This window comes from Burkholderia sp. AU30198, assembly GCF_020419825.1.
Lineage (GTDB): Bacteria > Pseudomonadota > Gammaproteobacteria > Burkholderiales > Burkholderiaceae > Burkholderia.
This window is the reverse complement of record NZ_JAIZSA010000017.1, coordinates 57,672-115,342: the sequence shown is the minus strand read 5'-3', so window position 1 is coordinate 115,342 and position 57,671 is coordinate 57,672. Positions and strand designations below refer to the sequence as shown.

The window sequence follows — 57,671 nt, the reverse complement described above, 5'->3', positions numbered from 1 at the left end:
AGCGCACCGACCGTCATCGGCGACAGGATCGCGCCGAGGCGGCCGATGCCGACCGCGAGGCCGATGCCGGTCGTGCGGATTTCGGCGGGGTACGGCGTCGGCGACAGCGCATACATGCCGGCCACGCACGCATTGATCACCGCGCCGAGGAATACCGCGACGGTCATCCCGATGCCGAGCGAGCCCGTGTTCGCGCCGAACACGACCATCAGCGCGCCGCCGAGCAGCAGGGTCGCGCCCAACAGGTTGCGCAGGCCGAAGCGCGTCGACAGCAGGCTGAAGAGTGACGCGCCGGCAATACCGCCGAGGTTGAGCAGTACCCCGCCGGTGACGCCCTGCGATGCCGACAGCCCGGCCTGGACCAGCAGCTTCGGCGTCCAGCTCACGACGAAGTAGAAGCTGCCCATCACGAGGAAGAACGCGATCCACAGCGCGATCGTGCGGCGCGCGAGCGGTGCGCGCAGCACGGCCGTCCAGCTCGATGCTGGGCTCGCCGCGCCGGTGGACGAGGCCGCGATCGGCAGCGAGTCGATCGGTGCGCGCTTCATTCTCGCGAGGATGCGGTTGATTTTCTGCAGCGCGTTGTCCGGACGCCTCGCCAGCAGGAAATCGAGCGATTCCGGCAGCAGCGCGAGTACCATCGGGATCGCCAGCAAGGTCAGGATGCCGCCGAACGCGAACACGCTGCGCCATCCCCACGTCGACAGCAGGTAGCCGGCGATGACGCCGCCGGCGGTGGCGCCGATCGCGTAGCCGGTCGACTGCATGCCGATCGCGGCGCTGCGCCATTTGTTCGATGCGTACTCGCCGCTGATCACGGTCAGGCTCGCCAGCATGCCGCCGATGCCGAGCCCCGTGTACGCACGCGCGATGGCGAGTTGCAGCGTGCTGTGCGTGGCCGCGCAGGCGAGCATCCCGGTCGAGATCACGGCGAGGCAGAGCAGGATGATGCGGCGGCGGCCGACGCGGTCGGCCAGCGGCGCGATCAGCACCGAGCCGATGCCCATGCCGGCCAGCCCGGCACTCAACAGCAGGCCGATTTCCTTGCCGCTCAGTTTCCATTCGGCCGCCAGGTGCGGCGCGGCAAACGCGACGGCCAGCACATCGAAGCCATCGAGCATGTTCAGCACGACGCAGGCCGTGACCGCCATCGTCTGGAACGCGCTCATCGGGGATGCATCGATCGTATTGCGGATATTTGCGCTCACGTCAAAGATCCTTCATAAAATAGTATGACTAATCAAATGGAATGGCATCGAAGCCGACGGTAGCGAATGGGACGAAAGCGAATGCGCGGGATGACGGGCATCCCCGGGGAACACCCGCCGCGGCCGGCAGGCGCCGCTGGTGCGCCGGCCCGATGCTTACGCGGGTTCGGGTTGCAGCAGCAGTCGTTCGATCACGCGCCGCGCGCGATTGGGGCCCGCGTCGACGTGAATGTCGAGCTGGCGACCGTCCGGAAAACGCAACTGATTCCGGTATTGCGCTTCGATCACGGTCTTGTCCTCGTCGAACGTCGCCGCGGATTGCTCGATGACCGTTTGCGCGACGCGCTCGACGTCGTGTTGCGGATTGGTCGCGACGGTCCAGAAGTAGTGCGTCGTGGTTTCCGTCTCGGGCGTGATGCCGTGGAAGCCGCGCATGTGAAAGCCGCCACGCGCCGGATCGTGCAGGTCGCCGGTGCCGGCGTCCATCGCGCCGGTCCAGATCCGGATGTGCGACACGTGGAACTCGATTTCCTGCCAGCGATCGACGCGGGCGTCGAACGGCCATGCGGCGGTGTAGGTCGGCGGCGGAACGGAATCCGGCATCCGGCGAACCAGTGTCACCGTGTCGCCGTCGCTGCTGACGCGGGTTTCCGCACCCATGTGCAGCGGCGCGTTGCCGCCGATCGTGTTCAGATGGACATAGCCGAGGTGGCTCAGGTCCATCAGGTTGTCGTGAATCAGTTGATACGGTGCGTCGTAGTGGTAGTTGCCGCCGCCGAACCGGTATTGCGGATCCCCGTGGAACGCGTAGCGCGGCGGCGCGCAGGTCGGTCGAGTGTGCGCGTCGGCGCCGATCCAGATCCACACGATCGCGTCCTGCTCCTGCACCGGGTACGACGACACGCACGCCTTGGCCGGAATCCGGTCCTGCCCAGGAATCTCCACGCATGCGCCGCCGCGGTCGAACAGCAGGCCGTGATAGCCGCAGCGCAGGCCGCGCGTTTCGAGCGAGCCGCACGACAGCGGCAGCGACTTGTGGCAGCAGCGATCCTCCAGCGCACCGACTTCCCCGGACGGCAACCGGAACAGGACGATCGGATGGCCGAGCAGCGTGCGGGCGACGGGTTTGTCCGTCAGTTCGGATGACAGCGCGGCGACCCACCATCGGTCGACCGGGAATTTAGCAGTATTGATTGATGGCCGGGCATGTTGCTCCATTGATCGTCTCCAGTATTGTGGTTGGCCGCCTCGAGTCGGGCGGTCCGTCTACAGATCGAGTACCAGCAGGTCGCTGCGCGACCGCGAACAGCACGGCATGAACTGGTCGCCGGCCGCCTGTTCCTGTTCGGTCAGATACGAATCGCGATGATCGGGCTCGCCTTGCAGCACGCGCGTCGCGCAGGTGCCGCACACGCCTTGCTCGCACGACGTCAGCACGTCGACGCCGTTCGCGGCCAGCGCCGCGATGACCGTGCATTCGGCCGGCACGTCGATCACCTTGCCGCTGCTCGCGATCCGGACCTGGAACGCGCGGTCCGAGCCGGACGACGCAATCGCACCGCCGAAGAACTCGTAGTGCAGTCGCGTTTCGGCCCAGCCGCGCTCGCGCGCGGCGTTCAGCACCGCATCCATGAAACCGCGCGGCCCGCATACGTACAGGTGCGTGCCGTCGGACGCCGCGGCGAGCACGGCGGCCAGGTCGAAGCGTTGCGCGGGGTCGCCGTCGTCGACGTGGAAGCGGGCGCGGTCATGGAACCCGGCTGCGTTGATCCGCTCGACGAACGCCATGCGGTCGGTCGAGCGCGCGCAGTAATGCAGGTCGAACGGCATGCCGGACGAGAACAGCCGTTCCGCCATGCTGAGGATCGGCGTGACGCCGATCCCGCCTGCGAGCAGCAGGTGGTGCGGCGCGTCGGTGGCGAGCGGAAACTGATTGCGCGGCACGCCGATCCGCACGGTATCGCCTTGCCGCACTTCGTCGTGAATGGCACGCGACCCGCCGCGACCGTCGGCATCGCGCAGCACCGCGATCTGATAGCGATCGCCGTGCTCCGGGTGGTTGCACAGCGAATACTGGCGCACGAGGCCGCCCGGCAGATGCACGTCGATATGGGCGCCGGCATCGAAGCGCGGCAGCGGCGAACCGTCATCGCTGACGAATTCGAAGCCGCAGATGTCGCGTGCTTCCTGCCACTTACGGGCTACCCGGACCGTCAGCGTCGCGGCGCTCATGACGCCTCCTTGATCTGCGCGACCGGAATCACGGGCCGCGACGGGCTCGACGCGTGCTCGTCGGCGAGCAGCCGCTCGATCACCTTGCGCGACAGCACGCCGCCGGCGTCGATGTTGAGCTTGAGCAGCTTGCGATCGGGCCACTTCTCCAGGTTGAGCTGCTGGCGCTCGAGCATCTCGAGATCCTCGGCGAAGATCTTGCCCTGGCCTTCGCGGATCTCGGCGGTCAGTGCGTGATCGTCGGGCCGGAAGTTGCGCGCCATCCCCCAGAAGTACCAGATCGAGGTATCTGTCTCGGGCGTGATGAAATCGACGACGATCGACGACGCCTTCAGTCCGGCCGGCGCGTCGTAGCCGCCGTGGCCCGCATGCGCGACACCGACTTCGATCATCACGTGGCTCGGCGGCGTGAAGCGGCAGATCTGCCAGCGATCGACTGGCACGTCGTCGGCCAGCCCGTTGCCGCGCAGCCCCATCTGCCAGAACGGCGGCGGCATCACGTTTTCCATGAAGCGGCTCGTGACGACTTCGTCGCCGTGGCTGGTGGTCTTCGGCGGTGCTTCGTCGATTTCCTTCTGGCCGATGCTCGTCGCATGGACATAGGTTTCGTGCGTGAGATCCATCAGGTTGTCGATCATCAGCCGGTAGTCGCAGCGGATGTGATACAGGCCGCCGCCGTGGGCCCAGGCCGGATCCTCGGCCCACGCCAGCGCGGGCAGTTTGGCGGGATCGGCTTCCGACGCATCGCCGGGCCAGACCCAGATGAATCCGTAGCGCTCGACCACCGGGAAGCTGCGAATCGGCGGGAAGCCGCCGACACGCTGGCCCGGCATGCCGGCCGCCTTGCCGTTGCAGCCCATTTCCAGCCCGTGATAGCCGCACACGAGTACGCCGTCGCGCACGAATCCCAGCGACAGCGGTGCACCGCGGTGCGGGCAGAAGTCCTCGAGCGCGGCGACCCGGCCATCCGCCGCGCGGTAAAACACCATCGACTCGTTGCAGATCTTGCGGCCCAGCGGCTTGCCGTCGATTTCATCCGGCGTGCACGCCACGTACCAAGCATTCTTGAGAAACACGTTCGTCGTCTCCGTCAGGTCAATGCCGCCGGTACGCGGCATCTCTTCATTCCGTGTACTGAATGAGATTCAGTGTACTCATTGAGATTGGCTGGAGCAAGGCGGGCGGTATACTGGTTTTCCCGGGAAATGGCGCGAGGCAGCGCCATGCCGTCGGCGCGCGCAACCGGCGCGCGCCGCTTATGTCATCGACTATTCATGGAAAAAACGAATCCCGCCGACCAGCCGGTTTTCCCGCTCGATCTGTACGACGAGCCCGGGCACCTGATCCGGCGCGCACACCAGATCGCGGTTGCGATGTTCTACGAGAAGCTGGGCCGGGACGTGACGCCGGTGCAGTACGCGGTCCTGCGGATGCTGTACGAGTGCCCGGGGCTCGATCAGGTGACGCTCGCGCAGCGGGTCGCGCTCGACACGTCGACGACCGCGGATCTCGCGGTGCGGCTCGAAGCGAAAGGATTGATCGTGCGCGAGGTGCTGCCGCGGCGCCAGCGCCGCTTGCTGCTGACGCCGGCGGGCGTCGAACTGCTCACGCATCTGATTCCGTCGGTGAAGGAGCTGCGTGCCGGCCTGTTCGACGGAATGGGAGAGGACGATTCGCAGGAACTGGTGCGCCTGTTGCGCAAGTTCGTCCATTTGAACAACGAGCAGAGCCGCGCGCCGCTGCGCGTCGGCGACGAGTCGTAGCGCCCCCGCCCCCGCGACGGTGACGAAGCGGCGATGAGGCGGCGGGCGCGCTGCCCGCCGCGCGTCACCCGCGCGTGCTGTCGCCTTCCAGCCGCCGCACGGCTTCCGCCACTTCGTTCCTGAAGCGCACGAGCGCCGCCTGTTCCGGCGCCGGCGGCTGCACGGCCGCCCACAGCATGTCGACGAGCTGGGTGGCCGTCGTTTCCGTATCGAGCTTGCGGTGCCCGAGGATCGCATCCCACAGCACGTGCTCGATCGGCCCGAACACCATCGAGCGCAGCAGGCTCAGCGGCAGGTCGGTGCGCACCTGCCCGGCCGCCTGGCCACGCGCGAGCACGTCCATCAGCGGCGCGGTGTAGCGGCGCTGCAGCGCGGTGAGCTCGTCGCTCAGCGCATGCTGCTTCGCGCGCCCTTCCGACAGCACCAGCGCGCACAGGCCCGTGCCGTTCACCAGCATCAGCCGCAGGTGGGTGCGCACGATGAACGCGAACTGCTGCTGGACCGACGCGTCCTGCGGCATCCCTTCCTCGAATGCGGCGATGTTTTCGTCGTACCAATCCGCGATGACGCGCGCGCACAGCTCGCGCTTGCCGCGGAAGTAGCTGAACACCGTCGCCTCCGAGACGCCCACGCGCTGCGCGATCTCGGCGGCCGTCGCATGCTCGTAACCTTTTTCGGCGAACACTTCCCGGCCGGCGCGCAGAATGTCCTGCACGCGTTGCTGGGATTTGCGCCCGGCGGGCGCGCGCGACGTGTCGGCGCGGTCGGCTTTGGCGGTGGCGGTCATGGTGTCGGCGGTAGCGGCTGTCATCTCGGCATGATATCTGAGTGGCACTCAAAAAACTATTGACGCCGAACCCGACGAGGCGCGAAACTGTGCAAAATTTACGCTGTATTGGTCAATGAATCGGTGCATTCATTCGATTTGAGCGAAACTCAGAAATCGGTGGGTGCCACACACTTTCTGGAGACGGAGGAGACATGATCAACCTGCCCGGTGTGCAATTCATGCTCGGTGAAGACATCGAGATGCTGCGCGACGCCGTCGCGACGTTCGCGGCGAAGGAAATCACGCCGCGCGCGGCTGAGGTCGACCGCACCGACCAGTTTCCGATGGATCTGTGGAAGAAGTTCGGCGATCTCGGCGTGCTCGGCATGACCGTGGCCGAGGAATACGGCGGCTCGAACATGGGCTACACCGCGCACATGGTCGCGATGGAGGAGATCTCGCGTGCATCGGCGTCGATCGGCCTGTCGTACGGCGCGCACTCGAACCTGTGCGTGAACCAGATCCACCGCAACGGCACCGAAGCACAGAAACAGAAATACCTGCCGAAGCTCGTGTCGGGCGAACACATCGGCGCGCTCGCGATGAGCGAGCCGAACGCCGGCTCCGACGTCGTCAGCATGAAGCTGCGCGCCGACAAGCGCGGCGATCGCTACGTGCTGAACGGCACGAAGATGTGGATCACCAACGGCCCCGACTGCGACACGCTCGTCGTCTACGCGAAGACGGACGTCGAAGCCAACTCGCGCGGCATCACCGCGTTCATCGTCGAGAAGGGGATGAAGGGCTTCTCGGTTGCGCAGAAGCTCGACAAGCTCGGCATGCGCGGCTCGCACACGGGCGAGCTGGTGTTCCAGGACGTCGAAGTGCCGGAAGAAAACATCCTCGGCCAGCTCAACGGCGGCGTGAAGGTGCTGATGAGCGGCCTCGACTACGAGCGCGCGGTGCTGTCGGGTGGCCCGACGGGCATCATGGCCGCGTGCCTCGATGCGGTGGTGCCGTATATCCACGACCGCAAGCAGTTCGGCCAGGCGATCGGCGAATTCCAGCTGATCCAGGGCAAGGTCGCCGACATGTACACCACGTTCCAGGCATGCCGCGCATACCTGTATGCGGTCGGCCGCCACCTCGATTCGGCCGGCAGCGACCACATCCGCCAGGTGCGCAAGGACTGCGCGGGCGTGATCCTCTACACGGCCGAGAAGGCGACGTGGATGGCCGGCGAGGCGATCCAGATCCTCGGCGGCAACGGCTACATCAACGAATACCCGGTCGGACGCCTGTGGCGCGATGCGAAGCTGTACGAAATCGGCGCCGGCACGAGCGAGATCCGCCGGATGCTGATCGGCCGCGAGCTGTTCGCGGAAACGATGTAACGCCCCACGTCACGCGAACGGAGCCCCGTCGATGCCGATCATCGAATCGAAACTGAACCCGCGCTCGGAAGATTTCCGAACGAATGCCGCCGCGCTCGAGGCGGTCGTCGCCGACCTGCGCGCGAAGATCGAACAGCTCGCGCAAGGCGGCGGCCAGGCCGCGCGCGACAAGCACCTGTCGCGCGGCAAGCTGCTGCCGCGCGACCGTATCGCGCAACTGCTCGATCCGGGCGCGCCGTTCCTCGAGTTCTCGCAGCTCGCGGCGAACGGCATGTACAACGACGACGCGCCGGGCGCGGGCGTCATCACCGGGATCGGCCGGATCGCCGGCCGCGAGTGCGTGATCGTGTGCAACGACGCGACGGTCAAGGGCGGCACCTACTACCCGGTCACCGTGAAGAAGCACGTGCGCGCGCAGGAGATCGCCGCGGAAAACCGGCTGCCGTGCGTGTACCTCGTCGATTCGGGCGGCGCGAACCTGCCGAACCAGGACGACGTGTTTCCCGATCGCGACCACTTCGGCCGCATCTTCTTCAACCAGGCGACGATGTCGGCCGCGGGGATCGCGCAGATCGCCGTCGTGATGGGCTCGTGCACGGCGGGCGGCGCGTACGTGCCGGCGATGAGCGACGAGTCGATCATCGTGAAGGAACAGGGCACGATTTTCCTGGGCGGGCCGCCGCTCGTGAAGGCCGCGACCGGCGAGGAAGTGAGCGCCGAGGATCTCGGCGGCGGCGACGTGCATACGCGCCTGTCGGGCGTGGCCGACCATCTCGCGCAGAACGATGCGCATGCGCTGTCGATCGCGCGCAACATCGTCGATCATCTCGCACCGAAGATCGCATCGCCGGTGGCGCTGCGCGAGCCGAAGCCGCCGCGCTACGACGCAAAGAGCCTGTACGGCGTGATTCCGGTCGATACGCGCAAGCCGTTCGACGTGCGCGAAGTGATTGCGCGCATCGTCGACGATTCCGAGTTCGACGAATTCAAGGCGCGCTACGGCACGACCCTCGTCACGGGCTTCGCACATATCTGGGGCCATCCGGTCGGGATCGTCGCGAACAACGGCATCCTGTTCTCCGAATCGGCCGTGAAGGGTGCGCATTTCATCGAGCTGTGCTGCCAGCGCAAGATTCCGCTGGTGTTCCTGCAGAACATCACGGGCTTCATGGTCGGCCGCAAGTACGAGAACGAAGGCATCGCGCGGCACGGCGCGAAGATGGTGACGGCCGTGTCGAATGCGAAGGTGCCGAAGTTCACGGTGATCATCGGCGGCTCGTTCGGCGCCGGCAACTACGGGATGTGCGGCCGCGCATTCGGCCCGCGCTTCCTGTGGATGTGGCCGAACGCACGCATTTCCGTGATGGGCGGCGAGCAGGCTGCGTCGGTGCTCGCGACGGTGCGTCGCGACGGCATCGAGGCGAAGGGTGGTTCGTGGTCCGCCGAGGAAGAGGATGCGTTCAAGCAGCCGATCCGCGACCAGTACGAGCGCCAGGGCCATCCGTATTACGCGAGCGCGCGGCTGTGGGACGACGGCGTGATCGACCCCGCGCAGACACGTGACGTGCTGGGTCTCGGCCTCGCCGCGTCGATGAACGCGCCGATCGAAGACACGCGCTTCGGCGTGTTCCGCATGTAACGGCCGGGAGGGCTGAACGATGCGATACGAAACGATCAAGGTAAGTGAAGCCGGCCGCGTGGCGACCGTCACGCTCGCGCGTCCCGACGTGCGCAATGCGTTCAACGAGACGACGATCGCCGAGCTGACCACGGCGTTCGAATGGCTCGACGCGCACGAAGGTGTGCGCGCGATCGTGCTCGCCGCGGAAGGCGCGGCGTTCTGCGCGGGCGCGGACCTGAACTGGATGAAGAAGATGGCCGGTTACTCGGACGACGAGAACCGTGCCGATGCGCGCAAGCTGGCGCGGATGCTCGAGGCGATCCATCGCTGCGGCAAGCCGGTAATCGCGCGCGTGCATGGCGACGCGTATGCGGGCGGCGTCGGCCTGGTAGCGGCGGCCGACATCGCGATCGCCGCCGACGGCGTGAAGTTCTGCCTGTCGGAAGCGCGGCTCGGGCTGATCCCGGCGACGATCGCGCCATACGTGGTGCGTGCGATGGGCGAGCGCGCGGCGCGGCGCTACTTCACGACGGCCGAGGTGTTCGACAGCGCGCGCGCGGCGTCGCTCGGTTTCGTTCACGACGCGGTGCCGGCCGACGCGCTCGACGAAACGGTCGCGAAGCTGGCCGCGACGCTCGTCGCGAACGGTCCCGACGCGGTGAAGGCGTGCAAGCGGCTCGTCGCCGATGTGGCCGGCCGGCCGCTCGACGCGACGCTGATCGAGCAGACCGCCGACTGGATCGCGCGAACCCGCGCCGGCGCGGAAGCGCGCGAAGGGATTGCGTCCTTCCTCGAAAAGCGCACGCCGTCGTGGCGTGAATGATCGCGCAGCGCGCGTGACCCCCTCTTTCCGGACGACACCGAAGCCATGTTCGACAAGATTCTGATCGCCAACCGAGGCGAAATCGCGTGCCGCGTTGCCGCGACGTGCAAACGTCTCGGGATTGCGAGCGTCGCCGTCTATTCCGACGCGGACGCGAACGCGAAACACGTGGCCGCGTGCGACGAGGCCGTGCACATCGGCGGCTCGGCCGCGGCCGACAGCTACCTGCGCATCGAGCGCATCATCGAAGCCGCGCGCGCCACCGGCGCGCAGGCGATCCACCCCGGCTACGGCTTTCTGTCGGAAAACGAAGATTTCGCGCATGCGTGCGAAGCGGCCGGCATCGTCTTCATCGGGCCGCCGGTCGACGCGATCGCGGCGATGGGTTCGAAGGCCGCCGCGAAGGCGCTGATGCATGCGGCCGCCGTGCCGCTCGTGCCCGGTTATCACGGCGACGACCAGGTCGCGGCCAACCTGCATCGCGAAGCCGACGGGATCGGCTATCCGGTGCTGCTGAAGGCCAGCGCGGGCGGCGGCGGCAAGGGGATGCGCGTGGTCGAGCGCTCCGACGATTTCCCGGCCGCGCTTGCATCGTGCCAGCGCGAAGCCGCCAGCAGCTTCGGCAACGATCGCGTGCTGATCGAGAAATACCTGACGCGCCCGCGCCACGTCGAGGTGCAGGTGTTCGGCGACACGCACGGCAATACCGTGTACCTGTTCGACCGCGACTGCTCGGTGCAGCGCCGTCACCAGAAGGTGCTGGAAGAAGCGCCGGCGCCGGGCCTGCCGGACGACGTGCGCCGCGCGATGGGCGAGGCGGCCGTCGCGGCCGCGCGTGCGGTCGGCTATGTCGGCGCGGGCACCGTCGAATTCATCATGACGGGCGACGCGTTCTACTTCATGGAAATGAACACGCGCCTGCAGGTCGAGCATCCGGTCACCGAGATGGTCACGGGGCTCGATCTCGTCGAATGGCAATTGCGCGTCGCATCCGGCGAGCCGCTGCCGCTGAAGCAGGACGAACTGCGCGTGCAGGGCCATGCACTCGAGGCGCGCCTGTATGCGGAGAACCCGGCGCGCGGCTTCCTGCCGTCGACGGGTACGCTGAAGCACCTGCGGCTGCCGGCAGGCGTCGAGTTCGCGATCGGGGCGTCGGTGCGCGTCGACAGCGGCGTGCGCGAAGGCGATTCGATCACGCCGTTCTACGATCCGATGATCGCGAAGCTGATCGTCCACGGTGCGGATCGTGCGGAAGCGCTGAGCCTGATGCTGCGCGCACTGCGTGCGTGCGAGGTGGTCGGCCTGCACACGAACGCCGCGTTCCTGCAGCGGATCGTTGCGTGCGCACCGTTCGCGACGGCCGATCTGGATACCGGCCTGATCGAGCGCAACCACGACGCGCTGTTCGCGCCGCAACAGCCGCCGCGCGCGATGCTGGCGCTTGCGTGCGCGGCGCTGCTCGCACGCGAACGCGGCGCGGCCGCGCAGGGGTCGTCGCCGTGGGGCGCGCTGCCGGACTGGCGACTGAACGGCGGCTATCGCCGCACGCTGGAATGGCATGCGGCCGAGCGCGAAGCGGACGTGACGGTCACGTACGAGGACGACGGCGCGGTTGCGCGCCTCGCGACCGGCGACGCCGCCGCGCAACCGTTCGCGTGGACGCGTGGCGCCACGCCGTTCGATTTCGACGTGACGCTCGGCGGTGTGCGCAGCAGCGGCCGCGTGTATGCGGACGGCGACAACTTCCACGTGTTCACGCAGGGCACGGCCGAGACGTTCGAATGGCGCAACGTGCTTGCGCATGCGGGTGATGCGGAGCAGGGCGGTGGCCGCCTGACTGCGCCGATGCCCGGCAAGGTGATCGCGGTGCTGGTCGAGCCTGGCCAGAAGGTCGAAGCAGGCACGCCGCTGATCGTGATGGAAGCGATGAAGATGGAGCACACGATCGGCGCACCGAGCGCGGGCGTCGTCGCGGAAGTGCTGTACGGCGTCGGCGACCAGGTGTCGGATGGCGCGCAGTTGCTGATGATGGCGGAAGGCTGAGCGTCGCCTGTTTCGCTGTGAGCGGGCCGGCTGCAGCGGCTGCCGGCCCGCTCAAACCGCCTCGCGATGCATCGCAGGCGCGCGGTTGCGACAGCGCCGCATCGCCCCCCACGACAAGCCGCAGCAGTGCGAAGCTTTCGATTGAATTACGCACGCGCTGGCGCTGATGATCCGCAGCGCCACACATTCCATCGCATCACGCGCGTCTGCCGCGTGCATACCGGTCTTCGCCGCCACACGACACCATTGTGTAACACGTGGTAATTAGCATCTCGCCGTTGATATGACCGGTGCGCACCCGCGCCTGTGTCACGTCATCACATCCACGGAGAGACGTTATGCGAAACTCGGCCCTACGGCCTTTCGCGGTCGTTGGTCTGATCGCGCTGACAGCACTCCTCGGTGCCTGTAACGACGACGTGACGGCACCCGCCGCTCCCGTCGCGCAGCAGAAGGCCGCCTGCGGCGGCGGCGTGGTTGCCACCGCGCAGATGCACTGCCCGCCCGGATTCACCGCACCTGCTTCCTCGCCCGCTTCCTGATCCCGGCTGTTTCCACCAGAAATCCAATCAAGAGCAACCAGCATGGCCACCCATTCGCGACGCGACTTTCTGAAGTTCTCCGCCGGCCTCGCCGGCGCGACCGCCGCCACCGCACTGCTGCCCGAATCGATCCGCAAGGCGCTGGCGATCGAGCCGAATTCCGTCACGGGCACGATCCAGGATGTGCAACACATCGTCGTGTTCATGCAGGAGAACCGTTCGTTCGACCACTACCTCGGTCACCTGAGCGGCGTGCGCGGCTACAACGACCGCTTCCCGGTCACGCTGCCGAACGGCAAGCCGGTGTGGTTCCAGCCGCGGCAGGAAGACAAGACGAGCGTGATCGCGCCGTTCCGCTACGACACGACCAACCCGGGCGTCAACGCGCAGTGCATCGGCGGCCTGCCGCATACGTGGGCGACGACGCACGGCGCGATCGACAACGGCCGCGCGGACCAATGGGCGGTGCAGAAGTCGAACATGACGATGGGCTACCACGTCCGCGACGACATCCCGTTCCATTACGCACTCGCGGATGCGTTCACGGTGTGCGACAACTACTTCTGCTCGATCCCGGGCAACACGCACCCGAATCGCATGTACCTGATGACGGGCATGGTCGACCCGCTCGGCACGGGCGGCGGCCCGCTGCTCGACAACACCGACTACATCGACAACCAGTTCGACAAGATCCAGTTGCCGCCCTTCAGCTGGACGACCTACCCGGAGCGCCTCGAGAAAGCGGGCATCTCGTGGCAGATCTACCAGCAGGGCACCGGATTCGACAACTTCACCGGCAACTACGGCACGAACATGCTGGCGTGTTTCAACAACTTCGTGAATGCGCCGGCCGGCTCGTCGCTGCAGACGCGCGGCATGAGCACGCGCCCGATCACGCAACTGAAGGCCGACGTGCAGGCGAACGCGCTGCCGCAGGTATCGTGGCTGCTGCCGCCCGCCGCGTATTCGGAGCATCCGAAGTTCACGCCGCTCTACGGCGCGTACTACCTGTCGACGATTCTCGATGCGCTGACGTCGAATCCGGACATCTGGAGCAAGACCGTCCTGCTCGTCATGTACGACGAGAACGACGGCTTCTTCGATCACGTCGTGCCGCCGTCGGCCCCGACGCTGCCGGGCTCCGGCATGAGCACGGTGGATGTGTCGCTCGAGCGGCACAACGTCGTGACCTCGACGCAGACGGGCACGTACACGGCCGACAACCTGCCGTACGGCCTCGGCCCGCGCGTGCCGATGTTCGTGGTGTCGCCGTGGTCGAAGGGCGGCTTCGTGTGCTCGCAGGTCTTCGATCACACGTCGGTGCTGCAATTCATCGAGAAGCGCTTCGGCGTGATGGAAACGAATATCTCGCCGTGGCGTCGCGCGATCTGCGGCGACCTGACGTCGGCGCTCGACTTCTCGAAATCGGATGCCACGCTGCCGACCCTGCCGAGCACGCAGGCGTATGTCGCGCAGGCGGACCTGCAATGTTCGCGCGCGTCGTCGCAGACCGCGCCGGCCAGCACCGCGCAGCAGGTCGTGACGGCACAGGAGGCCGGCACGCGGCCGGCGCGCGCGCTGCCGTACGAACTGCACGTGACGGGCCAGCTCCAGGCGCAGGGCTACGCGCTGACGTTCGCGAACACCGGCACGCAGGGCGCACACTTCTGGGTCTATACGGGCGACCCGACCGCGATGCCGCGCCGCTATACGGTCGAAGCGGGCAAGCAGCTGACCGATACGTGGGCGCTCGACGCGAACGGCAACTACCTGGTGAGCGTGTGGGGGCCGAACGGCTATTTCCGGCGCTTCGCCGGATCGGCCGCGGCGGATGCCGGCGCGAAGCCTGAAATCACGCCGTGCTACGACACCGCCAACGGCGACGTGTACGTGACGATCGCCAACGCGGGCACCGGCACGCTCACGGTCACGGCGACCGATGTCGCATATGGCGGCGCAGCGCGCACGCTGACGGTTCCTGCCGGGCAGCGCGTCGAAGCGCACTGGGACCTGTCGTGCAGCAGCCACTGGTACGACCTGCAATTCGTCGTGGCAGGGAACGCGGGCTGGACGCGCCGCATCGCGGGGCACGTCGAGACCGGCAAGGCCAGCGTCACCGACCCGGCTGCGGTCGCGCCGACGATCGCGGCGATCTGACGGCACCTTCGCGCGTGCCGGCCGCTTGCCGGCACGTGAGGCGGGCATGACGGCACACTCGCGGCGCATCGAGGATGGGTCGATGGGGTGCTTTCACGGGGGAGCGCGCGGTTTCTGACGCCGCGAGCGTTTCGTCAGTCGTGAAAAAGGCGCCGGGTGGCGCCTTTTTCATTCGTCGCGCAAGCAAGACGCATGGATTCCGGATTGAATCGCGATCGCGCAATCAAATCGGGCGAAATATTGCATATTGGTCGCCGTCGAGTTTTTCCTTGTACCGGTAGTCATGGAGCGTCAGGTTGACGGGCTGGAGGAATTTTTCATTGGCGGCCTCCTGTTCGTTGTTGGCGCGCGTATTGAACAGATTCGACGAATTTGCGGAGTTCACCAGCGAATCGAGACCCTTCGCGTTCCAGTCGAGGTGCCCTCTGAGCACATAGAAGTGCATGATCCCGCATTGCTGATGCGCCCAGAAATCGTGCCACATGAACGAATCGGGCCGCCATACGGAGTTGTGGCTTTCGAAATACGACGCCCCGCTCATCGGCATGCACTCGGGGGTCGAGATGATGATGTATCGCGATCGATAGTTCAGAAACTCCAGCAAATCGCGACCGTGCGAGTGACGCATGTGTTCAATGACATCGCCCAGAATGACCGTATCGTACGAGTCGCCGGATCGTTCATAAAGCGTGTCGCTGACCCCGGAGATGATGTCGTCGTAGCCGTTCTCGATCAGGAAGGGATGCGTCTCCTCATCGCATTCCAGCGCCGTGAAATGACAATCCGGCACGACCTTTTTGAGCAAGCGCCCGTATTTCCCGCCACCGGCTCCGATGTCCAGAATCCTGTTCGGGTTGATTGACTTGACCAGATGCTGAGTGAGCTGATCGAAGGTTGGCCACGAATATCCGATCTGTTCCAAGCTGATCTCCCGTTAAGGCTGGTTTGAGAAATGAATCGCAGTCGTGTAGCGGATCCACGTATTCGACGTCGGTTTGCCGTCGCCGGCAACCAACCGGGCATCGATCGCGCGCCGTCGCCCGATTCCGGACGACGACGCAAACGCCGCGATCAACGGTTCGAGGCCCCACCGCACTGCATTGCGCGCTCTTTTCCCGACATGCCACAAACCGTATGGGACCCACATCCGGTCGGCGTCAGCCGCTCCAGACGAAGGCGCTAGTGCAGCAGCCCGTCGTCGTGCGCCATCATCAGCGCCCGCATCGCAGACCACATGCCGTAGTAATGCACGATATAGCTGTCCGCGCGACGAAACAGCCAGGGCGTGTTGACGCGGACGAGATCGGCCACGCCTTCGCCTGCCAGTTGCCCGTCACGCTCCATCGCGCGAATGAATTGCACCTGGTCGCCGTCGCTCGCATAGACGCTCGACCGGTCGTGCAGCGCGGCGATCGTCGTCATCATGTCGCGCAGCATCGAATCGTTGCGCGCGGTGCGCCGGAACGCCATCACCCCGGAGTTGAACGCCCACTGGCCGATGTCGTGCGCGAGCAGCCAGTCGCGCCCTTCGAGCAGCGGCTCCAGCGCTTGCTGCTGATCCGCGATCAGCACGTCGGCGTCGATCCACACGACCCATTCATGATGCTGCAGGTACGCATGCAGCAGCCACGGCTTGAACCAGTTGCCGGTCGCGTTCAGGCCGATCTCGGCGGGAATGTCGCGATGCACGTAGAGCGTGTAGCCGTGTGCGTCGCAGTAGCGCCGGACATTCCGTTCGGCGATGCGCGCATAGCTGCCGATGTTCGGCGTGTAGAGCATCATCAACGCGATCGGGCGGCCCGGATTGAAGGTGCTGCGCTCGGCGGCTTCGTCGGGCGTGTCGGCGGTGTCGTGATCGAACGAGAACAGTGGCCGGCCGGCGGCGCGGCATCGATTGACGTACGCGACGAGCGTGTCGCGGAAACGGGCCGTCGTGCCTTTGCGTTCGGGATCGTGCGGCGTGTCGTCGATGCTGATCGCGAACGTCGGTTCGCGGCCCCACATCGGATCGAGATCGGGGCTGGTCGGCATGACCGGATACAGCCCGTCGATCGGCGTCATGTAGCGATGCGTGTCGAGTTCCGCGAACAACGCGGCTTCCGAGGTCAGCCGCGGTTCACCGCCGAGCCTGCAGCGCTGCACGAGCCGCATCACGATCGCCCGAACGGCTGCCGTATTGCGCCAGATCTGTACGTCGACCTGCGGCAGCGGGGACGCGAACGCATCGACGAACAGCATGTCGCGGCCGCTCATCAGGCGATCGAGCGCGACGGGCTCGATGATCGCCGCGTCTTCGCTGAGCAGCAGCACGAGTTCGTCGGGCTGCGCGCCGCGCAGCACGTGGAGCAGTGATTCGTAACGATAGAGCGGCCGCAACGGCAGCGCCTGCGGCATCGCGGAGGCATCGACGAACGCGTGACGATAGCCGTGCGCGCGTGCGTACTGCCGGTGATTTTCGAGGCTGGCGGGCGCGTCGTGACAGAAATGGCTGAGGACGATCATCGCGCGCTCCGAAGGCCGCGCAGCGGATGGCGGCGGGCGCCGGGCGTGGCGTGTTTTCGCGCGGCATCGCGGCCCGGCACGCTTTCCTGCGCGTGCCGCCCCTGTTCAAGATGGATTGCCCGGAAGACTTGCGCGACGTCGCGTTCCATTCTGTCAGCCATTGTTTCAGCAGCGTTGCTGCAAGGTCGTTTTCTGCCCGCCCTGGATGCCGATACCGCCCGGCAACCCGGTAGCGCGGCCGGTCGCCGGAGTATCGCACAACCGTCTCGCGGATTCGCAGGCGCCGGCCGCGCGCTGACCATCCCTGACAGTGTGCGGCCGGCGCTCCGCTAGAATGCCGGGTTGCCGCCGGCGTGCGCTGCTTGACGCGGTCGGCGTTTCGCGCGCTACACTGCGTCCATTCCATCCCCATCCATCCTTCCATCCCGCCGACGATGACGTCCCCTGTCCTGAACGGTCTGCGCATCGGTATCACGATCGGACTGCGTGCCCCTGACGAAAGCCTGTGGATCAACGGCATCAAGCAGAACGCGCTGTTTCTCGCGAAGCTGCTGATGGCGTCGTCGCACGGTTACCGCGTGACGCTGGTCAACACCACCGATGTGCCGCTCACCGATGCGCTGCCGTGGGATCGCAGCGTGTACGACACGCGTGCGTTCGCCGACGTGAAGGATGCGCTCGACGTGGTGATCGAGCTCGGCGGGCAGATCGACGGCGAGCAGACGGCTTACCTGAAGGCACGCGGCGCGAAGCTCGTCAGCTACTGCTGCGGCGTCGAGTACATCAACGCGATGGAATCGATGCTGTTCGGCCGCCGGCTGTGGGATTCGCTGTTCATCAACCGCGGCTACGACGAGGTATGGGCGATTCCGCAGATCGCGCCGTCGTCGCTGCCGTTCCTGCAGTCGCTGCGCCGCTGCCCGGGGCGCGTCGTGCCGTTCGTGTGGGATCCGATGTTCCTGAGCGCGCGCGCGCAGTCGCTGCCCGAGCGCGGCGAATACCGGCCGCGCAGCGAGCCCGGCAAGCGGCTGACGGTGATGGAGCCGAACCACAACGTCGTGAAGTTCTGCGTGTATCCGATGCTGATCATCGACGAAGCGTATCGTCGCGATCCCGACGCGATCTGCTTCACGCACGTGACGAACGCCGACCGCCTCGCGCACGACAGCCCCGAGTTCGTGATGCTGATGAACTACCTGGACATCGTGCGCGCGGGCAAGGCGAGCTTCGTCGGGCGCTTCGATACGCCGCTGTTCCTGGCCGACCTGACCGATATCGTCGTGTCGCATCAGTGGTCGAACCCGCTCAACTATTTCTATTTCGACGTGTGCTGGCAGGGCTATCCGCTCGTGCACAACGCGAGCCTCGCGCCCGATCTCGGCTACTACTATCCGGACAACGACGTGCAGCAGGGCGCCGATGCGCTGTTGCGCGCGCTGCACACGCACGATGACGACTGGGAAGCGTACACGCGGCGCCAGCGCGAGATCCTCGGCCGCTATACGTCGGCGAATCCGGCACTCGTCGCCGAATACGACGCGCTGCTCGCGAACCTGGTCGGCGCATCGGCCGCATAAGGCCCGATTTTTCGCGCGGCGCATACCGTTGCGCCGAATCCCGCCATCGGGATTGTCCCGCCCTCATGTCTGACGAAATAATGCCGTTAAAAAAGAAACCGCCGAACCCGATCGGTTCGACGGTTTTTGAAGGCACGAATTTGACGGCTCCGAGGGAAGTCCGTCAGAAATCATTTTAGAGGTTAACAAGTCTTTAAGATTGTTAAAAATGTTTCGATCGATAATCATCATATGATTTAAATTGATATTATTGATTCATGGCTGCTCGATTCTGTTTAGAAATTTAATAATTCGTTTGAAACGAGAAAATTGAATGCTGCGATGATCGAATGACGTGCGGCGGACGATTTTCAGCGCAGGGCAGGCCGGGCGGCTGGCCGTCGCGGTGGGCCTGGCGGCGAGCGAGTGCGGTGCTTCCCGGGCCGGTATTTATCGGATCAATTGAAAATTTCCTGATTTGCGAGGCATGCAAAATGCGGGAGAATCGATTCGGGTAAGGTTGTTTAGATCGAACAAATAAACGACATCGGGATCGGGGTTTGGTAATTCGCATTTGTGTGGTCTGTCGCACAGTCGGGATCGCGCGGGCATGGTGTATTTCCAGTAACTGAATATCGTTGAAAATATCGAATTTGACGGCGCGCCGAAGCGAAAAGTACGCTCCCGGAAAAGATCGACATAACAGGATGGGCCGGGTAGGCGGCGGAGCGCGTCATGATCGGCTTGCTCCGCATGTTTCTTGAGGTCGAGCCGCTCGCGGCGGCTCGCCATTTGCCGGAGCGCCGGATGAATGCGGTCGAAGCTCGCCTGGTGGCGAATCGGGAAGCGAATCGTGACGAAATCGATCTCGTCTTCGGCGCGCCCGACGATCATCCCGACCTTGCGTCGGTACGCAGTTTCGTGGAAAGCAGGCTCGGGTTCGCGCAAGAGCCCGTGTGCCGGGCCGACCTGTCGGGTGGTGTGCTGTATCAGGAATGCCTGGCGCGATTGCGGTGGGGCGAGCGCGAGGCGCTGCCGCCGCTCGCGTTCCTGCCGCGCCTCGAGGCGCTCGGGCTGATGCGGTGGTTCGACCGGCTCGTAGTTGGCCGGACGATCGACGCGCTGCGTGCCGATCCGGCTGCCGTCTACGGTTGCAATGTGGCGGCGGCAAGCGCGGTTGTCGATGACGCGTGGCTGGCCATCTTCAGGCGGCTCGAGCGCGAGCCGTCGGTCGCGGCGCGGCTGGTGGTCGAGATCACGGAGACGGGGCCGCTGAATCCCGTCGCGGGCCGTTCGTTCGTGAACCGCTTCCGGCAGGCCGGGTGCCGTATCGCGATCGACGATTTCGGGGTCGGTTTCAGTGCATTGAACAACCTGGTGGTCGGCAATCCCGACATCGTGAAGCTCGACCGGTCGATCCTGTCGATGATCAAGCGCAACGCGATCGGGCGCTACCAGTTCCGCAGGCTGATCGCGTTCGCGCATGAGGGCGCGCGGCACGTCGTCGTAGAAGGCGTGGAAAGCGAGGTTGACCGGCAGATCATCGTGGATGCCGGCGTCGCGTGGGCGCAGGGCATCCGTTTTTCATGGCGGTCGCCGGCCGCCGCGTGACGGCGCGGGAACAGGCGCGGTGGCGTGCATGATGCGCGCCGGTGTCGGGCATGGCCGGCGTGTCGCCGGAACGAATCGCAAAGGGGCGTGGGCATGGCGGGGACGAAGGCCGGAGGCGGAACGGGCACGCAGGCGGCCGGTGCGCGCGACCTTGTCGCGATCGCCGAGCTGGCCGACATGCTGTGGCAACTGGGCGCCGAATCGACCGACGTGCCGATCGACGTCGCGCCGTATCTCGACGGCCTGAAGGCCATCGCGCGTCGCATTCAGCGAATGAAGCCGCTCGACGCCGGTAGCCGCGAGCTGGCGGCGCGACACTATTACGCGGGCGTCATCGCGGGTGCGTGCGGTGAAGAGTCGGCGATCGCGCGTGGCGTCGCCGACAGCCTCGTCAAGCAATCCGGCGGCGCCAGCCGGCTGGCGGCGCATTGCTTCGCCGTGCTTGCGCGGACGGGGCGGTGGCACGGCCGTGTGTTCGCCGCGCAGAGCGGCGATCGGGTACTGGTCTAGCGCCTGTTCACGCCGGTCACGGGCGCTGGCACGGCGCGATGGGCGCCGCGCGCGTCGTCATCGTCTGCGCAAAGCGACCCGGACTTCAGGCCAATCGATCGATCCCTCCCTCCCGAATCCGCCGAGCACGCACGCTATTGCGTGCTCGACCGCGTGGTCGCGCCGTCAATCACCCGCAGGATCGCGTCGAGTTCGCCCTGGATGGGCGGCCGGCCGGTCTCGATCGGCGCCTCGGCCAGAACTGCACAGTGCCGGTCGATGACGAACGACCGCGGATCGAATCGATTACGACGAAATCGCGGACGGCCAGATTCACGGGCGGTCGCGTGGACGAAGGCGGTCAGCCGAGCGCGCGGCCGGCGAACAGCCGCTGGATCTGCGCGGAATACGCGTGGACGTTGTGCTCGGCGAGCGTGTCGACCTGGTGCAGGCAGCGGCGGGCCGCCGCTGCGTAGTCGTCGAGCCGCGCGTCGTGGGTCTGCGCGGCGGTCGCGATCGCACGTGCCGCATCGAAGATCTCGAAGTCCGGATAGTAGTAGCCGACGTCGCGCAGGAACGGCGAGTTGTGCACGAGCGGGTAGTTGCCGTACAGCGCGTCGTACAGCAGGTAGTTGAGGCCGTTTTCCCAGTGGTGGGACACGACGATGTCGGTGTGATGCGCGGCCCACGCGACGAACGGCGCACGCACGTCGGCGGTCGCCTTGCCGTCGCGCACCATTTCGAGCCCGAGCGCGAGATGCTTGAAGGCGACGTTTTCCTTCTTGTCGAACGTGTTGGTCATGTACACGTGTTCGACGAGTTCGGGGTGCTCGACGTAGCACGCGTTCGCGGCGAGCATCGGCACGATCGAACTCTTCACGACGTTCAGGTTCGGCTCGAAGAACGCGATGCGCTTCGCGGGGCCATGGTTGCGATAGCCGAAGCGCGCTTTCAGTTCAGGATCGGCGTCGAGGCTGCGCTCGATGAAATACGGCGACCAGATGTGCGGCAGCTCGATCACCGGCGCGCGATAGACGGCCTGGAAGTAGGCCGCGCACGTGTGCATGTGCTGCGGGTTGGTCCAGATCTCGTCGAACTGCACGCGGTGCGGGTTCGGGCGCCAGTCGTTCTTCTCGAAGTTGATCGTCTCGACCGCGATCACGTAGTCGTTGCCGAAGCGGTACGACACGCACTTGCCGCCGCGCTGGCGCACGACCTCCGTGTGGGTCGGATCGATGAACGCATTCATCTCGATCAGCAGGTCGGTCTGGTGGATGACGGCCGACAACGGCCGCAGCGCGTCGCCGAACGCGTCCATCATCAGCGCCTGCGGATACTCGGTGATGCCGTTGTCGTGCGTGAGCCAGACCTCGCCGATCAGCGGCGACTGCTTCAGCAGCATGTACAGGTACACGCAGTGCTGGTTCGCGCCGTTGTACCAGATCGACTGCGTCGCATCGCGCTGCACGTTCATCGTTATCGCGACATTGAGTTTCATCAGTTGCTCCGTGGTGCGGACGATGCGCGGATTACGGCGTGCCGCTCGGCGATGTGGACGGCGCGTAGCCGGTCAGGCGCCACTGGCCGGCGTCGAGCGGCTCGAGCCCCATTGCAGCGTCGCTGAGCAGCGTGTCGGCCGACGTGCCGATGGATTGCGCGTGCGCACCGATCGCGATCGGCGCGACGTCGCCGCCGATCGGCCATGTCGCGCGGGCGACGGGCAGGCGTGCGGTTATGTCGGCGTCCGCAAAGGGCGGCCGCGTCATGCGTCGCGATAGAGGGTGGTGATCGCGTCCGTATAAGCGGCGACGTTCTCGGGGTTGTAAATGCTGACCGAGCTGAGCACGTGCTTCGATTGCTCGCGGTACGCTTCGAGGTTCGCGTCGTGTTCGGCGAACGCCTGCAGCAGCGCGCGGCCGCCGGCCTGGCAGTCGAAGTCCGGATAGAAATACCCGGCCTTGCCGAGGAACGGCGAGTTGTGGATCAGCGGGTAGTCGCCGTACAGCAGCTCGTAGTACACGTAGTTCTGCGCGTTTTCCCACGTGTGCGACACCACCGCATCGCCGTAGGCCGCCATGAATTCGTACACCGCGTAGCGGCTTTCGAACGTCGTGATCCCGTGGTTCACGATGTCGAGGCTCTTCGCGAAGTGGACGAACGTCGCATGTTCCTTCAGGTGCAGCGTGTTGCACACACGCACGAACTCGAGGAAATCAGGCTTCGCGCGATACGCTTCCTCCGTCACCAGCATCGGGATGACGCTCGTCTTCACCATGCAGATGTTCGGCTCGAACATCGCCACGCGCCAGCGCGGCTTGCCCGGCTGATAGCCGAACGACCAGCCTGCGCCGAGCGTCGCGCGGGCCTTGTCGAACAGCATCGGGTGCCAGATGTGCGGGACGATCGTGACGGGCGCGCGCAGGCCCGTCTGGTAATAGTGCAGGCACGAGCGCTCGAATTCGGGAATCGTCCACACCGCATCGTATGGCGCGCCCGAGAACAGGAAGCCCGACGGCTTGTCGAACATCGCGCGTTCGATGTCGATCACGTAGTCGTTGCCGACTCGCATCGTGACGACCTTGCCGCCGCGCTCGCGGAACGCGCGCAGGTAGTCCGCGCCGAACTGCGCACTCATTTCGATCAGCACGTCGCAGCGCTGCATCGCTTCGTCCATCGACAGCAGCGGCACGTCCCATTCGCCGAGCATCATCTGTGGATCGGCGATCTGCTCGCCGCCGTTCACCATCACCGCTTCCGCGACGAGCGGCGACTGGCGCAGCAGCAGGATCAGCAGCAGGCAGTTCTGGAAGATGCCGTTTTCCCACAGCGACTGGCCGGCGCCGCGCACGAACAGCGACACGCCGACGACGAGACGCTTGCCCTCGCCGGGCGCTTGACGGGCATTGGAGTCCGACATGCGTATTCTCCGGTTCAGGCGACCAGACGCGAGACGAACGCGTCGAGGTTCGCGGGGTTGTCGATCGAGACCGACTGCAGCAGCCGGCCGGCCTTCGAGCGGTAGTCGTCGAGGCGTTCGTCGTGATGCAGCCACGCTTCGAGCAGCGCACGGCCGCCCGCGGCGGAATCGAAGTCCGGGTAGTAATAGCCGGCGTCGCCGATCAGCGTCGAGTTGTGGATCAGCGGATAGCCGCCGTACAGCACGTCGTAATACAGATAGTTCTGCCCGTTTTCCCAGTGGTGCGACACGACCGCATCCGCGTGGCGCGCCATGAAGCCCGGCAGGTCGAGGCGCGGCTCGAAGGTCGCCTTGTGCTGGCGCACGAGATCGAGGCTGTTCGCGAAGTGCACGAAGGTCGGATGCTCCTTCATGTGCAGCGAGTTCACGACGAACATGTGCTGGACCGCGTCAGGACGCGCGCGATAGAACTCGTCGCACGCGAGCATCGGGTAGTGGCAGGACTTGGCGACCGAGATGTTCGGCTCGAGCATGGCCAGTTGCCACGGGCGGCGGCCGGGCCGATAGCCGAACGTCGCGCCTTCCGCGGCGAGCGCGGCGATGCGGCGCTCGAGGAAGTACGGCGACCAGATGTGCGGCATCAGGTGGACCGGCGCACGCAGGATGGTCTGCAGCATCGGCGCGGCCGTCTTGTCGTATTGCGGCAGCAACCACACTTCGTCGAACGGCGCACCGTTGAAGACGTGTCCCGACGGTTTGCCGAAGATCGGGGTTTCGCACAGGCCGGCGTACACGTGCCCGCAGAAGAACGCGGCGATTTTCTTGCCGAGCGCCTTCATGTGCCTGAGCCATTCGACCGGCAGCTGTGCGCCCATTTCGATCACGACGTCGAGTTCGTGCGTGACGTCGGCGGGCTTGACGAGCGGGATGTCGAGGCCGTCGAGTTCGAGGCCGGCCGGCAGTGCGTTGGCGTCGCCGCCGTTCAGGAAGTAGACGGGGCCGACGCGATCCGAGCGCTTGAGCATCATCGCGAGGAACGCGATGTTCTGGTGTATGCCGTTTTCCCAGATCGCCTGGCCGTCGCGCGCAAACAGCGAGATGCCGACGGCCGGCCGTTGCTTGCGAGTGCCGCCCGAGGCGGCTTCATTGATGTCCGTCACCGGTTGGTTTCCTCTGCGGCGTCGTGCGTCCGGGCGTGGCGTCGAGCGCCTGGCCTGGAAGCGGCGCGCCGTGGATTGTCATGAGTGGATTCGCGCCGGTGCGCCGCGGCAGGCGAATCGTGTGACGTGGATCGCGGGGGCGGCAGCCGGATTCCGGCGTGTCGTCGGGCACGCCTGGCACGGCGCGCGATTCGGGCAGGCAGCCCCGGCGACTGTCTGCGGCGATTGTGGCATGGAAACCGCCGGTTTGTGGAGGGACCTGACGAACTTTGACATAGCCGCCGGCCAACGGGAGCGGGGCGCCGGCGAAGCGGCGCCCGGGTGGTCCGGCGGCGGTCAGGTGCCGGTCCGGCGCGGCGCAGGCGGCCTGCCGAAGCGGGGCGCCGCGTGCGGCGGCGGTGCGCTCAGTGCTGCAGGCGGATTTCGACGCGGCGGTTGCTGGCGCGGCCTTCCGGCGTTTCGTTGGACGCGACCGGATCGGCCTTGCCGCGGCCCGAGACCGTCAGCGAGTCGGTCTTCAGGCCGTGCGCTTTCAGGTATGCCGCGACGGATTCGGCGCGGCGCTTCGACAGCGCGAGGTTGTAGTCGTCGCTGCCCACCGAATCGGTGAAGCCGGTGACGCTCACCTGCGAGTACGTGTGGTCCGCGCGCTCGCTCAGCAAACGGTCGAGCGATTCGCGCGCGGTCGGGGCGAGCGTCGCGTGGTCGGTCGCGAACAGCGCGTCGCCCGACAGATTGACCTGTTCGACGACGGCAGCCGCCGGCGTGGCGGCCGACGCTGCTTCGGCCGGCGCGGCGCCGCACTGGAACACGAGCGTCGCGGGATCGGATTTGTCGCGCAGCGCGCGGGCCGAGTCGAGTGCGCGCACGGGCTCTTCGCCGCAAATCTTGCGGGCGGCCTTCATGCAGGTCTGCGGGCCCGACAGCAGGCCGTGGCAGTCCACCTGGAAGGTGCGCACGCCGTCGCGCGGCTGCAGTTCGGAGGCGCTGAAGGTCGGGCCGGATGCGGTCGAGCACGCGGCGAGGGCCGTTGCGGAAAGCGCGAGCGCAAGAGCGAGTTTGTTCACGGTTACATCCTCAATGCTTGGGTTGACTGAAGCCCGCCACGGTTTGCGCGGCGGGCTCGTCTGGCCGTCGGGGCCGCCGCGGGCCGTCCGGCTGGCGAGCCGGGCGGCCTGGCGGCGCGACGCGTTACTTCCACTGGTACAGCATGCCGGCGCCGATCACCTTCTGACCGCCGCTGAAGCCGCCGTTGATCGACGCCTTCAGGTTCTCCGTGATGCGGGCCTGCATGTTGACCGCCATCGCCTTCTGGCCGAGGAAGGTCGACGTACCCACGCCCATCCCGAAGTTGGCGTCGCGATCGAGCTGCGGGATCGACGCCATCGCGCCGACGGCCGCAATACCCTGCTTCGCCATCTGGTCGGTCTGCTGCAGTTGCGAACCCAGCGAGTTGATCTGCGCCTGCTGGCCCGACAGTGCCGTCGACAGCGTCGTCTGCACCTGCGTCAACTGGTTCACGTTCACCGCGTCGGTGCCTTGCGTACCCGGCGCGACGTTCGTGATCTGGCGCTGCTGCTGGTCGTTGCCGACCGACACCACGTTCGAGCGGCCGCCGTCGTTGGAGCCCGCGCCGATCGCCACCGAGTTCGAACCCGCGGTGACGGTCGGGACGTCGGTGCCCTTGCCGTTCATGTCGGCCGCGATGCCGTTGTTGTTGGCGGTGCGCGTGTTGTTGTTGTTGATCGTCGTCGACAGCGAGTTCAACGTGTTGTTGATGTTGGTCACGCCGGTCGACAGCGACGCCACGTTGCTGTTCGTCGTGCTCAGGCCGGTGGACAGCGAACCGATGCCGGTCGAAGTCGACGTCGACAGCGAGTTGACGTTGCTGTTCGTCGCGCTCAGGCCCGTCGACAGCGAGTTGATCGCGGTCGAGGTCGACGTGGACAGCGACGCCACGTTGCTGTTCGTCGCGCTCAGGCCGGTGGACAGCGAGTTGATGCCGGTCGACAGCGACGCGACGTTCGACGCGGTTGACGTCGACAGCGCATTCACCGCGTTGTTCGTCGCGTTGAGCTGGCTGCCGTTGATCGCGTCCGTGCTGCTGGCCGAGATCTGGCCGGCGGCGACGTTCGTGATCTGGCGTTCCTGGCCCGGTGCGCCGACGCTGAGCGGACCCACTGGCGAGCTGCCCGCGAAGAAGTACTGGACGCCGCCGATCGTGGCACTCGACACGGCGACCGCAGGACTCGTGACCGAGTTCATGCCGATTGCGACGGAGTTCGCGATGTTGGCCGTTGCGCCTGAACCGAAGGCCAGCGCACCTGCGCCGCTTGCCGTTGCGCCCGCACCGAAGGCCTGTGCGTTGGCCGCGTTGGCCACCGAGCCGTTGCCCAGCGCGATCGTGTTGTCCGCGGTGGCCTGGTTCGAGCTGCCGAGGGCGAGCGCGCTGGCACCGTTGGCCGTGTTCGCGTTGCCGAGCGCCACTGCGCCGTTGCCGGTCGCCGTGTCGTTCGCGCCCATCGCCACCGCGCCGGTACCCGTTGCGATGCTCGGGTCGCCGATTGCCACCGCGCCGTCGCCGCTTGCCGTGTTGCCGGAGCCGATCGACACGGCCTTGCCGCCCGTTGCCGATGCGTTCTGGCCGATCGCGACCGCGCCTGCCGACTGCGCGTTCGAACCGTCGCCGACCGCGACGCTGCTGGTGCCTGCTGCGCTGGCGTTCACGCCGGCTGCGATCGCGTTGGTGCCCGTCGCGCCCTTGTTGTCGTAGTTGCCTTGCTGCACGCCGTTGTCGTTGACGCTGTAGTAGTGCGTCTTCGCGTCATTGATCGCGGTCGAGGTCGAGGTCGACAGCGACGACACCGAGCTGTTCGTGCTGCTCAGGCCGGTGGACAGCGAGCCGATGCCGGTCGACGTCGACGTGGACAGCGACAGGATCGTGCTGTTCGTGCTGCTCAGGCCGGTGGACAACGAGTTGATGCCGGTCGAGGTCGACGTGGACAGCGAACCGATCGAGCTGTTCGCCGACGACAGGCCGGTCGAGGTCGAGGTCGACAGCGAGCTGATCGAGCTGTTGGTCGAGGACAGGCCCGTCGAGGTCGAGGTCGACAGCGACGACACCGAGCTGTTCGTGCTGCTCAGGCCGGTGGACAGCGAGTTGATGCCGGTCGAGGTCGAGGTCGACAGCGAACCGATCGAGCTGTTGGCCGACGACAGGCCCGTCGAGGTCGAGGTCGACAGCGACGACACCGAGCTGTTCGTGCTGCTCAGGCCAGTGGACAACGAGTTGATGCCGGTCGAGGTCGAGGTCGACAGCGAGCCGATCGAGCTGTTGGCGGACGAGAGGCCGGTCGAGGTCGAGGTCGAGAGCGAGCCAATCGAGCTGTTCGCCGACGACAGACCCGTCGAGGTCGAGGTCGAGAGCGAGCCAATCGAGCTGTTAGCCGACGACAGACCCGTCGACGTCGAAGTCGACAGCGAGTCGATCGAGCTGTTGGCCGACGACAGGCCGGTCGACGTAGAAGTCGACAGCGAGCCGATCGAGCTATTGGCCGACGAGAGCCCTGTCGAGGTCGAAGTCGAGAGCGAACCGATCGAGCTGTTAGCCGACGACAGGCCCGTCGAGGTCGAAGTCGAGAGCGAACCAATCGAGCTGTTAGCCGACGACAGACCCGTCGAGGTCGAGGTCGAGAGCGAGCCAATCGAGCTGTTGGCCGACGAGAGACCGGTCGACGTCGAGGTCGACAGCGAACCAATCGAGCTGTTAGCGGACGACAGACCCGTCGACGTGGAAGTCGAAAGCGAATCGATCGAGCTATTCGCCGACGAGAGACCCGTCGACGTGGAGGTCGACAGCGAACCAATCGAGCTGTTGGCGGACGACAGACCCGTCGAGGTCGAAGTCGAGAGCGAACCGATCGAGCTATTGGCCGACGACAGGCCCGTCGACGTGGAAGTCGACAGCGAACCAATCGAGCTGTTAGCCGACGACAGGCCGGTCGACGTGGAGGTCGAGAGCGAACCAATCGAGCTGTTAGCCGACGAGAGGCCCGTCGAGGTCGAGGTCGAGAGCGAACCAATCGAGCTGTTGGCCGACGACAGACCCGTCGAGGTCGAGGTTGAGAGCGAGTCAATCGAGCTGTTAGCCGACGACAGACCCGTCGACGTCGAGGTCGACAGCGAACCGATCGAGCTATTGGCGGACGAGAGGCCGGTCGACGTGGAAGTCGACAGCGAGCCGATCGAGCTGTTAGCCGACGACAGGCCCGTCGACGTCGAGGTCGACAGCGAACCAATCGAGCTGTTAGCCGACGAGAGGCCGGTCGACGTCGAGGTCGACAGCGAACCAATCGAGCTGTTAGCCGACGACAGACCCGTCGACGTGGAAGTCGACAGCGAATCGATCGAGCTATTCGCCGACGAGAGGCCCGTCGACGTGGAGGTCGACAGCGAGCCGATTGAGCTGTTGGCGGACGACAGACCCGTCGAGGTCGAAGTCGAGAGCGAACCGATTGAGCTGTTGGCCGACGACAGACCGGTCGAGGTCGAAGTCGACAGCGAACCAATCGAGCTGTTAGCCGACGACAGACCGGTCGACGTCGAAGTCGACAGCGAGCCGATCGAGCTATTGGCCGACGAGAGACCGGTCGAGGTCGAGGTCGACAGCGAACCAATCGAGCTGTTAGCCGACGACAGGCCGGTCGACGTGGAGGTCGAGAGCGAATCGATCGAGCTATTCGCCGACGAGAGGCCCGTTGACGTCGAAGTCGACAGCGAGCCGATCGAGCTGTTAGCGGACGACAGACCCGTCGACGTGGAAGTCGACAGCGAGCCGATCGAGCTATTGGCCGACGAGAGACCGGTCGACGTGGAGGTCGACAGCGAATCGATCGAGCTGTTGGCCGACGACAGACCCGTCGAGGTCGAGGTCGAGAGCGAGCCGATCGAGCTGTTGGCCGACGACAGACCCGTCGAGGTCGAAGTCGAGAGCGAACCGATCGAGCTATTCGCCGACGAGAGGCCCGTCGACGTTGAGGTCGAGAGCGAATCGATCGAGCTATTGGCCGACGACAGACCGGTCGACGTCGAGGTCGAGAGCGAACCAATCGAGCTGTTAGCCGACGACAGACCGGTCGACGTGGAGGTCGAGAGCGAACCAATCGAGCTGTTGGCCGACGACAGACCCGTCGACGTGGAGGTCGAGAGCGAGCCGATCGAGCTGTTGGCCGACGACAGACCGGTCGAGGTCGAAGTCGAGAGTGAACCAATCGAGCTGTTAGCGGACGACAGGCCGGTCGACGTCGAAGTCGACAGCGAACCGATCGAGCTGTTAGCCGACGACAGACCCGTCGAGGTCGAAGTCGAGAGCGAATCGATCGAGCTGTTAGCCGACGACAGACCGGTCGACGTGGAGGTCGACAGCGAACCAATCGAGCTGTTGGCCGACGACAGACCGGTCGACGTCGAAGTCGACAGCGAGCCGATCGAGCTATTGGCGGACGAGAGGCCGGTCGACGTGGAGGTCGAGAGCGAACCGATCGAGCTGTTGGCCGACGACAGACCGGTCGAGGTCGAAGTCGACAGCGAACCGATCGAGCTGTTGGCCGACGAGAGACCGGTCGACGTGGAAGTCGACAGCGAATCGATCGAGCTGTTAGCCGACGACAGACCCGTCGAGGTTGAGGTCGACAGCGAACCAATCGAGCTGTTAGCCGACGAGAGGCCGGTCGACGTGGAGGTCGAGAGCGAACCAATCGAGCTGTTGGCCGACGACAGACCGGTCGACGTCGAGGTCGACAGCGAGCCAATCGAGCTGTTAGCGGACGACAGGCCGGTCGACGTCGAAGTCGAGAGCGAGCCGATCGAGCTGTTAGCCGACGACAGGCCAGTCGAGGTCGAAGTCGACAGCGAATCGATCGAGCTGTTAGCCGACGACAGACCCGTCGAGGTGGAGGTCGACAGCGAACCAATCGAGCTGTTAGCCGACGAGAGGCCGGTCGACGTGGAGGTCGACAGCGAACCAATCGAGCTGTTGGCCGACGACAGACCGGTCGAGGTCGAAGTCGACAGCGAACCGATCGAGCTATTGGCCGACGACAGGCCCGTCGAGGTCGAAGTCGACAGCGAATCGATCGAGCTGTTGGCGGACGACAGGCCGGTCGACGTGGAAGTCGAGAGCGAGCCGATCGAGCTGTTGGCCGACGAGAGACCGGTCGACGTCGAGGTCGAGAGCGAGCCGATCGAGCTGTTGGCCGACGAGAGACCCGTCGATGTCGAAGTCGACAGCGAGCCAATCGAGCTGTTAGCGGACGACAGACCGGTCGACGTGGAAGTCGACAGCGAACCAATCGAGCTGTTCGCCGACGACAGGCCCGTCGACGTGGAAGTCGAGAGCGAATCAACCGAGCTGTTAGCCGACGACAGACCGGTCGACGTCGAAGTCGACAACGAACCGATCGAGCTATTGGCCGACGAGAGACCCGTCGAGGTCGAAGTCGACAGCGACGAAATGGCGCTGGTCGCGCTACCAACCTGGGCGGCGACCGAATAGAGCTGGCTGCCGTTGACCGCGTCGGTGCTGCTCGACGTTACCTGGCCGGCGGCGACGTTGGTGAGTTGTCGCTCGTTCTTGTCGCTGCCGAGGCTCACTGTGCCGACCGGCGAAGTGCCTGCGAAGCCGCCGAACGTGACGCCGCCAACGGTCGCGCTGCTCGTGGCAGTCGCCGTGTTGGTCTGCGAGTTGGCGCCGAGCGCAACGGAATTGTTGGTGCCGGCGACGGCGCCGGTGCCGATGGCGACGGCGTCGGTGCCGGTCGCGGTGCTGTCGGCGCCGGTCGAGTTCGCGTGGAAGTACTTGATGCCCTGGCTGTTGATGTTGTTGATCGCCGAGCCGACGCTGTTGGCGGTCGTCGTCGTGCCGTTCGCGTTGTAGGTCGTGTACGCCGGTGCGGAGACCGTCCCGGTCGTCGGATCGTACTTGGACCCGCCGCCGAGTGCAGACGCCGTGCTGTTGCCGAGGTTGTCCGTCTTGACCGTGACCGAGCTCAGGCCGGTCGACAGCGAACCGATCGAGCTGGTGGCCGACGAGAGGCCGGTCGACGTCGACGTGGACAGCGACAGGACCGTGCTGTTGGTCGAGCTCAGGCCGGTCGACAGCGAACCGATCGAACTATTGGCCGACGAAATGCCGGTCGACGCGGAGGTCGACAGCGACGTGACGCCGGTGGACAACGACGAGATCGAGCTGTTAGCCGACGAGAGACCCGTCGACGTGGAGGTCGAGAGCGAACCGATCGAGCTGTTAGCCGACGACAGGCCGGTCGACGCGGACGTCGACAGCGAAGTAACACCGGTGGACAGCGACGAGATCGAGCTGTTGGCCGACGAGAGCCCCGTCGACGTGGAGGTCGAGAGCGAGCCGATCGAGCTGTTCGCCGAAGAGAGGCCAGTCGACGCGGAAGTCGACAGTGACGTGACGCCGGTGGACAACGACGAGATCGAGCTGTTGGCCGACGAGAGACCCGTCGACGTGGAGGTCGAGAGCGAACCGATCGAGCTGTTAGCCGACGACAGGCCGGTCGACGCGGAAGTCGACAGCGACGTGACGCCAGTGGACAGCGACGAGATCGAGCTGTTAGCCGACGAGAGCCCCGTCGACGTGGAGGTCGAGAGCGAACCAATCGAGCTATTGGCCGACGACAGGCCCGTCGAAGCGGAAGTCGAGAGCGACGTAACACCGGTGGACAACGACGAGATCGAGCTGTTCGCTGACGACAGACCGGTCGACGTCGAGGTCGAGAGCGAGCCGATCGAGCTATTCGCCGACGAGAGGCCCGTCGACGCGGAAGTCGACAGCGACGTAACACCGGTGGACAGCGAACCGATCGAGCTGTTAGCCGACGAGAGACCCGTCGACGTCGAGGTCGAGAGCGAACCGATCGAGCTATTCGCCGACGACAGGCCGGTCGACGCGGAAGTCGACAGCGACGTGACGCCAGTGGACAGCGAACCGATCGAGCTATTGGCCGACGAGAGCCCCGTCGACGTCGAGGTCGAGAGCGAGCCGATCGAGCTATTCGCCGACGAGAGGCCCGTCGACGCGGAAGTCGACAGCGAAGTAACGCCAGTGGACAGCGAACCGATCGAGCTGTTAGCCGACGAGAGCCCCGTCGACGTGGAGGTCGAGAGCGAACCGATCGAGCTATTCGCCGAAGAGAGGCCCGTCGACGCGGAAGTCGACAGCGAAGTAACACCAGTGGACAGCGACGAGATCGAGCTGTTGGCCGACGAGAGCCCCGTCGACGTGGAGGTCGAGAGCGAGCCGATCGAGCTATTGGCCGACGAAATGCCGGTCGACGCGGAGGTCGACAGCGACGTAACACCGGTGGACAGCGAAGAGATCGAGCTGTTGGCCGACGAGAGCCCCGTCGACGTAGAGGTCGAGAGCGAGCCGATCGAGCTATTGGCCGAAGACAGGCCGGTCGACGCGGAAGTCGACAGCGACGTGACGCCGGTGGACAGCGAACCGATCGAGCTATTCGCCGAAGAGAGGCCCGTCGAAGCGGACGTCGACAGCGAAGTAACGCCAGTGGACAGCGACGAGATCGAGCTGTTAGCCGACGAGAGCCCCGTCGACGCGGAGGTCGAGAGCGACGTAACACCGGTGGACAGCGAACCGATCGAGCTGTTGGCCGACGAGAGCCCCGTCGACGTGGAGGTCGAGAGCGAGCCGATCGAGCTATTAGCCGACGACAAACCGGTCGAAGCCGACGTCGACAGGCTCGTGATGCTAGACGTCGTCGTGCTCGCGACCGAGTAGAGCTGGCTGCCGTTGATCGCGTCGGTGCTGCTCGAGGTGACGAGACCAGCGGCAACGTTCTGGATCCGGCGCTCGTTGCCTGCCGTACCGACGCTGACGACGCCGTTGGCACCGTTTGCGCCGGCAAAGTTGCTGAACGTCTGGCCACTGATCGTGGCCGAGCTCACCAAACCGGTGCCACCGGTCGCCGTGTTCGCCGCACCAATCGTCGCCGAGTTGTTGCCAAGGGCAACGGAGTTTGCCACGTTGGCCACCGACAGGTAGCCGAGCGCCAGCGCGTTGCCGGCCGAAGCGGTCGACTGGTAGCCCATCGCGATTGCATTGCCGTTACCGCTTGCGGTCGCGAAAGACCCGATCGCAATATTGCCGGCTTGGGACGCCGTGGTTGTCTGGCCGATTGCAACGCTCTGGAGCGCACTTGCCGTGGCGACGCCAAGCGCCACGCTGCCGCCGCCGGCAGCGCTGGCATTGACACCGATCGCGGTCGCATAGTTCGCCGTCGCGGAACTGCCGTTACCGTAAGCGGAAGCCGCTGCCGAAGCGCCGCCCGCATACGTCGACGCGCCGATCGCGGTCGAACCCGCGGAAGCCGCCGTCGCGCTGCTGCCGATACCGACCGAACCCTGACCCGTCACGCTGTTGGCACTGCCCAACGCAACCGCGCCCGTGCCGTTCGCCGAGTTGCCATTGCCGAGCGTGACCGCACCCGTGCCGCTGGCCGAGTTGCTGGTGCCGAGCGCAACCGCGCCGTCGCCGCTGGCCGTCTGCGCGCGACCGATCGCCACGGCGCCGCCGTTCGCGGAACCGCTGTTGGCGGTCGTGCCCGACGAGCCGATGGCGACGTTCTGGCCCGTCGCGCCGGAGGTGACACCGTCGCCTTGCGCGATGCCGTACGCGCCATTGACGGTTGCACCGCGGCCGACCGCGATACCCGAGGTGGCGGTCGAGGCGACGGACGACTGCCCGCCGATCGCGATGCCGTCCGAAGCGGCCGACTGAGCGCCCTTCGTGGCGTTGCTGCCGATTGCGATCGAGCCCGCGCCCGATGCGAGGGTCGAGTTTGCCTGCGACAGCGGTGTCGTGCCGTTGCCGCCCGCGCCGCCGATGGCGACCGAGTTCAAGGCGCTCGCCGTCGAGCCGAAGCCGAGGGCGGTTGCACCGGCGCCGCTGGCGGTGGTTTCGAGGCCGGCCGCGACGCCCCACAGGCCGGCCGATGACTGCATGCCGGTGGCAACGGCGCCGTTGCCGTTCGCCTGTGCGAATGCGCCATAGACGGTGACACCGGTCCAGCCGTTGCCGTTGGAGTTACATCCGGCCACGACCGAATACGTACCGGAGCCGTCGCCGGCCTGGTTTTGCGTGCCGCCCGGGTTCACGCGGCCGACCGCGCTGTTGCTCCCCGTGAAGCAGGTCTGCTGTGTGTTGATTGTATTGGCCTCGGCGAGGCCGGGCAGGCTGATCGCCAGCGCCGCGACTGCGGCGACCACGACAGCCGACTTGTTCGGCTTGCCCCGTGCCGAATCGATTTCCGATGCCGCGACCCAGGCGCCAAGCGCTTCGTTCCAGATCGAGCGGTATGTGCGGTTCATGTCCTGCTACCTCCAAATGTGCACGCCACACACCGGTCTCTTTCGTTAGAGGATTACTCCGTGCGCTCGCGCGAATCTCAAAATTGATGGGCGGAGTTTATTGGATGGCGATTTTTGAGATTGACAAAAAGTGATAAATGAAGGGTTTCGAAAGTTAAAAGATGGTTAATACATCGCGTTTTGATGTATTGGTGCCGAATGCATTTGAATGGTGCAAGAATGCTCGTTGTAGCGTTCGGTGACCGTGCTGGAAATTATATTTTCATCATAAAAATCAAGTGCTTACATCGATTTTGTGCGGTAGATTACACATCTTCCTGGTCAAAACGTAAGACAAATGAAATAGCAAACGTTTGCGCATCATGCGATTCTTTCATCAATGTAATGTTTCGTGGTGTGCGAATGGATAATATCGTCACCATTTTGTTAATTTGTTAATTTGTTATTTGTCTGTCGATTTTTCTTTGATTTTATGGATTAACGGTAAATCGATTTAATTTGGAATTTCGACAATCGGGCTGTGCTGATTTGCGCATCCTGGCCGCTACGGTGGCCCGCGTGGCGGGCGTTTCGGGCCGGTTGGGGCATCGAATTTGTAAAAAAGTGCTACAGAGCGGCGGGCCGGGCCGTCATCATTCGCTTTTCGGATTTGTCCTATTGACTGTTTCGCTTATGTTGATATTCGGGCGGGATGCGAAGTGGGGGCGGACCCTTCCGGAAGGTGTGACCTGCTGCCGCTTTGGGCCTGCTGGCGACAGGGTGTGAGTGACGCTGGCCGGCATGGGCGGCGGCGCCGAATTGTCAGATCCGGGGTGTGACAATTTGTCCGGGCGCGGCGAGCACGCGCCGAAGCTTCAGAAAAAAGGGCGGGAGCAAATGGGGCGGGCGCGGCACATCCGGCAGGCGGATGCAGGGCGGTGCGGTGTCGTCCCGCGTGCGATGGGCCGACGTCGAACCGTCGGCGAGCCGGGCAACCCAAGGGATGCGGTACGCCGTGCAAGTGCGACGGGCACGCATCGAGGCTCGGACGGGACGCAGGGCACGGAACAGAACAGCCGCATCGATCGCCGCGGATCGCCTGCTGTGCGCCCGGATGCGGACGAAGCGACTGCGGGCCGCCGGATCCCGGCGCGACTTGGGCCATCCCGGCGTGACGATCGTCGCGGGGCGTTGCCCGGTTGTTCGACCGGGCAACCGGGCCCTGTCCCGAGCGGTTGCCTTACTTCTTGAGAAAGCGCAGCGCGAACCGCGCCATGCGCGGTACGAACATCGGGCGCAGCAGGCGCGTGTCGTAGCCGGCCATCCGCCGGTCGTTCTCCGCAAGACACAGTTCGATCAGCTCGCGCGGGTTGAGCGCATCGCCGATGTCGGCGGTGCTGGTCGCCGGGAAGTTCGCGTCACGCGCGACGCCGTCGGAATCGATGCCGCGCGCGATGCCGATGCGTTCCCGGATCAAATGCACCCACACGGCCGCGACCCGCACGAAGAACCATGGCCGGCGCCACCACGGCAGGCTGCGCCAGTACCACGCGTACCAGTTCACGAAGAACAGGATGTGGCGGCCTTCTTCCTGGATCACCGGCTCGAAGGTGTCGACGAGTTCGGGCGGGAAATAGCCGGAGCGCTGCGCGGAGCGGAACAGGCCGAACGCGAAGAAGCTGTCGATGCATTCGCTGAAGCCCGTGACCATCCACGACCACTCGGGATCCTTCGGCGCAGGATAGGGCGGCTCGGGGGCGAGCCGGATGCCGTATGCTTCGACGAGCTTCGACAGCACGACCTTGTGGCGCGCTTCCTCGCCACCGTCCATCTCGAGCGCGTGGCGCAGCAGCGGATCGCCGATGGTCGCCGCATAGGTCGCGACGCGGATCGAGGCGCGGCCTTCGGTCTGCACCGCGATGTCCCAGATCGGCAGCGACGTGAGCCGTTTGAGTTCGGCGGGCTTGAGCGGCGGCCAGTCGATCACCGCCGGTTTGTACGGGTTGTGTGTGTCGAGCAGCATGCGGCAGAACATCTGCATGTGCGCATCGGAACCGATCCGGACCGGACCTGGCCTCGCGAAGGTCCAGTTGCGCATTGCGTGATCTGCCGCTGCATGTTCTTCCTGCAGCGTGTCGCTCATGGCTGTTGCTATGCGATTACGGGTCGAAAGATTCTTGCATAGCTTCCGTAAACGCGTATTTTCGAGCGGCCATGCGCACGCCGGTCAGGCGCGCGTCACGCGTTCGTGTCGACCCAGAGGCGGCCCCAGCGGGACGCGTAGGCCAGCGCGTGCTCTTCCTCGAAGAAGAAATCGATCGCGTCGAACGACACGGCGCGCGGCGACGGGCCGCCGCTCGCCTTCTCGATCGTCAGGTTGGCGGCGAACAGCCCGTTCGGCAACCGGGCGGCAGCGGGGGCGACTTCGTAGCCCTTGTAGCGAATCGTACGGTTCATGGCGTGCGCGGTGAGAGTTCGGAAGTTCAGCGTACGAAAACCCGCCCGCGGCGTGAACCAATCTTTCGGCCAATGCAAATCACGCGGCGGGCTGAATCGTTATTGGTGCGGGGAACGGGCAGCAGGGAGAGGCATCGACGTACACGGTGCGTGGCCGTTCGTCGGAATGTGCACCGCCCGCGCCGGCGAATGGAGTCGGCCGGGCGCGGGCGGTGGAAGGCGGGGGGATTACTGGTTGGCGATCTTCAGCACGGGTGCAAGCGCATCGACCGATGCGGCATGCGAGGCCGCGCGATGCGATGCGAACGCGAGCGCGAACTCGGCCGCTTGCGTGCCGACCGTCTCGAGCTGCGCGACGACCTTCGGATCCGAGCAGCTGTCGGCGCTGTCGAAGCGCGTTTCGAGCGTGTTGACGGTCGCGCCGAACGGCGTCGGCCAGCCGCGCAGCGCGTGCACGATCGAACGCAGCGACGTCAGCACGGTGCCGGCCGCCTGCCAGCCATAGGCGGTGACGATCAGGCCGACCGCGCGTCCGTCGAGATAGGGGCGATCGTCCGCGCGCAGTTCCTCGAGCGTGTCGAGCGCGTTCTTCACGAGGCCGGAGACGCCGCCGTGATAGCCGGGCGTCGCGATGATGATCGCGTCGGCCTGGCGCACGGCGTCGATCAGTTCGCGCTGCGCGTCGGTCAGCGTTTTGTGTTCGGGGGCGTAGTGCGGCAGCGTATGCAGGAACGGGCCGTCGAACAGGCGCGTGCGTGCGCCGGCCGCCTGCGCACCGCGCAACGCGAACGACAGCGCGCGTTCGGTCGACGACGCTGCCCGGGTGGTACCGCCAATGCCGACGACGAACGGGCGGCGGTGTTGATCGAATGCAGTCAAGGGGCGCTCCTTGGGGATGGCTTGCCCGGCTAAGCACAGGCTTAAAACCCAGATGGTAACGACCCCGCCGTCACTCTGAAAACGACTTTTCGTTCTATCGATATGCCGCGCGGTAGGGGCAATCGTGTGTGCGGCCGCCCAGATCGATAGCAGAAATGCTTGGTTGGGACGGTGAGCCTTGGTCGATAAGATGGGCTCGTCTCCTCCTTGATGTCTCTACTGACATGGGTTGGCCCCGCCGCGCGGATGCAGGCGGGGCTTTTTTTTCGTCCCGGTCAGGAAAAGGGGTGCGATGCGCCGGGCCGTTGCCCGTTACGCGTTACTCGAATACCGGCCGGAAGAAGCTGCGCTCGTAGCTGACGATGCAGCGCGTGTCCTCCGCGTAGCGGAACGCGGCCTGGCAGGCCGGATCGTCCATCGAGCGTTCGCGGTAGCGCTCGTATTCGGCGAGGCTCGGGAACGAGAACATCGCGAGCGCGATGTTGTTCGCCCCTTCGGACGGCAGGAAGTAGCCGTGATGCGTGCCGCCGAATTTTTCGACGAGCGGAATCCACATCTTGCCGTAGGTCTCGAACTGGTCGAGCTTGTACGGATCGATGACGTAGCGAAGGAAGCAGGTGACCATGAGCGCGCTCTGAGCGGTGAGAATCCAGCGAGTCTGGATGGCGCCGCCGCATGTGTCAACGGCGCGCGCCGACGCGTGATCCGGCCGCGAGATGCGTTGCTTGCGCAAGCAACGATCGGCGCGTTTTCATGCGTTCGCAACGACCCACGCAGCGCCGCGGCATGCACCGTCGCTACCGTCTCTCACGCACGCATTTCCCCAAACTTTTACGACATTTTTTCTTGCGAGGGCCACCGGCGCGCTCATAGACTTCGGGCATCCCAACCACGGAGCATGGCAATGTCGATACCCTGGAACGCGATCGCCGAACACACACCTGCCGCGCCGCTTTCGGTGTGCGCCGATCGGGTGATCGTGCGGCGTTTCGATCCGGCCTTCGATAGCTATGCGCAACTCACGCCGATGCTGCATCGCGCATTTGCGCGGCTCGGCGCGATGGGACTCAACTGCACGTGCGTCGACCAGAGCGAGGACGTCACGCGCCGTCGCGCGGAAGCGGGCGAGTGCTACGTCGCCGTGTGCGGCGGGCGCGTGATCGGCACGGCCACGCTCTATGCGACCGATCCGTCGTCGGCGTGCTCGCTGTACCGGCGCGAAGGCGTCGCGAGCGTGCGGCAGGTGGCGGTGGACCCCGCTTGCCAGAGTCGCGGGATCGGCGCGTTGCTGCTGTCGTTCGCCGAGCAATGGGCCGCGTTGCGCGGCTATACGCTGCTCGCACTCGATACGCCGCATCCCGCGTCGCACTTGCTCGCGTTCTACGGCGCGCAGGGTTTCGACATCGTCGACGTGATGCGCTTCGACGGCAAGCGCTACGACAGCGCGATCCTCTGCAAGCGGCCGGTCGCGCAGGTCGCGCGCCGCGTGTCGCCGGCGTCGCGCATGGCCGCGCGCGTGGCGGCCGTGCGGCGTCTTGCCTATGCGTTGCCGTCGCGCGTGGTCGCGGTGGCCCGGCGCGACCTGCACGTGCGCCGTGGCGCAGGCTGGGCAGCGCGACGCGCGGCCGGTGCCGCGAGCTGCCGCTCGTCGCCGTGGCGCCCGCGCCAACACGGGCGCTACACGTTCGGCTGAGCGCCGCGCGCCGGTTCGATTTCCTGCTTTGCCGCGTAAACGTCGTATGAGCGGAGTGTGGCGCTCCCGCTCGTGTACGGCCCTTGAGACACCCCCGCCGCGCCGCGGCGAAACGGACGTTTACGCGCTTTTTATACCTTGACGCGATCCTTTGCCGCGATCTTCACGCGAACCTTCATAAGATGGTTTCGTGGAAACGGAAGCCGCACGCGAAAACGCGCGACGGCAGCCGGCTCGCCTGACCGATGCCGGCTGCCGCTGCGCGGGCGTGCCGGCAAAAGGAAACCGCCATGTCTCTCTCTCCCATGACAGGCCCGCGCGCCGCGCAGCCCGGCCACGCGCGCACGGCCGTGCGCTCGATGTTCGATCCCGCGCTCGTGCGCCCGGCGATCGCCGATTCGTTCAGGAAACTCACGCCGCGTACGCAGTTCCGCAACCCGGTGATGTTCTGCGTGTACGTCGGCAGCATCCTGACGACGATCCTGTGGATCGCCGCGCTGTTCGGCCAGGCCGAAGCACCCGCCGGCTTCATCGTCGCGATCGCGCTGTGGCTGTGGTTCACCGTGCTGTTCGCGAACTTCGCCGAAGCGCTCGCCGAAGGGCGTTCGAAGGCACAGGCCGCATCGCTGCGCAGTGCGAAACACAACGTGGTCGCTAAAAAGCTCGCGGCGCCGCGTGCGAAGGCACCCGTCGAGGTGATGGCGTCGACCGACCTGCGCAAAGGCGACGTCGTGCTCGTCGAAACCGGCGACACGATCCCGGCCGACGGCGACGTGATCGAAGGTGTCGCGTCGGTCGACGAATCGGCGATCACCGGCGAATCCGCGCCGGTGATCCGCGAGGCGGGCGGCGACTTCTCGTCGGTGACGGGTGGCACGCGTGTGCTGTCCGACTGGATCGTCGTGCGGGTCGCCGTCAATCCGGGCGAAGCGTTCCTCGACCGGATGATCGCGATGGTCGAGGGCGCGAAGCGCAAGAAGACACCGAACGAGATCGCGCTGACGATCCTGCTCGTTGCGTTGACGATCGTGATGCTGCTTGCGACGGCCACCTTGCTGCCGTTTTCGACGTTCGCGGTCGAAGCGATGAAGGCCGGCCATGTCGTGACGATCACCGCCTTGGTGGCGCTGCTCGTGTGCCTGATCCCGACGACGATCGGCGGCCTTTTGTCCGCGATCGGCGTGGCCGGGATGAGCCGGATGATGCAGGCGAACGTGATCGCGACGTCGGGCCGCGCGGTGGAAGCGGCCGGCGACGTCGACGTGCTGCTGCTCGACAAGACCGGCACGATCACGCTCGGCAACCGCCAGGCGTCGGCGTTCGTGCCCGCGCCGTTCGTGACCGAGGAAGCGCTGGCCGATGCCGCGCAGCTGTCGTCGCTTGCCGACGAAACGCCGGAAGGCCGCAGCATCGTCGTGCTCGCGAAGCAGCGTTTCAACCTGCGCGAGCGCGACATGCAGGCGCTGCATCCGGTGTTCCTGTCGTTCAGCGCGCAGACGCGGATGAGCGGCGTCGATTTGTCCCCCACGGGGACTTCCTCCGGGGCGCCCGGTCGCGAGATCCGCAAAGGCGCGGCGGATGCGATCAAGCATTACGTCGAGTCCCACGGCGGCCGCGTCACGCGCGAAGTCGAAGCGGTCGTGACCGACATCGCGCGCCGCGGCAGCACGCCGCTCGCGGTGGCGGAGCGCGTCGACGGTGTCGCCCGCGTGCTCGGCGTGATCGAGCTGAAGGACATCGTGAAGGGCGGCATCAAGGAGCGCTTCGCGGAGCTGCGCAAGATGGGCATCAAGACCGTGATGGTGACGGGCGACAACCGGCTGACGGCCGCGGCGATCGCGGCGGAAGCGGGTGTCGACGACTTCCTCGCGGAAGCGACGCCGGAAACCAAGCTCGCGACGATCCGGGAGCACCAGGCAGTCGGCCGCCTCGTCGCGATGACGGGCGACGGCACGAACGACGCACCGGCGCTCGCGCAGGCCGACGTGGCGGTCGCGATGAACACTGGCACGCAGGCGGCGAAGGAAGCGGGCAACATGGTCGACCTCGACTCGAACCCGACGAAGCTGATCGAGATCGTCGAGATCGGCAAGCAGATGCTGATGACGCGCGGCTCGCTGACGACGTTTTCGATCGCGAACGACGTCGCGAAGTATTTCGCGATCATCCCGGCCGCATTCGCGACGACGTATCCGCAACTGCGCGTGCTCGACGTGATGCACCTCGCGTCGCCCGCGTCGGCGATCCTGTCGGCGGTGATCTTCAACGCACTGATCATCGTCGCGCTGATCCCGCTGGCACTGAAGGGCGTGCGCTATCGCCCGCTCGGCGCGGCGCCGCTGCTGCGCCGCAACCTGTTGCTGTACGGCCTCGGCGGCGTGCTGCTGCCGTTCCCGTTCATCAAGCTGATCGACATGGTGCTGGTGGCATGCGGATGGGCCTGAGCATGGGCGCGCATGACGCCCCGGACGAAGGCGCTGCCGCATGAGCGAACCGACCGTCGTCATCGTGATCGTCGACGAAGACAGGTTCATCCGGCATTTCGTCCGTGTCGCGCTGAAGGCCGAACACATGCACGTCTGCGAGGCCGAGACGGGTGCGGCGGGCGTGGCGGCCGTCGGCGCACGGCGGCCCGACCTGATCGTCGCGGATACGAACCTGCGAGACCTTGGCGGCATCGAACTGATCCGTGCGCTGCGCGCGTGTTCGGCCGCGCCGCTGATCGTGCTGTCGGCGCTGAGTGCGGAAAGCGACAAGGTCGCCGCGCTCGACGCGGGCGCGGACGACTATCTGACCAAGCCGTTCGGCGCTGCCGAGCTGATTGCGCGGATTCGTGCGCACCTGCGGCGGCAGGCCGGCGGCGGGCGCGTCGACGCGGTGCGCGTGCGCTTCGGCGACGTGACCGTCGATCTAGGCGATCGCCAGGTGTGGCGCGGCGGTGCGCGCGTGCATCTGAGTCCGATCGAATTCCGCTTGCTGGCCGCGCTCGCGCATCACGCGGGCCGGCTGCTCACGCACGACCGCCTGCTGAGCGAGGTGTGGGGCGCGACGCACGGCAAGGATGCGCACTACCTGCGCGTGTATGTCGGCCATCTGCGGCGCAAGCTGGAGTGCGACCCGAGGCGGCCCGAATACATCGTGACGGAGACGGGCGTCGGCTACCGGCTCGTCGGCGTGCAGTAGCGACGCGCTCAGGGGTTCGCGGCCGTCCGCAGCGCGTCGTCACTCGCCGTGCCGCTCGAACGGCGCAGCTGCGCATCGAATTGCTGCACGCGCAGCGCGACGCGTTGCGCATAGCGCTTCGTGCCGCCGTTGTAGCGCACGAGCGCGGTTTCGACGTCGCCGTCCGCATCGTCGAGATAGCCGCGGAAGATGGCCGCGCCGATCCGCACGTTGGTGGCCGGATCGGACAAGTCCTTCACGTGCGCGACGAGATCGCGATGGGCGGTAGGCAGCACCTGCATCAACCCGCGCGCGCCGGCGACACTGACCGCGTGGCGATCGAAGCCCGACTCGACCGCGATGATCGCGAGCAGCAGCGCCGGTGCGAGCCCGTAGCGATCCGATTCGGTCTGCACCGCGCGGGCGATCGTGCGCGCGTCGGCATACGCGACGTGAAAGCGGTTGCGCAGCGCGGTGACGATCGTATCGAGGGTGGGGGGAGGCGATGCTTCGGGCGTGCTGGCGGCGGTGATCGGCGCTGCGGGCGTGTCGTCGGCATGCGCGGGCAATGCGATCGACAGCGGCAGCACGATCGGGAAGAGCAGCAGAAGCCGCTTCAGCCGCAGGGCCGGGCGCACGCGTGTGCGTGGCAGCGGCCGGTCATACGATGGATAGGTTTCCTGCATGTCGTCGCATCGTGGTTCCGATGCGACGACTGTACGCAGTTATGCATTGCGACCGTCGAAAGAAACCGGCACGCGAGATAAACGGCGCGTAAAGACGGGCGGACGGGCGGACGGGCGACGGGCGGTGCGCATGACCGCGTGGCGTCACTCGTCGCGGCCGCGCGTATCGCCGCCGCCTTTCGCGAGGCGCCATGCGATCGTGCCGAGCACGCCGACCGCGACGACCAGCGCGCCCCACAGCACGAAGCGGCGCGGCGCGTCCGTATCGGCGGCCGGCGCCGGCGCGACCACCGAGACCGGCAACGCCGCGCCGACGCGCGCGGGCCGCACTTCGGGCGCCATGCCGACCAGCAGTGCGTCGCGGCTCACGGCTGACGACACGCGCGACGCGTCGCCGACGCCGAGCGTAAACGGCGGCGTGCCGCGCGCGACGAACGTCAGCGCGGCCGGATGCCAGCCGATCGCGACGGCCGGCTGGCCGCCGCCGAAGCCGCCGTTGCGCATGTCGACGACGATTCGCCACGCGCGATCCGTATTCGCCGCGAACTCGAGCGGCGGATTGCGCTGCTCGCCGGCCTTGCCCTGCAGCCGGAACAGCACGGCGCCCGTGACGTCGCGCCACGGCGCCTGTGCGTCGGCGCGGCTCTGCAGCGTCGCGCGCGCGACGGTATTCGGCTGCGGCAGGTCGATGCGTACGCGGTCGACCGGATACGCGCCATCGGTGTCGAACAGGTACTCGCCGGGCGTGCCGCCGGCCCGTACGCGCACGGCATCGCGCCATTGGCGCGGCACGGATGCGGTGTCGGTCCCGCGCGCGTTGCGCGGGTGCGTCTCGACGTCGATCGACGCGATCGCGGGTGCGCCGTCGAGCCAGTCGAGCCGCAGGTAGCGCGGCGCCGCGCCTTCGAGCGCGATACGCTCCTGCACCAGCATGTCGTCGCCGTGGCCGACCTTCAGCAGCTGCGTGCTGCCGAGCGACCGCCAGCTGCGCAGGTCGTCGCTGGCTTCGACGGCGACACGCCCCTGGTAGCTGTCGTCGCCCACGTGTACGAGCAGCGCGTCGATGTCGCCGTCCGCATGCGACAAGTCGACGAGATCCGCGCCGTGCTTCGCGCGTGCCGGTGCGGCGACGCCCGCGCGCAGCGCGCCGTCCGGGCCGACCGTCACGCCGAGCGGCGCGTTGCCGTTGTCGGCGCGGACGGGCGGCAGCGGGAACCAGTGCACCGGCGTGCGCGCGGGCGGTACGGCGGGCGTGGCGGCGGCGGGCGCGTCGAGCGAATACGGCACCGGCTCGCCCGCGCCGTTGAAGATACGCACGTCGCCGAGATCGTCGCGCCGGCTCGCCGCATAGACGGGCTGCGGCACGGTGAGCTGGTAGTACGCGGCGGTGCCGTCCAGGTCGAGCGAGAAGCGCTGCGTATCGCGCCCGGCACCGGGCGTGCCGTCGGCCGCCGCGAACGACGCGAGCAGGCTCAGTCCGAGCAGGGCGGCGAGTTGTTTCATGCCTTGTCGTCCTGTTGCGCGGCGGCCTTCGGCGGCAGCGGCGAGAAATAGCCGATCAACAGCAGCAGCACGCCGATGCCGATGAACGACACGATGCGCTCGATGCCGGTCACGTGCGACAGGTCGAACAGGAACAGCTTGACGACCGTGAGCGCGAGCAGCGCGGCGCCGACGAACCACAGCGGACGCAGCCCGCGGCGCGTGGCCCAGATCGTGATCGCGAGCGCGCAGAGCGTCCAGTACACGGAGACCGACGCCTGCACGAGCGTCGATTCCGCCATCGCGCCGAGTTCGTACGGCACGCCGGCCCAGTGATGCAGCGTGCGCAGCAGGATCGCGTTCAGCCACAGGAACGCGGTCGCGCCGGCCGCGCTCAGCAGCGCGACGCGATGGATGTCGAACGACCAGCCGAGCTTGCGCGCACGCACGAACCACGTCGCGGCGAGCGCATAGACGACTGCGAGCACGAGGTCGAGCGGATTGAAGAGCGGTACGCGCGCCCAGCTTCCGCCGTCCTGCGTGAAGTTCGCATAGAAGGTCCACACCCACATCACGACGATCAGCGGCAGCGATGCGAGTGCGCACACGCGGGCGATGCCGTCGCGGCGCGTCAGCCACATGCCGGCGAACGCGAACAGGCTCCAGCCGACCATGAACACCTGCTGGATGCCGAACGACGACAGCACGGTGTCGATGTCGTAGACCATGTGGAAGCGGTGATGCAGCGTGCGCAGCATCAGCGCGTTGAACCACAGGAACACGGTGGCGATGGCCGCGTAGTCGACGACGCGCGGATGCCACGCGATGCCGAGCGTTCGCAGGCGGCGCAGCCACACGGCGAACGCGACGAACACGAGGCACTGCGCGATGTCGAGCGGGTTGAGCAGCGGGAGCCAGAAGAGCGGCGCCGCGTTGCCGTCGCTGGTCACGCTGGCGATGCTCCACAGCCACAGCAGCGCGGCGAGCGGTGCCGCGCCCCACACCTGGTACGCGCGCGGGAACGCCGCGACGGGCCAGCGCAGGCGCGAGCCGGGGCCGGACACCAGCAGGAGCAGCGCGCCGAAGCCGTAGGCCCATGCGCTCCAGCTCCATGCGCCTTCGGGCACGTACGCGCGCAGGCGCCAGAAGCCTTCGAGCGACAGCAGCCCGCACAGGGTCCAGAACGTCAGTGTGTGCAGCGGCGCGATGATGCCTGCGGAGATGAAGGGCACGCGGCCGGGCGTCGCGCCGCTCGCGGCATCGTCGCTTGCGGTGCTGCGCGACTGGCGCCACAGCAGCGCAAGGGCTGCGCCAACAGCGACCGGCCACGCGAACGCGCCCATTCCCGACAGCGGCGCTTCATGTGCATCGAACGCACGCAGCGCGAGCAGCGCCAGCACCGGCGTCAGTGCGAGCGCGGGCCATTCGGCGAGCGGCCACGCAAGCCGGCGGCGTGCGACGTGCGCGAGCCACGCGGTGCCGGCCGCGAACAGCGCGGTCGTATCGACGACGAAGCGGTCGGCATGCAGGTCGACGTGACGGCTCGCGTAGACGAGGATCTCGTGCAGGCCGCCGCTCACCCACCACAGCAGCCCCCACGCGGCAGCGGCGGCACCGATCTCGGGCATCCACGCATGCCACGCGCGCGCTTCGCTGCGCCCGTGCAACCACCAGCCGGTGAACAGGCCGGCGAGCGCGATCAGCAGCATCGCGATGAACGGGCTGTTCAGCACGGGCAGCGCGGCGGCGTCGGCCGGCCCGAGCAGGCTCGTGAAGAACGCGCCGGCCGCGGCAACCTGCATCAGCAGCCCGAAGGCGAATCGCAGCATGCGCTTCTCGCGCACGCCGAGCCAGACGACGGCCGCGCCTTCGATCGCCCACGCGGCGCTGGTCGTCGGGCCGGAGAACGCGAGCGGCACGGCCAGCGTCGCGAAGATCACCGCGAGTGCGAGCGTGGATTCGAACAGCAGCGCGAGGCGGTCGCGGCGCCGCGCGAGCCACGCGGTGACCACGACGTAGAACGCCGACAGCGCGACGGCGCTCCACGCGAGCCCGAACGGCATGTCCTTCACGAGCGATGCCTGCAGTGCGGTCGCGACGATCGGCGTGCCGAACACGAGCGTGCCGTCCACGTAGTGCCGCAGCGCGAGTTCGCGCTTCACCGCATACAGCAGCGCGATGCCGACATACATCAGGAAGAACAGGATGAGGAACGGCTCGGTGCTCGCGAACAGCGCGGGGCGGTAGGCCGTCACGCCCCACGCCGAGCCGATCGTGAACGTGAACACGAAGCCGAGCAGGTTCAGCGGACGCCAGGCCTTGAACCAGGCGATCGCGAAGATGCCCGCGTTCAGCAGCGCGTAGTAGCTGAACAGCGCGACGTGGTTGCCCTGGCCGGTCGACAGCAGCACCGGTGCGAGAAAGCCGCCGGCGGTGCCCATGAACGCGAGCGGCAGCGCGTTCTGCCGTACCGCGAGGAACGCGCTCAGCGCGCACACGGCCACCATCAGCGGGAACGCTGCGCCGACGGGCAGCAGCGCATAAAGCTTGGTCGCGGCGAAGATCGTCAGGTACAGGATGCCGACACCGCCGCCTTGCAGCACGAGCCCGTACGCTGCGCGGCGCGCACGCACGCGCCAGCCGATCGCGAGCAGTGCGGCTGCGGCGAGCGCGGTGCCTGCGAGGCGGAATTCGATCGGCAGCATGTTGTTGTCGGCTGCGTACTTGAGCAGGAACGCGACACCGAAGAACAGCACGATGATCCCGACGCGCACGACCGTGTTGCCGCCGAGCAGCCAGTCGCGCGCGGCGCGGAAGGCGCGCTCGACGAGGTCGGGTTCGCGCGGCTTGGGCGGGGCGGGGGGAACCGACGCTGCGGGGGCCACGGGCGTTTCGCTTGCGCGGGTCGCCGCGGCCGGTGCCGGTATCGATGCCGGTGCAGCGGCGCGAACCGGTGCAGGGGCCGGTGCCGAAGCGGATGCCGGTATGTCCGCGCGTGCAGCGGCCGGCTGCGCAGGCGGGCGCGGCGGCAGGGCGGCCGAGGGCGGGAAGGGTGCGGATGGGGTGACGAATGTCGATGCGGTGCCGGTGGGCCTGTGTACCGCCGCGTCGGCCATGCTCGCGCCGGCCTTCGCGCCGGCCAGCTGGCCGCGCAGCGACGCGACTTCGCGCGTCAGCGTCTCGACGGTTGCTTCAAGGCGCGCGACGCGCTCGGCCAGCGGAACCGGCGGCTGTGCGGGCGCGGCCTGCATCGAGAAGGTGTCGGGTGACGCGGCCTTGGTCTTGCGCTTGCGCTGTTGCAGCGTGTTGTCGAGGCAGAACCCGATCGCGGCGCCGAGCACTGCGCCGGTGATGGCGGAGAAATCCCCGATCAATGCGGCAATCCCGCCCACGATGAAGCCGATTGCGGTAAAAGCCCAGTTCATCTCGCCTTGCTCCCTCTCTCGTATCGTTATCGGCCTGCGATCGGACCTGTGCCGATCGAGGCGGTGTCGGCATGGCCGGCAGGCGAACCAGCATGCGCGGCTGACCACGGTGGCCGCGTGGCGGCCTGCGGCGCGATCAGCCTGTTGGCGGGGAATGTATCACAGCGGCCGTCACGGATTCCCAGGGTTGGCGCGGTATCGCGGCGTGCGCCGTCCGGTGTCGTCGCGCGGCTTTTTGCACGGTCATGCTTTTTATGGGTGAACGCCGTGCGCTTTCGTCTGAGCAGATCGACGCGTGATCGGACGTGAAATTGTCGTAAAGCGACGCGCGCCCGATGCGAATCGGCGCAAAACGCGACGCGATCCGCGCTGCGCTGCTGCGCACAAGTCCGATGTGCGATGCCCGCCGTTGCTGGCCGTGCGCGTATTGCACCGCCGCAATTGCGTGCCGCCGCGTGCTGCGGCCCGCCTGGCGGGGCTGGAGGCCGTGTCGTATTTGCGCAAGCGTTTGTCGTAATTCGTCGGCAGGTCGGGGTTTTTTCTGGCAACTATGTAGGCACGCTAAGACAAGCGCGAGTCCCCGCTACACGAGGAGAAGGTTTCGATGGATGCCCCCAAGGTCGTGGTCGAAGGTCTGTGCAAGGTGTTTGGAAGCAACCCGCAGCAGGCGCTCGACATGCTCGCCGCCGGCGCGACGAAGGACGAGGTGCTCAAGCGCACCGGTCAGGTCGTCGGCGTGCACAACGTCTCCTTCGATGTGCAGGAAGGCGAAATTTTCGTGCTGATGGGCCTGTCCGGCTCCGGCAAGTCGACGCTGATCCGCCTCGTGAACCGGCTGGTCGATCCGAGCGCCGGCAAGGTGATGATCGACGGGCTCGACGTCGCGTCGGCGCGCCGCTCGGCGCTGACCGCGCTGCGCCGCAAGGACATGAGCATGGTGTTCCAGTCGTTCGCGCTGATGCCGCATCGCTCCGTGGTGTCGAACGCCGCGTTCGGCCTGGAAGTCGCGGGTGTCAGCAAGAAGGAACGCGAGCGCCGCGCGATGGAAGTGCTCGAGCAGGTCGGCCTCGCGCCGTTCGCGCACAAGCTGCCGTCCGAGCTGTCGGGCGGGATGCAGCAGCGCGTCGGCCTCGCCCGCGCGCTGGCCGTGAACCCGTCGCTGATGATCATGGACGAGGCGTTCTCCGCGCTCGATCCGCTCAAGCGCCGGGAAATGCAGGATGTGCTGCTGCAACTGCAGAAGGAACAGCGCCGCACGATCATGTTCGTGTCGCACGATCTGGAGGAGGCGCTGCGCATCGGCAACCGCATCGCGATCATGGAAGGCGGCCGGCTCGTGCAGGTCGGCACGCCGCAGGACATCATCGCGAACCCGGCCGACGATTACGTGCGCGCGTTCTTCGACGGCATCGACACCAGCCGCTATCTCACGGCCGGCGACCTGATGCAGACGGGCGCCGTGCCGATCGTGTCGAAGTGCGATGCCGCGAACGTCGCGGCGACGCTGAACGGCAGTGCCGAATACGCGTTCGTGCTCGACGCCGCACGCAAGATCCGCGGCTTCGTCACGCGCGATGCGATCGGTCAGGCCACGCCGTCCGTGCGGCCGATCGAAAGCATCCGGCGCGATGCGTCGCTCGAACATGTCGTCGCGCGTGTGGTCGCGAGCCCGAATGCACTGCCTGTCGTCGACGACGACGGCTGCTACTGCGGCTCGGTCGATCGTGCGCTCATCCTGAAGGCCATCACGCGTTCGCGAGGTTCCCATGTCTGAAATGATTCCGCTCGGTACCTGGGTCGACCAGTCCGTTCACTACCTCCTCGACCACGACGCCAAGACGTTCGACGCGATCGGTCAGGCGATCGAGGGGCTCGCGGCATTCGTCGAGCACAGCCTGCAGGCGATCCCGATGTGGATGATGATGGCGATCTTCATCGGCGTCGGGCTGTGGCGGGTGGGCTGGCGCTTCGCGCTGTTCACCACCGCGTCGCTGCTGCTGATCTTCGCGACGGGCTTCTGGGATCAGACCGTCATCACGCTCGGCCTCACGCTGTCGTCGACGATCATCAGCCTCGTGCTCGGCATCCCGCTCGGCGTCTGGGCTGCGAAGAGCAAGTGGGTGGCCGCGATCGTGCGCCCGATCCTCGACCTGATGCAGACGATGCCCGCGTTCGTCTACCTGATTCCGGCCGCGATGCTGTTCGGTCTCGGCCGCGTGCCGGGGATCCTGTCGACGGTGATCTTCGCGATGCCGCCTGCGGTGCGCCTGACGAGCCTCGGTATCCGCCACGTGAACCGCGAGATCGTCGAAGCCGGCCAGGCCTTCGGCTGCACGCCGTGGCAGCTGCTGTACAAGGTGCAGTTCCCGAATGCGCTGCCGTCGATCATGCAGGGCGTGAACCAGACGATCATGATGGCGCTGTCGATGGTGATCATCGCGTCGATGGTCGGCGCGGGTGGCCTCGGCAACGACGTGCTCGCCAGTATCCAGCGCCTCGACATCGGCCTCGGTTTCGAAAGCGGTCTGTCGGTCGTGCTGCTCGCGATCATTCTCGACCGCATCACCGAAAGCTTCGGTCGCGCGCCGGGCACCGTGAAGGCGCCGCTGTTCTCCGGCCTCAAGCAGCTGTTTCGCGTGAAGGCCGCACCCGCACAGGCCTGACCTCCGGCGGCCGGAATCCCCGGCCGCTCGCCCTGAATATAGATAACGGCCTCCGCGGCTTGCGCCGCGGGGCTGGCCCCCTGCAACCTCCTCGCCAGGAGACCGATGTGACGTCCGCCGTCGCTGTCGCGCCCGCTGCCTGCGTTTCACCGGTTTCGTCCCTCGCCCATTTCGGCTTCCTGACGCTGCCGAACTTCTCGATGATCGCGTTTTCGAGCGCCGTCGAAGTGCTTCGGATGGCGAACTATGTCGGGCGTGACGATCACTACCGGTGGTCGATCTACTCGCTCGACGGGAGTCCGGTGCACGCCAGCAACGGCATCGCGGTGCGGCCCACGCAGGCGCTCGACTACACGAACCTGCCCGACGTGATGATCGTATGCGGCGGCATCCGCATCCGCGACGTGGTCGACGAAGGCGCACGCGATACGCTCGCGGCGCTCGCCGAACGCGGTCTGCCGCTCGGCGGCATCTGCACCGGCGCGTATGCGCTGATGTCGAGCGGGCTGCTCGACGGCTATCGCTGCACCGTGCACTGGGAGAACCTGTCCGCGCTGCATGCCGAGTTTCCGCAAGTTGGTTTCGCCGATGAACTGTTCGTCGTCGACCGCGACCGGCTGACCTGCACCGGCGGCACCGCGCCGCTCGACCTGATGCTGAACCTCGTCGGCATGCGGTTCGGCCAGCAGCTGGCCGCGCAGGTCTCCGAGCAGTTCATCCTGGAGCGCATCCGCAGCTCGACCGATACGCAGCCGATTCCGGTCGATGCGCGCGTCGGCTTCTCGCGCGCGGAGCTGATCGAGGTCGTGCGGCTGATGGAGGCGAACATCGAGGAGCCGCTGTCGCTCGAAGAGCTCGCGCGGCTCGTGCGGCTGTCGCAGCGGCACCTGCAGCGGATGTTCAAGGTGTACCTGAACGTGTCGCCGACCCACTATTACCTGACGCTGCGCCTGAAGCGCGCGCGCGACCTGCTGCGCACGACCGATGCGTCGATCGCGCGCGTGACGACGGTCTGCGGTTTTCATTCGCCCTGCCATTTCAGCAAGGCCTACCGTGCGCAGTTCGGCCACGCGCCGAGCTACGAGCGCCGGTTGCCGGGGCGCTGACCGACCCTATTCCACGACGCCGCCGGGATCGCGGCGCGCGGCTTCAATAAACGATCCCGCATTCAAGCAAACGACATCACTTTGAGGAGAAGCAAGATGAAGCGCCTATTGATCGCAGCGGTGTGCGGGATCGGGATAACCGCGCCGATGTCGGCCGTCTATGCGGCCGACCCGCCCGTGTGCAAGAACGTGCGCTTCGCGGATGTCGGCTGGTCCGACATCGCGGCGACCACGGGCCTCGCATCGACGATGCTGCAGGGCCTCGGCTACAACCCGACGAAGACGATCGCATCGGTGCCGATCACGTTCGCCGGCATCAAGAGCAAGCAGATCGACGTGTTCCTCGGCTACTGGTCGCCGACGATGGACCCGATCATCCAGCCGTTCACGAAGGCCGGCCAGATCAAGGTGCTTTCGACGCCGAACCTGACCGGCGCGAAATACACGCTTGCGGTGCCCGACTACGTGTACCAGGGCGGCCTGAAGTCGTTCGCGGATATTCAAAAGTACGCGGACAAGCTGAACGGCAAGATCTACGGGATCGAACCGGGCAACGACGGCAACCTGCTGATCAAGAAGATGATCGACGGCAACCAGTTCGGTCTCGGCAAGTTCAAGATGGTCGAGTCGAGCGAGGCCGGGATGCTGGTCGAGGTGAATCGCGCGATCCGCGACAAGCAGTGGATCGTGTTCCTCGGGTGGGAACCGCATCCGATGAACGTGCAGATGAAGATCGACTACCTGAGCGGCGGCGACGACGTGTTCGGCCCGAACTACGGCGAAGCGAAGGTGCTGACGGCGACGCCGCCCGACTACTCGCAGCGCTGCCCGAACGTCGCGAAGTTCGTGTCGAACCTGCAGTTCACGACGACGATCGAGAACCACGTGATGGTGCCGATCATGAACAAGGAAGATCCGAACAAGGCGGCGACCGAGTGGCTGAAGGCGAACCCGCAGGCGCTCGACAAGTGGCTCGCCGGCGTGACGACGCTCGACGGCAAGCCGGGCCTGCCGGCGGTGAAGGCGTATCTCGGCGTGCATTGAGCGAGGTGTTCGGGGCTTCACGGTCCTGACTGGAGGCCCGACGTGCTTTCGAGCCGGCGGAAGCAGGACACCCATCCTGCTTCCGCCGGCTTTTTGCATTCGGCTGCACGCGCGACCCGACAGTGAACGAACGATGCGCTAGACTGCCCGATCCCGATCGAGGAGGCGGTCATGATCCGCAACATGCGTGATGTATCCGGATGGCGGCAGGAAGGCGGCAGGCGACTGAACGGAGCGTCCACCCGTGTCGACACGCACGGCCGCCGGATGATGCCGCACCCCGGCAGTCCTTTCGCATGAAGCGCATCGAGCAAGTCGTGCTCGCCGCCGATCTCGCGGGCACGGTGGTGTTCGCGATCGAGGGCGCCAATGCGGCGATCGGTGCCGGACTCGACCTGTTCGGGGTCATGGTGTTGTCGCTCGTCGTTGCGCTCGGCGGCGGCGTGATCCGCGATCTGCTGATCGGCGCACGGCCGCCGAGCGCCGTGAGCGATTGGCGCTATCCGGCACTTGCGTTCGCATCCGGGCTGTTCGCGTTCGTGTTTCACGCGCGGGTCGCGACGTTCTCGCCATCGCTGCTCACGACGCTCGATGCGGCCGGCCTCGCGTTGTTCGCGGTCGCGGGCGCGGTGAAGGCGCTCGAATTCCGGGTTCACCCGTTCATTGCGACGCTGATGGGCGCCGTGACCGGTTGCGGTGGCGGCGTCGTGCGCGATGTGCTGCTCGCGCGGGTGCCGGTCGTGCTGGTCACGGACATCTATGCGAGCGCGGCGCTGCTCGGCGCGGTGTGCGTCGTGTCGTGCAGGCGGCTCGGTTGTCCGCCGATCGTTGCGGCCGTGCTGGGCGGCGTCGCCTGCTTTGCGCTGCGGATGGCGGCGGTGCGCTTCGGCTGGCAATTGCCGAAAATTGCCACGGGCGCGTGAGCGTTCGGCTCACGCCCCCTTCGTCGCCGCCGGCACGTCGAAGATGCGATCGAACGCCCACTGGAACACGAACGCGTAGCAGAAGAAGAACGCGAACAGTCCGATATCGACGACGAACGCGTCGAGCCACGAGATGTCGAGCCACCACGACACGACGGGCACGAGGATGAAGATCAGCCCGCCTTCGAATCCGGTAGCATGCAGGATCCGCCGCCCGAGCGTGCGCGCCGGCTGCCGCCGCGACGCTTCCCAGCGCTCGAACAGCGCGTTGAAGAGCAGGTTCCACAGCATAGCGATCGCCGACATCGTCGCTGACAGTGCCCCCGAATAGACGAGATCCTGCTTGAAGATCGCCGCGATCACGGGCGAGATGCAGGAAATGGCGATCGCTTCGTAGAGCACCGCCTGCGTGATCCTGCGCGGTAGGCCTTGCACGTTGTTTCTCCGGTTCGACGACACGCGCCGCGGCACGGTGCCGCGACGTCCCGCAAAGCTACCCGCGTTGCACGCCCGCTTCAATTCACCTAATCTCACCCCGATTGAATCGAATTCAACCCGGCCGCATCCGGCCCGCGAGGCCCCGTGTTCTCGAAAATCCCCCTGACTGCATTGCGTGTATTCGAGTCGTCGGCGCGGCTCGGCGCGTTCAAGGCCGCCGCGGACGAACTGTCCGTGACGCCGGCCGCCGTGTCGCACCAGATCAAGTCGCTCGAAACCCGGCTCGGCGTGCTGCTGTTCGAGCGCGGCGCGAGCGGCGTGCGGCTCACGGACGAAGGCGAGCGCCTGTTTCGCGCGAGTCACGATGCACTGCTCGCATTGAGTCGCGGGCTCGATGCGGTGCGGCCCGAAGCGATCGGCGAGCGCACGCTCGTGCTGACCACCACGCCCGCCTTTGCCGCGATGTGGCTGATTCCGCGCCTCGGCCGGTTTCGTCATGTCGATCCGCACCTGCACATCAAGGTCGAAACCGGCAACACGCTCGCCGATCTTGAACGCGATGCGCGGATCGATCTTGCGATTCGCGCGACGTCGCGCACGTTTCCCGCGCTAAACGAGATGGCGCTGATCGACGAGTATTTCGGCGCGTATGCGGCCGCCGGATTCGACGCGCATCGCACGGACGAGCCGCTCGACCTGATCGAGACCGTGTGGGACACGCCGCTGCCGGTGTCGGTCGACTGGGCGTCGTGGTGTCGCGCGGCCGGTCGCGAATCGTGGCTCGAACGCGCGGTGTTTCGCCACTACGACGACGAGCATTACGCGTTGCAGGCGGTCCTGCACGGGCAGGGCATCGCGCTGCTCAGCTCCGTGCTGGCTGCCGAGCATGTCGCGCATGGGGCATTGATGCCGATCGAGCCGTCGGTGCGGCTCGACGGCGCGCGCTTCGTCGCGCTGTGCCGGCCGGGGCGGGAGCGGGAGCCGCAGGTCAGGTCGTTTCTCGACTGGCTCGAAGCGGAAATTGCGCAGACGCGGGAGGCGGTGGCGCGGATGGCGGGAGGGGGCTGAGCGGGACCGCATGGCCGCATCGCTCGTCATGCGCGGGCGGGTGTGCCGCTCCGGTCATTCCCCGGGGCGTATCGGCGTTGCGAGCTTCGCGTCGCAACGCCAGCTTCGGTCGCGTATCGCTGCGATCTGCGCGACGGCCGGGCTGCGCCATGCGTCGGGCAGCTTGCAGGTGCGGCGGACGGCGCGTTTCGCGGGCGTTGCGTCGCCAGGGATCGGCGCATTGCTGTCGTGCACGTCTCCCGTCAATGCATTGACGCTCGTATGGGATTCGGTGCTGCCGCTGCCGTCCCAGCGGAAGTCCCAACTGTCCTCATCCCATCCCGCGACGATCCATTGGCCGTTGCGCGTCGTCACGCGCCAGGTTTCGCCCCAGCGCATCGAACTGCCGCCGTTATTCCGCACCAGCAGCGAACCATGGCTGATGTCGAGCGGCTGGTACGGATCGCCCATCATGCCGCCGTCGCCCGGCCCCATCGCGATCGAGTCGTTCGTGAGTACGCGCTTGCCGTCGACGAAGATGCGCAGGCGTCGCGGGCCGTCGGGTTGCCCGCGCAGCACGTCGATGCAGGCGGTGACCGGTTGGGTCGAGCCGAACGCGCCGCGGATGCTGTCGTCGAGTGTGTAGCCGGTGTCGACTTTGCCGCACGGATCGTCGGTCGTGTTGGTCGGCGCGGCGCCATGTGCGGTGGAGGCGGCGAGGACGGTGAACGCAAGCAGCGCGCGCAGGCTGCGCGGCGCAGCGTCGAAACGCCCGGGAAACGACCGGAGAAATCGCATGGCGACAGGGGGATGAGAGGCCGGGCGTGCAGTGTAAGCGATTCGGCTGGCCGATCGGGCGGCGTGCGAAGGCGCGGTGTGCCGACGAGCGGGCCACCGCATTTTGCGTCGGCTTCGAAGGCCCGGAGCGTGCCGTCAACCGGCCCGTCGCCCGTCGTCACCCGAACCGCACACAATAAACCGGCGGCAAATGCGCAGACACCAGCCGCCAGTTTTCCCCGCCATCGTCGGACGTCCATAACCCGCCAGTCGTCGACGCCATCGCGAGGCGCGTGCCCGAATCGTCCACCGCGAGCCCGTGCCGATACACGAGGTCGTACGCCGGTGCGGCCGGCAACCCGTTCGTGAACTGCTCGAAACTGCGCCCGCCGTCGCGCGTGCGCGTGACGACGAACCGGCCGTTCACCGGAATCCGGCATGCGTCCTTCACGGCCGGCACGAACCACGCGGTATCCGGCTCGCGCGGGTGTACGGCCACCGCGAAGCCGAAGCTCGAAGGCTGCGCCTCGATGCGCCGCCAGTGTTCGGCGCCATCGGTCGAGCGGAAGATCGCGCAGTGATGCTGCGTCCACAGCACGTCCGGGTTGGCCGCGCACTGCACGACGCGGTGCGGATCCTGCATGTTGGGTTCGCCGCGCCGCTCGGGCGGCATGTAGTCGGCTTCCATGCCGTCGGCGGTCACACGCCACGTC

42 protein-coding genes (2 of these 42 cut by a window edge) are annotated in these 57,671 nt (G+C 66.5%); 18 read left to right on the top strand and 24 right to left on the bottom strand.

All coding sequences use genetic code 11. The annotated features are described in order from the left end of the window. The 4 genes from LGN19_RS30415 to LGN19_RS30400 all read right to left on the bottom strand — a co-directional run. A protein-coding gene (locus tag LGN19_RS30415) for an MFS transporter (RefSeq protein WP_226218851.1) crosses the window boundary here: on the bottom strand, nt 1-1,208 show its 5' portion. It extends 136 nt beyond the left edge of the window; the window shows 1,208 of its 1,344 coding nt (coding positions 1-1,208); the start codon lies at nt 1,206-1,208; its stop codon lies beyond the left edge, outside the window. Between the two features lie 156 nt (nt 1,209-1,364). Then, on the bottom strand, nt 1,365-2,426 hold the full coding sequence (locus tag LGN19_RS30410; RefSeq protein ID WP_226218849.1) for an aromatic ring-hydroxylating dioxygenase subunit alpha: 1,062 nt from the start codon (nt 2,424-2,426) through the stop codon (nt 1,365-1,367). Nucleotides 2,427-2,474: 48 nt separating this feature from the next. After that, on the bottom strand, nt 2,475-3,440 hold the full coding sequence (locus LGN19_RS30405; protein ID WP_226218847.1) for a PDR/VanB family oxidoreductase: 966 nt from the start codon (nt 3,438-3,440) through the stop codon (nt 2,475-2,477). Further along, complete coding sequence (locus LGN19_RS30400; protein ID WP_226218952.1) at nt 3,437-4,516, bottom strand: Rieske 2Fe-2S domain-containing protein; 1,080 nt, start codon at nt 4,514-4,516, stop codon at nt 3,437-3,439. Before LGN19_RS30400 ends, LGN19_RS30405 begins: the two co-directional genes overlap by 4 nt. Before the next feature lie 198 nt (nt 4,517-4,714). Here LGN19_RS30400 and LGN19_RS30395 point away from each other — a divergent pair, with 198 nt between their 5' ends. Next, a complete protein-coding gene (locus tag LGN19_RS30395; RefSeq protein WP_122947986.1) occupies nt 4,715-5,203 on the top strand; it encodes a MarR family winged helix-turn-helix transcriptional regulator in 489 nt (162 codons plus the stop codon). A 64-nt stretch (nt 5,204-5,267) separates the two neighbouring features. On the opposite strand, the gene LGN19_RS30390 is transcribed toward LGN19_RS30395, so the two are convergent. Then, nucleotides 5,268-6,014, bottom strand: coding sequence for a TetR/AcrR family transcriptional regulator (locus LGN19_RS30390; protein ID WP_226218846.1), 747 nt, complete (start codon nt 6,012-6,014; stop codon nt 5,268-5,270). Between the two features lie 170 nt (nt 6,015-6,184). On the opposite strand from LGN19_RS30390, the gene LGN19_RS30385 reads away from it, so the two are divergent. The 5 genes from LGN19_RS30385 to LGN19_RS30365 all read left to right on the top strand — a co-directional run bounded on the left by LGN19_RS30385 (nt 6,185) and on the right by LGN19_RS30365 (nt 14,552). Next, nucleotides 6,185-7,366, top strand: coding sequence for an isovaleryl-CoA dehydrogenase (locus LGN19_RS30385; RefSeq protein ID WP_121860417.1), 1,182 nt, complete (start codon nt 6,185-6,187; stop codon nt 7,364-7,366). 31 nt (nt 7,367-7,397) lie between these two features. Beyond that, entirely contained in the window at nt 7,398-9,005 is a 1,608-nt protein-coding gene (locus tag LGN19_RS30380; RefSeq protein WP_226218844.1) for a carboxyl transferase domain-containing protein, read from the top strand. A 19-nt stretch (nt 9,006-9,024) separates the two neighbouring features. After that, nucleotides 9,025-9,810: an enoyl-CoA hydratase/isomerase family protein gene (locus LGN19_RS30375; RefSeq protein ID WP_226218843.1), complete on the top strand. Its 786-nt coding sequence runs from the start codon at nt 9,025-9,027 to the stop codon at nt 9,808-9,810. Between the two features lie 45 nt (nt 9,811-9,855). After that, nucleotides 9,856-11,853: an acetyl/propionyl/methylcrotonyl-CoA carboxylase subunit alpha gene (locus LGN19_RS30370; RefSeq protein ID WP_226218841.1), complete on the top strand. Its 1,998-nt coding sequence runs from the start codon at nt 9,856-9,858 to the stop codon at nt 11,851-11,853. Nucleotides 11,854-12,437: 584 nt separating this feature from the next. After that, complete coding sequence (locus LGN19_RS30365; protein ID WP_226218840.1) at nt 12,438-14,552, top strand: phosphocholine-specific phospholipase C; 2,115 nt, start codon at nt 12,438-12,440, stop codon at nt 14,550-14,552. Between the two features lie 223 nt (nt 14,553-14,775). On the opposite strand, the gene LGN19_RS30360 is transcribed toward LGN19_RS30365, so the two are convergent. The 3 genes from LGN19_RS30360 to LGN19_RS30350 form a co-directional block, all read right to left on the bottom strand. After that, nucleotides 14,776-15,474, bottom strand: coding sequence for a class I SAM-dependent methyltransferase (locus LGN19_RS30360; protein ID WP_226218838.1), 699 nt, complete (start codon nt 15,472-15,474; stop codon nt 14,776-14,778). A gap of 257 nt (nt 15,475-15,731) precedes the next feature. After that, entirely contained in the window at nt 15,732-17,054 is a 1,323-nt protein-coding gene (locus LGN19_RS30355) for a galactosyl transferase GMA12/MNN10 domain protein (protein WP_226218836.1), read from the bottom strand. Beyond that, nucleotides 17,051-17,203 carry a hypothetical protein gene (locus LGN19_RS30350; protein WP_174962940.1) on the bottom strand — a complete coding sequence of 51 codons (153 nt, stop codon included), beginning with the start codon at nt 17,201-17,203 and terminating at the stop codon, nt 17,051-17,053. Before LGN19_RS30350 ends, LGN19_RS30355 begins: the two co-directional genes overlap by 4 nt. A gap of 285 nt (nt 17,204-17,488) precedes the next feature. Here LGN19_RS30350 and LGN19_RS30345 point away from each other — a divergent pair, with 285 nt between their 5' ends. The 3 genes from LGN19_RS30345 to LGN19_RS30335 all read left to right on the top strand — a co-directional run bounded on the left by LGN19_RS30345 (nt 17,489) and on the right by LGN19_RS30335 (nt 20,731). Beyond that, nucleotides 17,489-18,631, top strand: a complete 1,143-nt coding sequence (locus tag LGN19_RS30345) for a DUF2827 domain-containing protein (protein ID WP_122947980.1) — start codon at nt 17,489-17,491, stop codon at nt 18,629-18,631. 786 nt (nt 18,632-19,417) lie between these two features. Then, the gene (locus LGN19_RS30340) at nt 19,418-20,221 is read left to right on the top strand and encodes an EAL domain-containing protein (protein WP_174962951.1); all 804 of its coding nucleotides are present in this window, start codon (nt 19,418-19,420) and stop codon (nt 20,219-20,221) included. Nucleotides 20,222-20,314: 93 nt separating this feature from the next. Continuing rightward, entirely contained in the window at nt 20,315-20,731 is a 417-nt protein-coding gene (locus tag LGN19_RS30335; protein ID WP_226218834.1) for a hypothetical protein, read from the top strand. A 340-nt stretch (nt 20,732-21,071) separates the two neighbouring features. Here the strand turns inward: LGN19_RS30335 and LGN19_RS30330 are convergent, their stop codons facing one another. The 10 genes from LGN19_RS30330 to LGN19_RS30285 all read right to left on the bottom strand — a co-directional run bounded on the left by LGN19_RS30330 (nt 21,072) and on the right by LGN19_RS30285 (nt 39,137). Continuing rightward, nucleotides 21,072-22,208, bottom strand: a complete 1,137-nt coding sequence (locus LGN19_RS30330; RefSeq protein ID WP_122947978.1) for a DUF2827 family protein — start codon at nt 22,206-22,208, stop codon at nt 21,072-21,074. A gap of 31 nt (nt 22,209-22,239) precedes the next feature. Continuing rightward, nucleotides 22,240-22,476: a hypothetical protein gene (locus LGN19_RS30325; protein WP_226218833.1), complete on the bottom strand. Its 237-nt coding sequence runs from the start codon at nt 22,474-22,476 to the stop codon at nt 22,240-22,242. Next, entirely contained in the window at nt 22,473-23,627 is a 1,155-nt protein-coding gene (locus LGN19_RS30320; protein WP_226218831.1) for a DUF2827 domain-containing protein, read from the bottom strand. Before LGN19_RS30320 ends, LGN19_RS30325 begins: the two co-directional genes overlap by 4 nt. A 14-nt stretch (nt 23,628-23,641) precedes the next feature. Continuing rightward, nucleotides 23,642-24,787, bottom strand: a complete 1,146-nt coding sequence (locus LGN19_RS30315; RefSeq protein WP_226218829.1) for a DUF2827 domain-containing protein — start codon at nt 24,785-24,787, stop codon at nt 23,642-23,644. Between the two features lie 404 nt (nt 24,788-25,191). Beyond that, the gene (locus LGN19_RS30310; protein WP_122947974.1) at nt 25,192-25,854 is read right to left on the bottom strand and encodes an OmpA family protein; all 663 of its coding nucleotides are present in this window, start codon (nt 25,852-25,854) and stop codon (nt 25,192-25,194) included. Between the two features lie 124 nt (nt 25,855-25,978). Further along, a complete protein-coding gene (locus LGN19_RS30305; protein ID WP_226218950.1) occupies nt 25,979-35,197 on the bottom strand; it encodes an ESPR-type extended signal peptide-containing protein in 9,219 nt (3,072 codons plus the stop codon). 1,219 nt (nt 35,198-36,416) lie between these two features. Then, complete coding sequence (locus LGN19_RS30300; protein ID WP_226218827.1) at nt 36,417-37,319, bottom strand: ferritin-like domain-containing protein; 903 nt, start codon at nt 37,317-37,319, stop codon at nt 36,417-36,419. 95 nt (nt 37,320-37,414) lie between these two features. Beyond that, nucleotides 37,415-37,633, bottom strand: coding sequence for a hypothetical protein (locus LGN19_RS30295; protein WP_011354057.1), 219 nt, complete (start codon nt 37,631-37,633; stop codon nt 37,415-37,417). Between the two features lie 228 nt (nt 37,634-37,861). Next, the gene (locus tag LGN19_RS30290) at nt 37,862-38,512 is read right to left on the bottom strand and encodes an NADPH-dependent FMN reductase (protein WP_027790596.1); all 651 of its coding nucleotides are present in this window, start codon (nt 38,510-38,512) and stop codon (nt 37,862-37,864) included. Between the two features lie 319 nt (nt 38,513-38,831). After that, a complete protein-coding gene (locus tag LGN19_RS30285) occupies nt 38,832-39,137 on the bottom strand; it encodes an NIPSNAP family protein (RefSeq protein ID WP_122949615.1) in 306 nt (101 codons plus the stop codon). Between the two features lie 279 nt (nt 39,138-39,416). Here LGN19_RS30285 and LGN19_RS30280 point away from each other — a divergent pair, with 279 nt between their 5' ends. From LGN19_RS30280 to LGN19_RS30270, 3 genes are all read left to right on the top strand, one after another. Further along, nucleotides 39,417-40,205 carry a GNAT family N-acetyltransferase gene (locus tag LGN19_RS30280; protein WP_122949614.1) on the top strand — a complete coding sequence of 263 codons (789 nt, stop codon included), beginning with the start codon at nt 39,417-39,419 and terminating at the stop codon, nt 40,203-40,205. Between the two features lie 359 nt (nt 40,206-40,564). Next, entirely contained in the window at nt 40,565-42,649 is a 2,085-nt protein-coding gene (kdpB, locus tag LGN19_RS30275; protein ID WP_122949613.1) for a potassium-transporting ATPase subunit KdpB, read from the top strand. Nucleotides 42,650-42,689: 40 nt separating this feature from the next. Then, nucleotides 42,690-43,388 (top strand): response regulator, encoded by a 699-nt coding sequence (locus LGN19_RS30270; protein WP_226218826.1) that lies wholly within the window; start codon nt 42,690-42,692, stop codon nt 43,386-43,388. Between the two features lie 8 nt (nt 43,389-43,396). Here the strand turns inward: LGN19_RS30270 and LGN19_RS30265 are convergent, their stop codons facing one another. The 3 genes from LGN19_RS30265 to LGN19_RS30255 form a co-directional block, all read right to left on the bottom strand. Then, entirely contained in the window at nt 43,397-44,053 is a 657-nt protein-coding gene (locus tag LGN19_RS30265) for a lytic transglycosylase domain-containing protein (RefSeq protein WP_226218824.1), read from the bottom strand. A 144-nt stretch (nt 44,054-44,197) separates the two neighbouring features. Next, nucleotides 44,198-45,556 carry a DUF3999 domain-containing protein gene (locus LGN19_RS30260; protein ID WP_226218823.1) on the bottom strand — a complete coding sequence of 453 codons (1,359 nt, stop codon included), beginning with the start codon at nt 45,554-45,556 and terminating at the stop codon, nt 44,198-44,200. Continuing rightward, nucleotides 45,553-48,960, bottom strand: coding sequence for a DUF2339 domain-containing protein (locus LGN19_RS30255; RefSeq protein ID WP_226218821.1), 3,408 nt, complete (start codon nt 48,958-48,960; stop codon nt 45,553-45,555). The genes LGN19_RS30260 and LGN19_RS30255 overlap by 4 nt, the downstream gene beginning before the upstream one ends. A gap of 604 nt (nt 48,961-49,564) precedes the next feature. Here LGN19_RS30255 and LGN19_RS30250 point away from each other — a divergent pair. From LGN19_RS30250 to LGN19_RS30230, 5 genes are all read left to right on the top strand, one after another. Then, complete coding sequence (locus tag LGN19_RS30250) at nt 49,565-50,734, top strand: quaternary amine ABC transporter ATP-binding protein (RefSeq protein ID WP_413227253.1); 1,170 nt, start codon at nt 49,565-49,567, stop codon at nt 50,732-50,734. Next, on the top strand, nt 50,727-51,623 hold the full coding sequence (choW, locus tag LGN19_RS30245) for a choline ABC transporter permease subunit (protein ID WP_122947967.1): 897 nt from the start codon (nt 50,727-50,729) through the stop codon (nt 51,621-51,623). Before LGN19_RS30250 ends, choW begins: the two co-directional genes overlap by 8 nt. A 107-nt stretch (nt 51,624-51,730) precedes the next feature. Further along, entirely contained in the window at nt 51,731-52,729 is a 999-nt protein-coding gene (locus tag LGN19_RS30240; protein ID WP_122947966.1) for a GlxA family transcriptional regulator, read from the top strand. Nucleotides 52,730-52,825: 96 nt separating this feature from the next. Next, entirely contained in the window at nt 52,826-53,773 is a 948-nt protein-coding gene (locus LGN19_RS30235) for a choline ABC transporter substrate-binding protein (protein WP_122947965.1), read from the top strand. 296 nt (nt 53,774-54,069) lie between these two features. Next, a complete protein-coding gene (locus LGN19_RS30230) occupies nt 54,070-54,696 on the top strand; it encodes a trimeric intracellular cation channel family protein (protein ID WP_226218820.1) in 627 nt (208 codons plus the stop codon). Between the two features lie 9 nt (nt 54,697-54,705). On the opposite strand, the gene LGN19_RS30225 is transcribed toward LGN19_RS30230, so the two are convergent. After that, complete coding sequence (locus LGN19_RS30225; RefSeq protein ID WP_226218818.1) at nt 54,706-55,131, bottom strand: PACE efflux transporter; 426 nt, start codon at nt 55,129-55,131, stop codon at nt 54,706-54,708. A gap of 147 nt (nt 55,132-55,278) precedes the next feature. Here LGN19_RS30225 and LGN19_RS30220 point away from each other — a divergent pair, with 147 nt between their 5' ends. Beyond that, nucleotides 55,279-56,202: a LysR substrate-binding domain-containing protein gene (locus tag LGN19_RS30220; RefSeq protein ID WP_226218816.1), complete on the top strand. Its 924-nt coding sequence runs from the start codon at nt 55,279-55,281 to the stop codon at nt 56,200-56,202. A gap of 54 nt (nt 56,203-56,256) precedes the next feature. Here LGN19_RS30220 and LGN19_RS30215 read toward each other — a convergent pair whose 3' ends face one another. Beyond that, complete coding sequence (locus LGN19_RS30215) at nt 56,257-56,979, bottom strand: hypothetical protein (RefSeq protein ID WP_226218814.1); 723 nt, start codon at nt 56,977-56,979, stop codon at nt 56,257-56,259. A 157-nt stretch (nt 56,980-57,136) separates the two neighbouring features. Then, a protein-coding gene (locus tag LGN19_RS30210; protein ID WP_226218813.1) for a WD40/YVTN/BNR-like repeat-containing protein crosses the window boundary here: on the bottom strand, nt 57,137-57,671 show its final stretch. Its footprint extends 614 nt past the window's final position; 535 of the gene's 1,149 nt are visible here — the last part of the coding sequence; its start codon lies off the right edge, out of view; it ends in the stop codon at nt 57,137-57,139.

Excerpts from the sequence above, each read along its gene's own strand:
- LGN19_RS30340 (WP_174962951.1), top strand. The coding sequence starts at position 19,418 with ATGAATGCGGTCGAAGCTCGCCTGGTGGCGAATCGGGAAGCGAATCGT.
- LGN19_RS30330 (WP_122947978.1), bottom strand. The coding sequence starts at position 22,208 with ATGAAACTCAATGTCGCGATAACGATGAACGTGCAGCGCGATGCGACG.
- LGN19_RS30350 (WP_174962940.1), bottom strand. The coding sequence starts at position 17,203 with ATGGAACGCGACGTCGCGCAAGTCTTCCGGGCAATCCATCTTGAACAG.
- LGN19_RS30250 (WP_413227253.1), top strand. The coding sequence starts at position 49,565 with ATGGATGCCCCCAAGGTCGTGGTCGAAGGTCTGTGCAAGGTGTTTGGA.
- LGN19_RS30305 (WP_226218950.1), bottom strand. The coding sequence starts at position 35,197 with ATGAACCGCACATACCGCTCGATCTGGAACGAAGCGCTTGGCGCCTGG.
- LGN19_RS30385 (WP_121860417.1), top strand. The coding sequence starts at position 6,185 with ATGATCAACCTGCCCGGTGTGCAATTCATGCTCGGTGAAGACATCGAG.
- LGN19_RS30285 (WP_122949615.1), bottom strand. The coding sequence starts at position 39,137 with ATGGTCACCTGCTTCCTTCGCTACGTCATCGATCCGTACAAGCTCGAC.
- LGN19_RS30230 (WP_226218820.1), top strand. The coding sequence starts at position 54,070 with ATGAAGCGCATCGAGCAAGTCGTGCTCGCCGCCGATCTCGCGGGCACG.
- LGN19_RS30345 (WP_122947980.1), top strand. The coding sequence starts at position 17,489 with ATGACGTCCCCTGTCCTGAACGGTCTGCGCATCGGTATCACGATCGGA.
- LGN19_RS30325 (WP_226218833.1), bottom strand. The coding sequence starts at position 22,476 with ATGACGCGGCCGCCCTTTGCGGACGCCGACATAACCGCACGCCTGCCC.
- LGN19_RS30300 (WP_226218827.1), bottom strand. The coding sequence starts at position 37,319 with ATGAGCGACACGCTGCAGGAAGAACATGCAGCGGCAGATCACGCAATG.
- LGN19_RS30355 (WP_226218836.1), bottom strand. The coding sequence starts at position 17,054 with ATGATCGTCCTCAGCCATTTCTGTCACGACGCGCCCGCCAGCCTCGAA.
- kdpB (WP_122949613.1), top strand. The coding sequence starts at position 40,565 with ATGTTCGATCCCGCGCTCGTGCGCCCGGCGATCGCCGATTCGTTCAGG.
- LGN19_RS30295 (WP_011354057.1), bottom strand. The coding sequence starts at position 37,633 with ATGAACCGTACGATTCGCTACAAGGGCTACGAAGTCGCCCCCGCTGCC.
- LGN19_RS30255 (WP_226218821.1), bottom strand. The coding sequence starts at position 48,960 with ATGAACTGGGCTTTTACCGCAATCGGCTTCATCGTGGGCGGGATTGCC.
- LGN19_RS30365 (WP_226218840.1), top strand. The coding sequence starts at position 12,438 with ATGGCCACCCATTCGCGACGCGACTTTCTGAAGTTCTCCGCCGGCCTC.
- LGN19_RS30375 (WP_226218843.1), top strand. The coding sequence starts at position 9,025 with ATGCGATACGAAACGATCAAGGTAAGTGAAGCCGGCCGCGTGGCGACC.
- LGN19_RS30265 (WP_226218824.1), bottom strand. The coding sequence starts at position 44,053 with ATGCAGGAAACCTATCCATCGTATGACCGGCCGCTGCCACGCACACGC.
- LGN19_RS30235 (WP_122947965.1), top strand. The coding sequence starts at position 52,826 with ATGAAGCGCCTATTGATCGCAGCGGTGTGCGGGATCGGGATAACCGCG.
- LGN19_RS30410 (WP_226218849.1), bottom strand. The coding sequence starts at position 2,426 with ATGGAGCAACATGCCCGGCCATCAATCAATACTGCTAAATTCCCGGTC.
- LGN19_RS30390 (WP_226218846.1), bottom strand. The coding sequence starts at position 6,014 with ATGACAGCCGCTACCGCCGACACCATGACCGCCACCGCCAAAGCCGAC.
- choW (WP_122947967.1), top strand. The coding sequence starts at position 50,727 with ATGTCTGAAATGATTCCGCTCGGTACCTGGGTCGACCAGTCCGTTCAC.
- LGN19_RS30320 (WP_226218831.1), bottom strand. The coding sequence starts at position 23,627 with ATGTCGGACTCCAATGCCCGTCAAGCGCCCGGCGAGGGCAAGCGTCTC.
- LGN19_RS30270 (WP_226218826.1), top strand. The coding sequence starts at position 42,690 with ATGAGCGAACCGACCGTCGTCATCGTGATCGTCGACGAAGACAGGTTC.
- LGN19_RS30215 (WP_226218814.1), bottom strand. The coding sequence starts at position 56,979 with ATGCGATTTCTCCGGTCGTTTCCCGGGCGTTTCGACGCTGCGCCGCGC.
- LGN19_RS30370 (WP_226218841.1), top strand. The coding sequence starts at position 9,856 with ATGTTCGACAAGATTCTGATCGCCAACCGAGGCGAAATCGCGTGCCGC.
- LGN19_RS30260 (WP_226218823.1), bottom strand. The coding sequence starts at position 45,556 with ATGAAACAACTCGCCGCCCTGCTCGGACTGAGCCTGCTCGCGTCGTTC.
- LGN19_RS30405 (WP_226218847.1), bottom strand. The coding sequence starts at position 3,440 with ATGAGCGCCGCGACGCTGACGGTCCGGGTAGCCCGTAAGTGGCAGGAA.
- LGN19_RS30335 (WP_226218834.1), top strand. The coding sequence starts at position 20,315 with ATGGCGGGGACGAAGGCCGGAGGCGGAACGGGCACGCAGGCGGCCGGT.
- LGN19_RS30380 (WP_226218844.1), top strand. The coding sequence starts at position 7,398 with ATGCCGATCATCGAATCGAAACTGAACCCGCGCTCGGAAGATTTCCGA.
- LGN19_RS30280 (WP_122949614.1), top strand. The coding sequence starts at position 39,417 with ATGTCGATACCCTGGAACGCGATCGCCGAACACACACCTGCCGCGCCG.
- LGN19_RS30395 (WP_122947986.1), top strand. The coding sequence starts at position 4,715 with ATGGAAAAAACGAATCCCGCCGACCAGCCGGTTTTCCCGCTCGATCTG.